The following is a 57,671-nucleotide window of genomic DNA, read 5'->3' on the forward strand; positions in this document are numbered from 1 at the left end:
AGTGATAGATGTGCCTTTACAAGCCACTGCCACACTGTCCGCGTGTAAGTGACACTGCTGTGTAAACTTATCTAGGATGGTTTCACTTGACCGTTGCGCGTTTGCAACACCACTCCAGCTTTGCAGTTGTTTAGCTTCTGTTTGTGAAAGCATGTTACATTGAGAGATGTCACTGCACGCTTCATCCATCATAGCGATAAGAATATTACGCAAATGACCAAGAACTTGAGTAATGGTTTTATGTGAATATTCGTTAGGTCGATACCCCAATTTGACAGTCAAGGTTTCTTGCAATCCTATCGACAGGGTCAACTCATAGTTTGTTTTCCCTTCGACACTCATACTTTCGACGTCAAAACCTGCCGCGTTTGCTTGCGATGAAAGAGATTTATCCATTGGATAATTTTCAAATACAATCAACGAGTTAAACAGGTTCGTACCTTCTACACCAGAGAGCTTTTGAATCTCTACTAATGGTAAGTACGCGTATTGGTTACTTTGCTGGAACCCTTGTTGCAACTGTGAAATAAGCGCATCAATGTGCTGTGTTTCCTTAAATGAAACTTTCACTGGAATCGTGTTAATAAATAATCCCAACATGGTGTCAACATCTTTGACTTCCGCAGGGCGTCCTGACACTGTAGCACCGAATACAACCTCATCTTCGCCATTGTATTGATGCAGCAAATAACTCCAGGCTAATTGCACAAGTGTGTTCACAGTCGTTTGCTTAGTTTTCGCCAGTTGCTTGAGTTTATGAGTTTCAGACTCATCAAGCATTAACGGCTGCTTGCTATAGCTTGACACATTATCTGGCTGCTCAAAGCTCTTCACAGCCAGCGTTGTTGGCGAGTCAATATGTTTGAGTAGTGAGTGCCAATATTCACGTGCCTTCTCCTTATCTTGCTGACCCAACCAAGCAATGTAATTTTCGTAAGAAGCGGGTAGCTCAACTTGATGCGCTTGTTCAGAGCATAGAGCGCGATAAGCTGTCAGTACTTCTTTGAAAATAATCGGGAAACACCAACCGTCTGTTAATACATGGTGCTGGCTCCACAGGATTTGATACCGTTTGTTACCTAGATTGAAGAACGCTAATCGAATCAATCCTCCGGCTTCAAAATCAAACCCTTTGCTTGCGTCTTGTGATAAGTAAGCACTAAATCTATCTTGCTGCTCCTCTTTAGTGAGCTGCGATAAGTCCTCTTCGTGCCACGATAACTCCGACGCTTTCAAAACAAGCTGCAATAGTTCACCATGTTCATTCACAAACGCGGTTCTAAATATATCATTGCGATCTAATAAGCTTTGCCAAGCTGCTCGGAACTTATCTTTCTCAACGTCTCCATGCAACTCAAAGTGGATCTGGTTGGTATAAGCCCCTTTCTCCATCACGCTGTGGAACCAAAGTCCCTTTTGCATAGGAGCTGCAGGGTATATGCGCTGTAGACTTGGGTAGCTATCGTACCATTTATCAACTTGCTGTTGTGATAAGTCCACTAACGGGAAGTCAGATGGAGTAAACCCACCGTGCTCCGATTTGACACAATGATCAATGACGTCTATCAGTGCTGTTTGAATACTTGCACCCAGTGTCTCTATGGTTGCTGCATTGTATTGTTCTTCACTGTAATCTAATTCAAGCAACAGCTTGCCTGAGAGGATCTTACCTGTGAGCGCCAGTTGGTGGTCTCGAGCTTTCGCTTCACTAATACTGCTGCCGATATTCTCCTGCGCTAACTGAAAAGCACTTGCACCACCAACACTTTGGTCCAATTGCCCTAAATAATTGAACAACAGTTGTGGGGCATTTTCTTCTGCTTTTGCCAATAGCTCACTATCTTGTCGATGTGAAAGCAATAGTCCATAGCCTATTCCGTTATTCTGTGTTTGACGGTTTAGCTCTTTGATTGACTTAATAACCTGACTAATATCACCGCTTGGGCTAGACAGTACCAATGGATACATGCTTGTAAACCATCCCACTGTTTCACTGAGATCCCAGTCTGTGTTGTCCATTTCACGACCATGGCTTTCCAACATGATTCTATACTTAGTATTCCCGCTCCAATTACGTAAACCAAGATACACCGCTGAGAGCAATAAATCATTGATCTTGGTATGGTAAGTACCATTACATTGATGTAAAAGTTTGTCGGTGTACTCAACATCAAGGTGTACCGGAGAAGCGTTTGAAGTCGCAAGTCTTGGTCTATCATTGCTGACAATATCAATCGGTAAAGGAGCTACATCATCTTGCAATTGAGATAGCCAATAAGGTTTTTCTCGCTCGATACCATCGCTGTGCGCAAACTCATTTAACACCATGCCCCACTGTTGCAATGACGCAGTTTTGGTGTAGCTGTTAATGCTCGTGTGGTCACGCAATTGTAAGTAGAATTGCTCAAGATCGCGCAATATCACGCGCCAAGATACTCCGTCCACAACTAAGTGATGTACCACAATAAATAAGCGCTGTTGATCCAACTGTTCAGCTTCATCTGCGTAAAAACGAACCACCTTGATAAGGTTTCCTTTCTCTAAATCAAAGCTCTCTTGCCAATACTGACAACGCTTGTTAATGAACTCAGATCTTTGCTCAGGCTGAGCAGGTAGCATTTCACTAACACAGACCGAGTCAACCTGACTTGTACTCAGCGCAAGGTGCTCTGCTTGCCATTGGCCTTGTTCGTCTTTCGCAAATGCTAGCCTCAGTGCATCATGTTTATCCAGTAACGCTTCAACCACTGAGCGCAACATACCATGGGATATCGCCTCACGAGGCTTCAACAATACCGCTTGATTGTAATGATGAAGCGCCTCACTTTCGTCACTGAGATAGTGTTTTTGAATTGGCAACATTTCCAACTTACCACTCACTACTTGTGCTGGCACATTATTTGGCTCAGATTGCTTCGGCTCAGTTGCCAGATGTGCTGTCAAACGCTCGATAGTTTGATATTCAAACATTTGCTTCACAGTTATGTTGATACCTAGCCCTTTAGCGCGGCTGACAACCTGTAGTGATAAGATCGAATCTCCACCCACCGCAAAGAAATTGTCGGTAATACCCACTCTTTTTAGTCCAAGTAAGTCTTGCCAAATCCCACATAGGCACGTTTGCATTGTTGTGATTGGGGCAACGTACTTTTGTGCTCGTTGAGTATTTACATCCACACTTGGTAAGCGCTTTTTATCAACCTTCCCGTTCAAAGTAAGTGGGATAGAATCAAGCAGCATAAATGCACTTGGGATCATATAGTCAGGCACTTGTAGCGTCAGCTCTTGCCTTACTTTCTCAATTGTCGTGTATTCATCTTCAGCAATGTCACGCGATGCCACGAGATAGGACACCAATCGCTTATTATTACCTTCACCAATAGCAACAACTATGGCCTGTTGAACATACGCACAGGCATTTAACTTGGCTTCAATCTCGCCGGGTTCTACACGGTATCCTTTGAGGTTAATTTGTTCATCGGCTCTGCCTAGATATTCAAGTTCGCCACTGGCGAGATAACGAACTAAATCTCCTGTACGATACAGAGTTTTGCAAGTTCCAATCGCTGTAGAGTTGGCAACAAATTTTTCGGCTGTTAGTTGTGTATTGTTTAAATAACCTTGAGCTAACCCATCACCGCCGATAAATAGCTCACCTATCGCACCGATAGGCTGCATGTTCATACTGTTGTTGAGTACCAATAACTGAGTGTTTTGAATTGGAGTACCAATAGGAATATTGGGTGAAGAGTCATTCAAATCAGTGGTTTTATCAATACTGTAGGTGCTACAACCTACTACCGTTTCGGTCGGGCCATATTCATTGATATACAAGCTGTTTGAGGAAATGCGCGATTTCCAAGGTGAAAGCACTTTTTGTGTCAACTGCTCACCACCAACTACAAATACATGCTCAACCTCATGGCTTGTTTGTTCAACAATCTGTGTACTCAACACATCAAGGTGTGCAGGCGTGATCTTAAATAACCAAGCATGTGCATCATTCAAAATGATGTTTTTCAATTCATCTATAACATCAACTGACTCTGGCAGTAATCTCACTCTTTTGCCGTAGAGCAATGGTGTGAACAAAGATGTAAGTGTCGCATCAAATGATAGCGACGAGCTTACAATTGAGCCTCTAAGGTGTTCAGCTAAGTAATGTTCACCAGCATAAGTCAGATAGTTTACTGCACTTTGGTGACTTATCATTACCCCTTTGGGGTTGCCTGTAGAGCCAGATGTGTAAATAACGTAAGCCAAATCCTTAGCTGGCTGAGTTAGAGGCGCTGTCGCGATATTCTCTGCGCTGTAAGTTTGTAGCTCACTTTCTGAGCCTTGATCGAAAATAAACAGCTGGCTCTGTACATCGTTCAAAGCGGACGTGTAATCCATTTTCGTCAATACCAGTGCAGCTTGCGAGTCCGCTAGAATGTGTTTCACTCTCACTGCTGGCAGTCCGGTATCTATCGGTAAGTATGCCGCGCCAGCTTTGAGTATCCCAAGTACCGACACAACCATTTCAAACGATCTGTCTAAGTAAATAGCAATCGTCGCATTACTCGGTAGTTGCTGGTCAATGATGTAAGATGCCAATCGATTACTGGCTTCATTCAGCGCTTGATAACTCCACTGTTGGTCGCCTACTTCCAGTGCAACCTCTTGAGCGTGATGGTCCGCTTGCGCTTCAAATAAGTGATGCAAATGAAACGCATCCTGATAGCCAACTTCAGTTTGATTCCAACGGGTCAATTGATCTATGTCAGCGTTAGGAACCATCGGTAATTGCTCAATACACGCATGTGGCTGCTTAACAATAGCCATTAGCAGGGTTTCAAAACTTTCACTGAGCCGTATGATTGTCTCTGGATTAAAGATATCGGTCGCAAAAATCCAGTTTATGTCTAAACCGTGCTCTGTTTCGTATATTAAAAGATCCAAGTCAAACTTCGCATAGACTTGTTCACTTTCGAGCCTTGTTACATCAATCTGATCCAGTTCAAACTCAACTTGCTCATTATTTTGCAATGTCATTGATACTTGGAATATTGGCGAGTGACTCAAGCTTCTTTGTGGCTGCAATTCATCTACCAAAGTTTCAAATGGTACTGCTTGATTATCGTAGCCGGCCAAGGTATTCACTTTGTTATTTTGCAGTAACGTCAGAAAGTCTGGATTGCCAGATAAATCCGAACGATACACTAACGTATTAACAAAAAAGCCTATTAGCCCTTCAAGATCTTTATGCGTTCTTCCCGCAATAGGACCACCTACGACAATGTCACTTTCACCACTCCAACGACCTAATAAGACAGCAAACGCGCTTTGTAACACCATAAATAAACTAGCATTTTGGCTTTTTGCTAAGTCATTTAACTGGTTTGATAGCGCCTTATTGATCTTCTGTTTGATCTGCTGCCCATCAAAGCTTTGCGATACTGGGCGAGGCTTGTCTAGCGGCAGGCTATGTACCAAAGGTAGTCCTTCAAGATACGTCAGCCAATATTGTAATTGTGATTCCGCTTGCTCACTCTGTAATTGCTCTCGTTGCCAGTTTGCGTAATCAGCGTACTGAATTGCTAGTTTGGGTAAATTAGCTTCTTTCGCGCTGTTAAAAGCAGAATATAGATGCATAAACTCTTTAATAAGCACATTCACTGACCAGCCATCAGAAGCGATATGATGCATTGTAAATAACAGTACATGCTCCTGCTCACTGATACGAATTAGGCTGATGCGTAATGGCCAATGCGCAGTTAAGTCAAAGGCCTGTTGCGCATCCTGTGCAATGACTTCATTTAACTTGAGCGTTTGGTTATCACTAGAAAGTTCGCTTAAATCAATCTTTGTAATGTTGATGCTTGCAGCAGGCTCAATAACCTGAACTGCACCGTCTGTTTGTTCAACAAATACTGTCCTCAAACTTTCATGTCGTGCAACGATTGAATCTAGCGCTTTTTGGAGAGCTAATAAGTTCAGCTCGCCCTCTAACCTTAAGGCCGAAGGCATATTATATTGCGCACTGCCTCCCTCAAGCTGGTCAATAAACCACAGTCTTTGCTGTGCAAATGAGAGCGCTAGCGGCTGCGTTCTTGACACAGGTGAAATTTGAACGGCACCTTGGGCATCCAAAGCATCAATATAATGTGCCAATGCTTTGATGCAGCCGTGTTCAAATAAGGCGCGAACACTGATGGACTTACCAAATGTCTTGTTACATTCACTCACAACTCGAGTCGCAAGCAAAGAGTGACCACCAAGCGCAAAGAAATTGTCATTCACGCCCACTTGCTCTAGTTCCAATAGGTGCTGCCATTGCTCGCAAAGCAGCTGCTCAGTGTGTGTCTGTGGTGCCACATACTCGGCTTGTTGCAGATCGTCTGCACTCAAGATTGGTAAGGCTTTTTTGTCAACTTTACCATTGCTTGTTAATGGCAGCTGCTCCAAAGCAATAAATACATCTGGCACCATATATTCTGGCAGTGAGTTGCCCAGATCTGTTTTCAGTTCTGAACTGAGCGTTTTATTCACTTCATTTAGCTGCGGGAAGTTTGCTTCATAAGACTGTCGATAAGCACTTCTTGCTTGAATTGAAGCCCCCTCTTGGCGACTAAAAATAATGTCTAAATGAGCACGTTCATCTTGTGACCAAGTTAAACCCACATGGTATCCGCACTGCTCAGCATACGCGAGCAATGCTTCGAATTCATTGACTTGATGCTGAGTTGACTCAGTCAACGCGCCTGGCTTCGAAGCAGGCTTGATAACACGCTGGCTTTGCCATTGACTCAACCCTTCAGACAAAACAACGTCGTCCTGAATACGGAAATTTTCTACGCCTGAAACACCAAAGCACGACGCGCTTTGTTCATCTAACAAGGCCTTCATTTGCGCCAACGAAGTGAATCCGTACCAAGCTTGCGGTGAAACAGGACTTTCAGCTTCACTTGCACCGATGTGTAAAATCACATCATAGCGATAACGCAACATTTCGTTGTCGCCTTGCCCGCGTTTTACCTGAATATCAACATGGGTGATTTCTGGATAACGTACCTGTAGCTGTGCAAAGTAAGACGGGCTTAGTAAAAGCTCCTGTTCCTGTAGTAAACGACGTTGTACTCGATTTGACAGTGCTCCCACAGTGGTATTAGTTTGCAAGAAACTATGCTCAACCGCGGTATGGTGAGCTAACACTAAATCTAAGTTTCGTATATCACCTAACATTACCTTACCGCCGCTACACACCTTAGGAATTAGGCTTTCAATAACTTGGTCTAAGTACTGATAGTTAGGGAAATACTGTATTACTGAGTTAATCACCACAGTGTCAAAGTATGAACTAGGCAAGTGTGTTATTGCTAACGCATCTCCGTGGGCTAATTCAACATGAGACCAACCCTTTTTCGCAACACCCGATTTAACCAGTGACAATGCTTGAGTTGATAAATCAATGGCTGTTACAGATTCACACTGCTGAGCATAACGATAAAGTAATAAACCTGTACCACACCCGATTTCAAGTAAATGTTTGGGTTTAAGTGCTTGAATACAGTCTACAGTACCATCTAACCATTCGCGCATTTGCGGGATGGGGATAGCATCCCCAGTGTAACTGTTATTCCAACCAATAAAGTTAGATTCCGTGTCAAAGTCACTTTCAGACTCTGTATATTGCTCCTCGAATACATCCTGCCATTGACTCACAATGCCTTGGTTAGAAAGCCTCGCAGCTTCATCCAGATAGCTCTGAGTAGGGCAAACGTGTGCAACAAGCTGTTTATCACCACTAGACTTTTCGTTAATCGTTACAATCGCATTGCTGAGTCGAGCATTTGCGGCCAAAGTATGCTCAATTTCACCAAGTTCAATCCTAAAACCACGCAGTTTAACCTGATCATCGCTTCTACCCACGTACTCCAAGTTGCCGTCATTACGATAGCGAACTAAATCACCGGTTTTATACAAGCGAGCATCGGTACATGTACTAAATGGATTACTAATAAAGCGATCTGAAGTTAAATCTGGTCTATTGATATAGCCGGCAGAAACTCCCTCTCCTCCAACATACAACTCACCAATGGCGCCCACATGGACCTGTTGTCTATGCTTGTCTAGTACATAAGCGCTTAGGTCTGGAAGCGGCTTGCCTATCACATTGACATCACTACTTTGAATACCATTTGCATAAACAGGATTGAATGTAACATGCACAGTGGTTTCAGTAATACCGTACATGTTAATTAATTGAGTGTTAGTGTTCGCATAGCCCTGATGCCATAAATCGATGATATCTTGACTTAGTGCCTCCCCCCCGAATATCACGTACTTTAATTCATTTATTAAACCCGTACAGTTGTCATTCGTTGTCACAGTAAGTAGGTGTTTAAACGCTGAAGGAGTCTGATTTAATACCGTAACATTGTGTTGTTCTATCAGTTTTAAGAACTGGTTTGCGTCTCTAGATACCCAGTAAGGTACAACAAGCAAGCGAGCGCCATTAAACAATGCTCCCCAGATCTCCCATACAGAGAAGTCAAAAGCATACGAATGAAATAGAGTCCAAGTATCGCTGTTATCGAAGTTGAATAACGAAGAAGTACTCGTAAACAGACGCACGACATTATGGTGTGTTACACCCACACCTTTAGGCTTGCCTGTTGAGCCTGAGGTATAAATGACATAGGCTAAACTTTGCGAGCGATTATGTGCAACAACTGGCTGTTGAGATGAGTACTTATCGAGTAACGAGCGCGTGCTTTCACTGTCAATACAAACGAATGCCACATTAAATAGTTCGGCCTTTTCTGACAACTTAGACTGAGTTAATAGCAGCTTGATCTCGCTATCCTCAACAATATATTGCGCCCTACTTTGTGGAGAATTTGGGTCAATCGGCACATAGGCTGCACCCGATTTGAGTACCGCTAAAATTGCTACCAGCATATCAATAGAGCGTTCAACAAAAATCCCGACCAGCGCTTGAGGCTCTACACCTTGCTCAATTAAATAAGTGCAAAGTTGATTAGCCCTGTCATCTAATTGTTGATAGGTAAGCTGCGTATCTTCACATAATACCGCAATAGCGTGTGGCGCTTGTTTAACTTGCGACTCAAAAACAGTATGAATACATTGTTTTTCAAGGGGCTCTACGCGGCCTTGCTTGGCCCAAGCTAGTAACTTGTTTGTATCGTGAGGAGTTAAGTAATTAAGATTCTCGACCAAGCAACTTGGATTCTCGATGATACTGGTTAGTAACACTTCAAAGCTCTGGCCTAGGCGGGTTATTGTGTCAGCATTGAAAATATCGGTTGCATATAACCAATCAACCGCTAACCCTTCATCTGTTTCTTTTAAAAACAGCGAAAGGTCAAATAGCGTAAGCGAGTCATGCGGATCAGAAACTTCAACCTCTAGGCCTGGCAGAACTAACTCAGCATCCTCGTTATTTTGCAGCGTAATAGACACCTGGAAGATAGGAGAATGACTTAGGCTTCGCTCTGGCTGCAGCTCATCAACAAGCATTTCAAAAGGTACGAGTTGATTATCATAGGCAGCTAACGTATTAACTTTATTATTTTCTAATACAGTTAAGAAATCTGGATTACCAGTTAGGTCGGTTCTATATACTAGAGTGTTAACAAAGAAGCCGATCAAATTTTCAATATCTTGGTGTGTACGCCCAGCAATGGGGCTCCCCATTACGATATCGCTTTCACCACTCCAGCGACCCAATAAAACAGCAAATGCACTTTGTAGCACCATAAACAAACTTGTATTGTGCTCATTTGCCAAACGATTCAGTTTGCTTAACAGCTTCTTGCTAAATACTTGTTGGATCTTATGACCAGCAAAGCTTTGTTTGGCTGGGCGAGGTTTATCTAAAGGCATAGCATGAACTAATGGCAAACCTTCTAAACGCGCCAGCCAATGATCTAGTTGTACGCTTGCGCCTTCACCAGCCAGATGCATTCGTTGCCACTGTGCATAGTCAGCATACTGCACCTTTAGTTCAGGCAAGACAGCTGTTTTTCCTTGGCAATGTGCTGAGTATAATTCTCTGAACTCTTTAATAAGTACACTTACCGACCAACCGTCAGACACAATGTGGTGCATCGTAAATAGCAGCACATACTCATCAGACGCCAATTGAACTAAGCTAACGCGCACAGGCCATTGTTGGTTGAGATTGAAAGCACGCTGCGACTCTTCAGTAATGAATCTATCGAGATAGGTAGAGGCATACACCCCGTCCTGCGTGCGCAGATCTACCTCAGTGATAGGTAGTTGTGAGGCAGGTTCAATAATTTGAACAGGTTGACCATCATACTCTTTGAATATAGTTCGCAGACTTTCATGTCTTGCAATAATGTCATCCAAAGATGCTTGTAGCGCTGTAAAATTCAGAGCACCTTTTAATCTCAATACCGCTGGTACGTTGTACTGGACGCTGCCGCCTTCGAGTTGGTCAATAAACCATAGTCTCTGCTGTGCAAACGAGAGTGGCAAAGGCTGAGCTCGCGATGCGCGCACAATGTGGCTCGTTTCTTCTGACGCGAGAGAGTCAATATACGATGCCAGCTCGCGAATGTGACTGTGTTCAAACAGTGCCCTAACACTGATGGTCTTACCAAATTCAGCACTGCAAGCACTAGCCACACGCGTTGCCAGTAGTGAGTGGCCGCCTAAGGCAAAGAAGTTATCGTTTACACCCACCTGCTGTAGGTCTAAGAAATGCTGCCACTGTTCGCACAAAATATGTTCAGTAGGAGTCGTTGGCGCCACATATTCTGTCTTTTGCAAATCAAACACATTTAAGTTTGGCAGTGCTTTTTTATCTACTTTACCATTTGCAGTTAATGGCAAATGCTCTAACGCAATAAATGCATCTGGGAGCATATATTCAGGTAGTGTTTTAGCAAGCTCAATTTTCAGCTCTGCATTGAGCGCCTTATTTACTTCGTTTAGTTGTGGGAAGTTTGCTTTGTATGTTTGACGATACTCCCCTCTTGCTTGAATAAGTGCCCCAGCGTCTTTGCTAAAAATAATATCCAGTTTGTTGCTCTGGTCTTGTGACCAAGTAACACCGCAGTGATAACCACATTGTTGAGCATAAGCAAGTAATGACTCTAGTGCTTCTACCTGTTGTTGTGCATGAGTCGCCAAAGAACCCGGTTGTGAGACCGGTTTTATCATTCTAGTACTTTGCCATTGGCTTAAACCTTCTGACAAAGTGACATCATCAAGAATTCGATGGTTATCTACCCCTGATACGCCAAAACACGTTGCGCTTTGTTCTGTTAGGCGCGTTCTAAGTTCAGAGAATGACGTGAAGTCATACCAAGTTTCAGCTATGACAGTGTTGCTTGCGCTATTGTCACCTTTGTGAATGACGACATCGTAGCGGTAACGTAGCATTTCGTTATCACCGATACCACGTTTTACGTGTATATCGACATGAGTTATTTCCGGATAACGCGCCTGAAGCTCGGTAAAATATGATGGACTTAAAAGTAGCTCTTGCTCTTGTAATAATCGACGTTGCACACTGCTGGAGAATGTTTTGACTGACGCACTCTTATTCAGCTGACTTTGTTCAACGGCGCTATGATGCGCGAGCATTAAATCTAAGTTACGAATATCGCCGAGCATTATCTTGCCGCCAGAATGAATAGCAGACAAGGCACCTACAATAACTTCCTCTAGGTATTGGCTATTAGGGAAATATTGCACAACAGAGTTAATTACTACGGTATCAAAATAAGACTTTGGTAGTTGCTCCAGCGCTAAAGCGTCCCCTTGTGCTAGTTTAACATGCGACCAGCCTCTCGCATCGATACCCGTTTGCACCAAAGAAAGCGCCTGTGCAGAAATATCAATGGCGGTCACAGAATCGCACTGCTTTGCGTAGCGGTACAACAATAAACCTGTACCACAACCAATCTCAAGCAGATTCTTAGGACGAAGCTTTTGAATAGTTTCTACCGTGCCATCAAGCCACTCTTGCATTTGCGGGATAGGAATAGCTTCACCCGTGTAACTATTGTTCCAGCCGACAAAGTTTGACTCAATCTCATAGTCTTGCTCAGGCTCGGTATATTGTTGTTCAAATACATCTTGCCATTGACTTACAATCTCTTTATTGGAGCGTTTAGCCGCATCATCTAAATAACGGCGAGCAGGGCAAACATGAGCAATTAGTTGCTTATCCCCATCACTTTTTTCGTTTAATGTAACGACTGCACTACGTAGTTGCTCTGTTGCTATGAGTGATTGCTCAATCTCACCGAGCTCAATCCTAAAGCCTCTCACCTTGACCTGATCATCAATTCGGCCAAGGTACTCCAGGTTGCCATCAAAACGGTACCTAGCAAGGTCACCTGTTTTGTATAGTCTTGCGGCTTTATCGTGACTAAATGGGTGTTCAATAAAGCGCTCTGCTGTCAATTCAGGTTTATTAATGTAGCCTCGCGCGAGTCCAACACCACCAATGTGGAGCTCTCCCACCACGCCCAGTGGTACTTGGCGATTTGACTTATCGAGAATATATAACTGTATGTTACTGATTGGTTTACCGATAGGCACCACTTTTAGCGCTTGGTCACGTGGCGCATGCCAGTAACTAACATCAATTGCAGCCTCAGTTGGTCCATATAGATTGTGTAATTGTGCTGGATGTGCCTCGTGAAACAGCGTGACGATTTCCGCTGGCAATGCTTCACCACTACAAAAAACTTGTTTAACCGAATGGCACTGTGACCATGCTGAATGTTGCAGCATCGCCGCTAACATCGACGGCACGAAGTGGAGTGTCGTTACACCCTGCTCATTAATTAAATCGCACAGATAATTAGGCTCTTTGTGGCCTTCAGGTCTCGCTAGCACCAGCGTAGCACCTGTGATCAGAGGCCAAGTAAATTCCCAAACGGAGACATCAAAACTAAACGGTGTTTTTTGTAATACGGTGTCTTCATTACTGAGTGAATACTCATCCTGCATCCATTGAACACGGTTCACGAGTGCCTGATGCTCTATCATAACCCCTTTTGGCTGACCTGTTGAGCCAGATGTATAAATCACATAGGCCAGACTATTTGCAGTTAACCCTAACGCTTTCGCGCTTGGGTTGTGCATCGCATAACTTGCTAACTGCGCTTTGCATTCACTGCCATCAAGCGATAAAAATCTAATGCCGCAGGATACAAATTTCTCTGCAAACGCTGCCTGACCTAAGATAATTTTAGGCTGAGCATCATCAAGAATATATGCTAGTCGCTGTGCTGGGTACGTTGGTTCAAGTGGTAAATATGCGCCACCAGCTTTTAAAATAGCGTAGATTGCCATTACCATCTCTACAGAGCGCTCAGCACAGATGCCAACTAAACTATCAGGTTTGACGCCTTGTTCAATCAAATAAGCTGCAAGCTGATTCGCTCTTTCATTGAGCTGCTGATATGTGACCCTATTATTTTCAAAGACAACCGCGACTGCATCTGGTGTTTGTTTAACTTGTGTTTCAAACAGCTCATGCATTGTTAGCGTGTCTGAAAATGCTGATGTATTTTCTGTATGCCACTGTGTCAATTGACGGGTATCAGCCTGCGTAATGTAATTTAAACTTTCAACCTCGCAGCGTGGGTTGGTAACAATACTATTCAAGAGCGCCTCAAAGCTTTCTCCTAAACGCGTAATTGTTTGTTCAGTAAAAATATCTGTTGCAAATAACCATTCAACATCAAGTCCCTGCTCTGTCTCTTTTAAGAAAAGTGACAGGTCAAATAAACTCCTTGCGCTATATTGCTCAGCCACTTCGACATCAAGCCCTGGTAGCTCTAACGCCACATCTTCATTATTTTGCAATGTAATGGAAACTTGGAAAATCGGCGAGTGGCTTAAACTACGCTCTGGTTGCAGTTCATCTACCAACATTTCAAAAGGCACAAGCTGATTTTCATACCCTGCTAAAGTATGCTCTTTGTTAGTATTTAACAAAGTAATAAAGTCAGGATTTTCAGACAGATCGGTTCTATAAACTAAGGTGTTCACAAAGAAACCCATTAGCCCTTCAAGAGCTGGGTGATTGCGACCCGCGATTGGACTACCAACAACGATGTCCTTTTGTGAGCTCCACAACCCTAATAATACAGAGAACGCACTTTGTAAGACCATAAACAAGCTTGCATCGTTGTCACGCGCAAGTTGGTTTAGCTGGTCCATTAAGTTCACATCAATTGTTTGGTAAATTTTTTGCCCTGCAAAGCTTTGTGTGGCAGGGCGTGGGTTATCTAATGGTAAATTATGCACCAACGGCAAACCCGCTAGACGTTCTTGCCAGTAGGCAAGCTGTAGCTCTGTTTGTTCACTAGCCAAGAACTCACGCTGCCACTGCGCATAGTCTGCATATTGGATAGGAAGTGCTTGTAGAGTGCTCTCTTTACCAGTTGCAAACGACTGATATAAAGCACTTAACTCTCTTATGAACAAATGGATAGACCAACCATCAAAAGCAATGTGGTGCATCGTCACTAAGATCATATGCTCTGATTGAGCTAGTTTCAGCAGAGAAACTCTAATAGGCCAGTCTGTATGAAGCATAAACGGTCTAGCTGCTTCAGTCTGGATCACATGTTTTAATTCGCTTTCTCGGACTTCACTTGGCTTTGTGCTGATATCTAATCGCGTTATTTTTAAAGTATCGTGAGGCTCAATATTTTGAATTGGTTTACCCGAAACCTCTTTGAATGTTGTCCTCAAAATTTCATGACGTTGAATGATTGCATCTATCGATTGTTGTAACGCGCTTTCATTTAAGCTGCCTGACAACCTGATCGTTGCAGGCATATTGTATTGGACACTGCCGCCTTCTAATTGATCAATAAACCACAGACGCTGTTGTGAGAAAGACAAAGGTAAAGGCTGAACTCTAGAAACAGGTTCAATCGCATGATATTGGGTAATGTTGGTTGTGTTTATCAGCGCTGCAAGCGCTTTAATTGTGTCATTTTGGAAAAATTCACGTACGGTGATCTCTTTACTGAAAGCTTCACTACATGCACTGACTACTCGCATTGCTAATAGTGAATGTCCACCGATATCAAAAAAGCTCTCATCTGTAGATATCAGCTCTTTATCAAGTACTCTCTGCCAAATCTCAAGAAGTTTAACTTCAGTGTCGTTACATGGCGGCTTAACTTCTCTTTTAGGCGCTGATAACTGTGTAATTTCAATAAGAGCTTTTCGATTCAGCTTTCCGTTACTGGTCAGTGGCAACTCATCGAGTAAAACCACCTCAGATGGGACCAAGTAATCTGGCAATAATTTAGCTAAATCAGCCTTGATCGATGCCTTGTAACTGTCTACGTCATTGACAACCGCACTAGATGAAGTGACATAACTAACCAAGCGTTTATCATGCATTTCACCGACTGCGATAACAGCTGCTTCTCTTACTTGCGGCAAATACCTTAAATGATGTTCAATTTCACCAAGTTCAACCCTAAAGCCTCGGACTTTTACCTGATCATCAGTTCGCCCAATATAGGCTAAATTACCATCTTGGCAATAGCGTACCAAGTCCCCCGTTTTGTATAAACGCGTTTGAACATTGCCATCAAACGTATGTTCTATAAATCGCTGGGCGGTCAGCTCTGGTTTATTAATGTAGCCGCGGGCCAGACCTATACCAGCAATATACAGCTCTCCCACAACTCCTAATGGAACTTGGTTTTTATCCTTATCTAGAACATATAGTTGAATGTTGTGAATCGGTTTACCAATTGGAACAAGATTTATCTGTTGATCACGCTCTGCTGACCAGTAACTTACGTCGATTGCAGCCTCAGTAGGCCCATACAAGTTGTGTAAAGCCGCTGAATGTATCGCATGAAACTCAACAACCAATTCACTCGACAAAGCTTCACCGCTACAGAACACTTGCCTAACTGACGAGCAATCTTTCCAGCTAGTATGTTGTAGCATCGCCGCCAGCATAGAAGGTACGAAGTGTAAGGTCGTTACACCCTGTTCAACAATCAGATCACACAGGTAGCTTGGATCTTTATGTCCGTGAGCTTTTGCCATAACAAGACTTGCTCCGCTGATCAACGGCCAAGTAAACTCCCAAACAGAGACATCAAAACTAAATGGTGTTTTTTGCAGTACCCTATCGCTCGCGGTCAGTTCATACTCACTTTGCATCCAATCTATGCGATTCACCAAGGCTTGATGTTCCAACATAACGCCTTTTGGCTGCCCAGTTGAGCCAGATGTATATATGACATACGCAAGATTGTGTGAACTTAGACCCAGTTTAGCTGGCGACGGATTAATCGCTGGGTAGCCAGATACAGTTTTTGCGGTCGTGTCACAATCAAGAGCTAAAAACGGCACGCTACCACCGGCAAACATATGCTCAAAGCGTTGCTGACCCAGCACCCACGCAGGTTTCGCATCCTCTAAAATATAGGCCAGTCGCTGTGCTGGGTAGTCAGGGTCTAATGGTACATATGCCCCCCCAGATTTTAAAATCGCCAGTAATGCGACCACCATCTCAATTGAGCGCTCAGCACATACCCCGACTAAGCCATCAGGTTTAACTCCCTGTTCAATTAAATAACCTGCTAATTGGTTGGCGCTATCATTAAGCTCTTTATATGTTAGCTTTCGGCCTTCGAAAATCAGCGCCGTAGCATCAGGTGTCAGTTCCACCTGTTCTTCGATTTGCGTATGAATACACATATCAGCGGGGAAGTCAGTTGCCGTTTGATTCCAATCAGTCAGACTTCTCATCTCAAAGTCTGTCAAAATATTATGTGACGACAAAGCTTGTTCAGGACATTCCATCACTTTTTCAAGCAAAAGGTTAAAATGCTGAATGATGCGCTGAGCCGTGTCGCGCTCAAATAACTCACTACAGTATTCTAGCTTCGCAATTGCACCTTCTTGTGTTTCGAAGATATCAAGCGAGAGATCATATTTTGAAACGCCTCTGTCGCAGGCCAGTTCTTCTACTTGAAGACCATTAAAATTCAACTGCTCGGCATGATTACGTTGTAATGAAAAAGCCGCTTGAAACAACGGCGAGTAACTCAAGCTACGTTCCGGCTTAACCGCTTCAACCACTGAATCAAATGGTAAGTTCTGATGGGCTATCGCTGCTAAGCAATTCCCTTTAACGGCTTGCAATAGTTCAATAAAGTTCGCTTGAGATTCACAGAGGGTGCGGATCACTAGGTTGTTAACAAAATACCCAACCAAATTAGCTACTTGATGACTTGTTCTATTCGCAACAGGTGAACCCACCGAAATATCATCGCTACCAGAGTAAATAGACAATAACGCCTTGTATGCAGATAGCATCACCATAAATGGTGTAGCGTCATGCGCTTTGGCCATCGCTTTCACATTTTTGTACACAGAAGGTTTGATAACAAACTGTTCTGTAGCACCTTTAAAAGATTGCTCAGCTGGTCTTTGATGATCATATGGCAAATGCAGTAAAGGCTGTGAATCTGCCAGCTTATTTTGCCAATATTCCCGCTCAGTAGTTAATTTCTGTGGACTTAAATGTTCTTTTTGCCAGCGAGCATAATCATTGTATGAAACGGATAATGGGGTTAGTGCTGGTTGCTCGCCATTGAGGGCTGCATTATAACTCTCACTGAGTTCTTTAAATAAAATAGATGCTGAAAGGCCATCAGAGATAATATGATGAATATTAAACATCACGCAGTACTGTGAACTGGCTTTTTTTGCAACAATGACTCTGAATAAGCTTTCCTCAGCTAAATCAAACTGATAGTTCTCTTCGTTTGCAATCAGTTGTGCCACTTTCTGCTGGCTCGACTGTGTGTCAAGTTGTTCAAGGTTATGTGTAAACAAAGGCAGTTCATTTGGCGCTTGCAGTTTGGCCAATACTGATCCTTGCGACTCCTTAAAACGCGTTCTCAGACTTACGTGACGTTCAATAAGCATCTGTAAACATTCAGAAAATACTTTTATGTCCAAATGTCCAGTGATGTTAAACACCGACAGCAAATTATAAACCGGTAACTGGTCGACAAGCTTATCCATAAACCACAAGGCTTCTTGCCCAAATGACGACGTATTACTTTCAGACTCCTCTAAGCGGGTGATTTGAAGTGTCTGGTCGAGAACGGGCTGCGTAAAATGGATAGCAAGCTTTTGTGACAGTGATTGAGCCATTTCTATAACGCTCACACCACTGAATAAATCATTCAAGCTTAACTTAACAGATAAGTCTTTTTCTATTTGGTGCGCTAACTCAATCGTACTAAGAGATTCCAACCCTAGGGCGATCACCGCCTCCTCTAGCTCAGAGTCTTTGATTAAGCGCTTCGTTAGTTGACACAGTAATACTTTTAAATACTGTGTTATCAGTGTAGTCAGATGTGAGTGATTGAACTGCGCACTGTTTACGTCATGCTTTATATAATTGAGTATCTGTTCACTGAGCAAGCCTTGCTTAGCCAGAACCTCTTCTGACACTGCCTGAACAACTTCATCTTCTGCAACAATGGCGAGAGAACCTTGTAAATAGGCTTCTTTGGTCGCTCTTCTTCTAATTTTACCACTTGATGTTTTTAAGCTCGCACCGGGTTTTAGCAAAACAACATTTTCGACACTTAATTCAAATTCGCTTGAAATTGCCTGCTTTATCGCATCAATCATAGACTGATACTGCTTATTTCGTACCGCCTTGCGACTCACCTCAGCAACCAAAGTCAACTTCTCTTGGCCATTTTCATGGGAGAAAGCAATGGCAGCACACCCGCCTTTTTGTAACTCAGGATGGCTACTTTGCGCGCACCACTCTAAATCTTGAGGATAAAAGTTTTGCCCTCTAATAATTAGTAAGTCTTTTAGGCGACCTGCAATAAATAATTCATTGTTATGCGTAAAGCCAAGGTCACCTGTGCGATAAAAACCTTTTTTATGGGTATTGGCAGTCTCTTGGTCGAACACCTGACTGTTTAGCTCGTCCATTTTCCAATAACCACGGGATAGGCTCGGTCCGCGGACCCAAATTTCACCAACGTGCCCCGCTGATAGTTCTTCATACGTGTCAGGGTTAACTATGATTAAGTCATGTTTAGATTGTATTTGGCCACACGCTACCAGCTCACTATGGCTATCTTCTTGGTCAATCGAGTCAGCAACAACCAAATTGTCTGCAAGTGCCTTGGCTGAAAATTTTTGTGTGATTGCCTGTGTATTGACGCTACCACCGGTCAGAAATACTGTCGCCTCAGCCATACCGTAACTTGGATAGGCAGCCTCTTTCCTAAAGCCATACTTAGAGAATGCTTCATAGAACTTAACTAGGGTCTGCGCCTGAATGGGTTCTGCTGCGTTGAAAGCTACGTTCCAAGTGCTTAAATCTATAGTAGACAGTTCTAAGTGTGCGAGCTTGTCCACACACAGTTCAAAAGCAAAATTTGGTGCGCCGCATATCGTACCACCAAACTCAGTAATAGCCTCAAACCAGCTCAACGGCTTCTGAATAAACTTCACTGGCGGCATAAGGACCGACTTTGCCCCCAAATAGACAGGAAGCAATATCGTGTTAACAAGTCCTAAGTCGTGGAACATAGGCAACCAGTTTACAAATACATCGTTGCGGTTACATCCCGTTGCTTCTACTAGCGTTGCCAAGTTTGCTACAATATTGTCATGGGAGATCATGACACCTTTTGGTACGCCTGTTGAGCCAGAGGTGTACTGCAAAAATGCAAGACTGTCTCCCTCAGCTTCGGAAAATGACAGTTGTGAATCTACTTCTATATTATCGGTAAATAAAACCTGCTCAAATGAGCGCTCTTCAGATGCATATTTAGTTAAGAAAGGCTCGACACTTTGATTAGATAGAATGAGCTGCGCATCACAGTTAGAAAGTACATTCGTGACGCGCTCTACGTTTTTATACGTTCTAGGTGTATACAGTGGAACCGCAACAACGCCAGCTCTTAAACAGGCATAAAATGCGAAAATAAAGTCTAGTCCAGGCGGGTAAAGTAGAATGACACGCTCACCCTTGTTTGCCTTTTTTAAGATTGTGTTAGCTAGCGCATTGGATTTTTGAAATAGTTCTAGGTAGCTGGCTTGCGTTCTTTCATTTCCGTTGTCAAAAATAAAAGCTGTTTTGTTTCCGTCTTCTTCGGCTCTGATTTTTAATAAGTCAATTAACGTCATGTTTAAAGAATTCAAATTGTTTACTGGCATCTGATTTGGATCGCTGTTTTAATTTTTATTTTACTTTGCAGCTGATAACGCAAAGTTAGCCATTATTGGCGCACTCAGAAGGTACTCTTAGTTGATTTAAATTAAGGGGAAAATCAGACTAAATAAAACCATAGTAGTTGCAACTGCTATACATGCTGCTACTGAGTTTATTATCCTGTTTTGTTTTATGGAGCGTATCAACGCATGTTTATATGGCATAGTTGTGTGCGCAATCATGGTGTACATAGGCAACCAACGCTCAGGGAATAGTTTATTCAGAACTAGATCCATCTTCTTGCGCATCAAGAACATAGGAGATTTCACTTTGTCTTTAAGTTCAGTAAAGTTATCTTTAGAGAGCTGGGCTAACACGTCCGTATGTGGACGTCTTAACGACTCATAGCGTTCAAATGCGTTAGCAAGGTCAAATTGAGTTGCTTCAAGTGAATCTAGTAACACACAGCAATCTTCAAATGCAGAGTTCATGCCTTGACCATAGAATGGATACTGAGCATGACAGGCATCACCCACTAAAACCATCCAGTCTTTGTAGTACCACTGACTCGTTTTTGTGGTGATCAATGAACCTACCGCGTTACGTTCCCATTCTTCAACTAAACTTGGCAACATACTAACAAGGTCACAGAAATGCGTATTAAAAAAGTTTTCAACCTCTTTCTTGGTTGTCACTTTTTCAAAACTAAACTCACCATTAAACGGCATAAAAACAGACAAGGTGTGCGTGCCATCAAGGTTCGGGTGAGAGACAATCAAGCCATGTTCTCTAGGCCAAACATGCAATGCATCCAGTTGGATTAGCGAAGTGCCATCTTCTTTGGCCGGAAGCGAGAGCTCTTTATATCCCCACTCTAAAAACTCTTGCTGATAATTAGCCCGCTCACCTCTTTGCATCTCTTTACGCACATTTGAAAAGGCACCGTCTGCGCCAATTACCCATTTGTGTTTAATGACTTTAGTTTGGCTATCTGATTCTATTTCAATCGTTCTTGCATCTTTATTTGCTTTTATAAATCTCTGATTAAAATGCAATGTAACCTTATCGGACTGATCTGCCTTGTCCAGTAACAATCTATTTAACTCATTACGGTCAATTGAATGTAAAACCTGATTATTGTTATTCCCATATGCCTGAAAAATAGCTTCACCATCAGGGCTATGAATTACTCGGCCTTTCATCACAACAGCACGTTCTAGCACTGTCTCAAGCATACCTACTCGTTTCAGTGCTTCCATACCACGCTTGGATAAACCAAGGTTAATCGAACGCCCTGTCTCTCCGCGGTTTATCCTTGGGTCTGTCCTTTTTTCATAGACATCGACCTCTAATCCACGCTGTGCTAGAGACAGTGCTAATAATGAACCAGATAATCCCCCACCTACAATAGCAATACGGTCACTCATTTAGTATTCCTTCTTTGAACCACACAAATGCATTGCATGTTTACATGTTTGGCCTTTAATTGTTTCTTCAAGTTTGGTTGAAATTGAAGCTCCGAGTTCTATTTCAAGATTGATTAGCATATCTAAAGATTTTGTGAACTGAACATCGTTCAATTCACCTTTGAGATTTCTGAGGTAAGAACGTAAGAACAATATACGTTCTTCAATCGAATATTTTGGAGACATCATAAACGGCAGATCCGAGTCCACCATATGTCTGATAGCTAATAAAGGCACTGGGCTTCGCAGCGGTTTGAAATTTGGATTTCTCAACCCAGAACCTTCATTTTTGGAGTGAAACTCACCCAGCATTAATCCTTGTTCAACAAAATAGGGTTTTAACGCATTTTGCACTTCATCCACTAAGTGAGTTTGGTCTCGCCCTAAAGAAGTAAACACTATAATAAAAGCATTATTCAGATTTTTATTTTGGTTACTTCCACTTTTTTGTATGAATAAATCACCAAACTCTTTGATGATTTTTGACATTTTGCATGTATCCAATGGCTCTTGCTCTATTTTAGCAAGATAGATTGAATTCGATTTAAGAGAAAAAGGTACAAATGGGCAAACAGCGCCACTTCTGCCTAAATCTTCATGGGGCTTTGCTAAATACTCATGAACCCAATCGACTACTTGAACTATTTTAGGGTCATTCAGATAGCTCTGTTCTAAATTTGAGATGGCAACGAGCTGATGTTTTTGATGTGATTTTATTATTATATTGTCGTCTAACATGATGTTTAATCTTCCTTATCAATTATACCCTCCAAATACAGTTAGAAAATACAATTGGCGTAAATGAAGAACTACAGGCAATACCCGCTTATTAAGCTAAAAAGGAGGCAACAGTAGTTTTGATTTACATAGCAACTACGCAAACGCAACGGCTATATTTCTATTACCTGATCTGGGCTCGTAATTATTCGATGAATGCGTCCATGTCATGTTGTTTTGAATCACAAAATCACCTGGTTTTAAATCAATTGTCAATTTACTTGAGAACAATTGAGAAAAATCTAAGCCAGAACGATACACCCGCTTTTCTCTTACCGGATCCATCTGTTCATCTTTCATTTCGCTCGGAGGGTAGCGGAACAGTCCCCACTGCTTAAGAAGTCTTAGGTATTCGTCAAACGCATCAAAGTCAACACCCGCCATATTTGCCCAGTAGGTGTATACATCCTTGCCTAGAATTTTGGAGTAAGACTTTCTCGCTTGAGCTAATGCGTCATAAAACTTAGCATCAGTTCCTGGAATAGAGTGCTCTTCTAAAACGATATCTGATTCTGATAACACATCTTTTTCGGGATCAATAGATAACATCGCTCGTGCTTTAGCAATCTCATTCGTCGTTAGCTTTTTATCCCCATACTTGATCCTGACACCTCGCTCTTTAAGAAATTCCCAACACGGTGAATTGGGATCAAGGTGTAGTAGAATCGTTTCTCCACCAATTACATCATTTTCATGACAGTAAAATGACGCCAGTTGCATGTCGGAAAATCGAGAACTTTCGCAGTGAGGTGGAATAACTTGGTAGTCAGTTCGGGGGTTAGAAGTCATGAAGTATTTGCCAACGTTATCTCTTATTTCTCTAAGCGTGGCAAAACCAGACTGTAATTTAAGTTGATCGCCTAGTTCGAATTTTTTAGCGATAGTAAGCATTAACTCATCAGCTTGTTCTTTATCTACATTCCTTATTATGATAACTGAATCATTTCTCAGTGAAGCACAGACGTCTTCTACTTTAAAATCATCGCTCTTAAATTCGACCAACTTACTAGTGTCTTCAGGAATATCACTTCCATTCTGACGTTTTCCATTTTCCATAATATGAAGGCTATCTTTTTGCAAACCAATACTCTCTTGTTATAAATTATTCTGGCGAGCAGCATTTTAGAATCCATTAAAAAAATCCGCGCTAGCTGTAATTATAGTAAATAATACCTTCTTCTGATTTAAGCCAGATGTGAAGTGACTACTTACTCAAGCCAGGTACTTATTATTATTCTAATTGTGCAATATTACACAATGAAGTAGGCATCATTAATAGATAATAACCACATCAGCTATATTCTGACTTTTCAACGTCAAAATATAATTTTATGCAATACTTACCTATACATAAAAGCTATCACTAATTTAATACTACACGGTAAGAAACTGTAAATAAAGCCATATTTTTATGCTTACACAGACAAAAATGAGCCTTATAACTTCTAGCCTTCTAAAAGATGCTATTTATAACTTTTAGTTTTCTGAAATAAATAATCACCCTATTTTTGCAATCAATTCTTATTAGTATTAATACGCATTCCAGCTTTGATTATTAATAAATAAAAAACAATAAGCCTCTCCCCCTACATCTTGATGCTATGAGGCGCTCTTGACACCATTTGTTGAAAACTTTCAGCTAAATATAAGCTCAACGTAAGGTAATAAACACGCTGCTCATGGGTAAATAATAGTGAGAAGAGTTAAACTGCTTGAAGTGATACTCAATGGCTTATAAGTGAAAATGTCTAGGACCAAATACTGCTTACAATCGTTCTTTGAGCTTGGAATAGCGCACAACTAGATCCCTGCACAAGTACTGTGAAGTACTTATGAACTAAGGGTTTGGTGCATTTACGGCGGCAGGCTTTATAAAAACTTGCTGCAATATCACAAATGCTGTCATCATCACGGCTTAATTTGGGATTGGACACAAGGCCTATAGAAAGTTTCTGATTTTGGCAATCTGACGCTATACTCGAGAAATTACGCAGCTCAGCCTAAATTAGCAAATGGAGCGGTGTTGTTCAGACTTAATTCCAGCCAATAATACATTTATTGACTGAGACCCTCGGTGCCATTTTCACTTAAAACACTTGACCATTTGCGCTGTATTTCTTTTAATTTGCCACTCTCCATAATTCGCTTTTTACCTAAATCAAACTGCTTTAATAATTTTCTACCCATTGGATTACCTAAAGAGGCTGCTAGATACTCTTTATTACTATCAAACATAGGCAGCTTAATAATATCGTTTTCAAGTTTATGCTGCTGAAGTACCGTATCCCAAACGCCTTCATACCCGACAAAGCCCTCTACCCGCTTGTTCATCAGCATCTCAAACCCCTGAATGATTTCACCCACATCATATTTGTCTACACTTTTAAGTAGTGCCCACCTTTCTCCATAATTAAAACCACGCATTTGCGCGATGGTCATCCCGTGCAGAGCTTCGAGTGACTGCCATTCAATTGGTTGGGACTTTAGGATGTACAAGCGGTAAAAAACACTATTAACATGCTCTTTGGAGTAGCGATAAATTTTGAGGCGCTCTGCGCTGATACTAACTGGAAAAATTAAATCAACACGGCCTGAGTCAATATAAGTGAGTGCGCGAGCCCATGGCACAACCCATAGTTCTACGGTATAACCCATTGAATGGAAGCTTTCACGCACCACATCCCATGCAAACCCTTCAAAAAGCTCACTATCTTCCCCTGGCGGTACTTTAACGACATGCGTATCACCTTGGGCCAATGAACCAAATGGTTCATAATCTGGTAAAGTAATCACTGACACAGTTTTGTTTGCACTACAGCAATAAGAGGTCACAACAAGAATTACCGCGATAATTGCTCTGCACAAAAAAGACATTGTGACCCCTATAAAAGCACCCTGATTACATGAGCATAGTTAACCATCAAAAAAATAGACAAGTTTAGAGAGTGATTTAAACATCCAATCGGCACACCAATCACCTCGTTGTATAACTGAACTATAATCAGCATAAAAAATAATGTAGATTAACAGCATAAGTAATTATAAGTAGCCTGTATGCAACCACATCGACTCTTTTGCCTATATGCAATATTTCTGCTTGTTGTCGCCACCTTTCCTAGCTTTGCTAACGATGATTTTCGATTGCCTAAACATATTCAACTCTCTAAACAAGCCGTGCACTTACATATCGACCCTAAAGAGCCGGTTTTTTCTGGTGTAACGACACTACACCTGAGCTTCACCAATCCTACTGATGTCATCTCTTATCACAGTAAAGCACTTGATATAAAAGATGTTTATCTAAAATACCAAGGTATGCGATACCCCCTAACAGTACAAGAACCTAATCTATATGAGATAGTTAGCCACCAAGTTCCTGTGAAACTGGAAGACGCGGCAACTTTGCATATACAATTCAGTGGTAAATTGTCTGTACATCATGAGGGGTTGTTTAGTGGACATAGTGGGCAAGAGCAGGCATACCTACTCACACAGTTTCAATCAATGGAAGCAAGGGGCGTTTTCCCGACACTAGATGAACCAAATCAAAAATCGACATTTAAATTCAGCGTATCAACGCCAATAGAATATGACGTACTGCATAATACCCATGTGCAATCTATAACGGAACAACACGCAACCAAATTAACTCAATTTAAAACTACGCCACGGATCAACACAGATATACTGTCTTTAGCCATAGGTCAGTTTAATACAAAGTCATTGGACACCAGCCGCTTTAAGTCGAAAGTCTACGTACCAAAGAGCATATCTATAACTCTGCCAACATATTTTAATCAAATTGTGAGCACCTCGATATCACATATTGAAGAATACTTGGACGCACCCTTTCCTTTTAAAAAGCTGGATTTCATTGTCGGTAATTATGGCAGCGTGGCCGCGATGGAGAATTTAGGTTTAGTTTCAATAAACTATAATCAGATACCCGATCCGGGCGCATCAGACATGGCCCATTGCCAATTTAAAAAACTGATAGCCCATGAAGTTGCGCATAGCTGGTTTGGTAACGACATTACGATGGCTTGGTACGATGATTATTGGCTAAATGAATCCTTCACAGAATTTATTGCAGCCAAAGTCATACAAGACCTTTATCCAAACAACGACTTATGTACTTACACACCGCAATCACGCGCATTCAAAGACGACAATAGCAAAGCAATGCCACTAGTCTTTGATATAAAATCTAGAAAAGATACGCTCGCGTATGGCCAGCTGCATTACACCAAAGGGCGCGCCCTATTAGAAATGCTTGAACAAGCAATGGGAGAAAAATCATTTCAATCGCTTTTGAGGCGCTATGTAGATTTGTACCATGGTCAAAACGTCAGTACTGAGCAGTTTATTAAACTGCTTAAAGACCCCAACCTACAAGACGTCACCTCTAGTTTTACGCGTCAAACTGGCTATCCATTAGTAACCCTTACGCACAACGACAATCATTTTTTCATTGAGCAAAAAGACATATTTAATCGCTCTGAACAGCTTTGGACAATTCCAGTGTCGCTAAAGGTCTGGGATGGCAGAGAAATATCTACACACAAACTCATACTCTCAAAGCACAAGCAAAAAGTGGCCCTCAATAAAGGCATTAAAGCTGTGTTTCTCGATGCCGGTGGGGTGGGTTATTTCCGGTTTGTAAATCAATCAACTTATGAAGACATTCCAATACATAAATTATCACGTCAAGAGAAAGCATCCTTTAACGACAATTTACAGGCGCTTGCGATTACTGGACATGTCGATTTCATGAAGTATACACAAGCGTTAGTCGCTGAGCTCAATCCATTACAACTAGGCAATCCTCGTGCGGATGAAATTGTAAGTACTTTAATCGATGCATACCTTGAACATGTGCAAATAAATAGCGTTTCCTCCTATACAGCTTATTTGCGAAAGCACATCAAGTTGAACATCCAGTGGCAACAAACTCTTGAGATGCCATATGGAAATAATTTAATGAAGCTATATGGCGTGTATATGCAAGATCCCAATGCGGTAAATGCCGCTAAACGTATCTACCAATCGGGCCAACACATTGGGCACCCTCACCTTGATGCAATTGTTATGACATTAGCAAAAAACTCAACAAATGAAGAATATAAATCACTCATTCAGGACTTTAGTGCAATACCTACAACTGAAAAAGAGGCATTTTTGTCTGGCCTTGGTTATGTAAATTCAGCATCTAAAACGGCGCTGTACTACGATTTACTATTAAGTGACGAAACACAAGGTATGGTCATAGATTACCGCTTTCAATTTCCTATTTTTAACCCGGCCCTTAGAATTTCATCTATACAGCTCATCAATGCCAGAAAATTTAAGATATTTAACCACGTTTCCAGCGAGTCTTTGCAATGGTTTCCCTATAACTTTTTGCTCGCCTGCTCAGATGAGCAAAAGGAGGCGATACACCAACTTTTCGAGAGTTGGCAATCAATTTCTGGTTTAAAAAGTAAACTGAGTATTGTGTCTGATGGTATTGAACAATGCACTCTAAACAGTGAGCGCATTGGTAACAGTATTTTGGCAGCTTCTCCCCACTAAAAACACGAGTTATACGTCGTTGGCTCAAATAACAGAAAGCAAAAAAGTCGCTATCTAATTAAACAGCGACTTTTTACAAAGACTTGCTTTCGTTGACTTAGAACGAATAAGTTACTCATGCACCTATTTGTGAATGTTTAGACCTTTGCTGACAGTTACCTATATTTTCTAACGGAGATTGCCATTTGCTTATTTTCACCCACTTTTATTCGTGAAACGGCCTCACTCCATTGAACAGTTTCCATGTCTGCACAAGGTAATTGGATGCCAAAGCAAAAAAGAGGGTCATAACGCTCTCAAAAGCTCAACAGACTCAATGCTAAAGGCCATTTACAAACGAATTAAGAGTTATCACATTCAAAGCTCTCTATGAGCTCGCCATCCAGATTAAATACACTGATTTTATAGGTTAAATCAGGTGCATCTTCTTCCATCGGGACAGTATACCGCCACGCGGTTGAGGTTTTACCACGATATAAAGCATAACTATCATCCTTTAAATTACCGTCTTGAAAGGCTTCCCAACGCATAATTGCAGCGGCTCTTCTACCTCCATCAAACCCCTCTAAATTTATAAACGTCTCTAAATAGCACTGCCTCGAATCATTCATCGTTGTTTTAGCTTCTTCCACCGGCACTAATTTATCTCGCCAACCATATCCAGCGTGACGACTCCAAACAAATGTTCCCTTTTTTCTGATGTCTAGTTTGAAGCTAGTTGCATCAAGTTTATAATTGTCGCGGATAAAACTGATAAGGCTTTCTTTTACATCTACAGCAGTCCTATCACTAACAAGCAACCTTGCTAAAGTGCTAGTTGTACCTGCCTCAAATTTCTTGATGAACTCTTTTGGGTACTCTAAACACCTTTTCTTATGTTTATCGTTCTTTGGGGCTTGGCAATACAGCATTAAACGCAACAAGCTCTCTTCTTGATGCTCACTAATCTCATTTATAGAGGCTAAAGTTTCATGTACCTTGTCTGTGTCCTTCTCTACACCGATGCCATTAAAATACATTTTTGCGAGGGACACTTTAGCTTCCCTATTCCCCCGCTCTGAACTTTGAGCATAGTACAACCTTGCCTTGCCTAAGTCTGAGCTTACGCCCTTTCCCTGTTGATGCATTATACCTAGGTTATATAAAGCCTCTGCACTGTCATGCTTTACAGCTAATTCATTAAAATATATAGCTAAATTATAATTCGGTTCCATTAGGATATTTTCATCGCTATACAGTGCTGCGGTTTCCAAGTGTTCACGCGCGAGGACTTCTTTTTGAGTTTCGGTATCAGGCACCAATTTGTCCAAGTTCAATTTTCGCTCTAAGAAATCAATAACCGCGAGTGTTTCTTGCCTTTGCCCTAGCCAAGTAGACTGTCCATGACCTGCTTTTTTAAAAAATAAAGTCTCTACATCTTTGTTATGTATGTCTAATACTTGCTTGAACCGATTACTATGCTCGAAATGCGCAATATAATCTCTACGCCCAGCTATCAGAAAAATGGGAACATTTAATTTGGAGGCCAAATAAACAGGGGAAGGCTTATTCATGGCCTCACTTTTAGCACCTACAGCCCCTTCAATCTGTGATATTACATCTTCTTTGCCATGAAAATTGGAGCTAGTAAATAGGTAGGGAATATCATAAATGCCATATGCAGCAACTACACAATCAAAGCGTTTGGGTTCGTTAATAGCTAACATAACCGAGGAATAACCACCATAACTACTACCCATAGCACAAGTATTCTCAAAGCTGTATTGCTCATTCACCTTGTTAACGACAGTCAGTATATCTGACTCAATATCACCACCAAGCGCTCCTACGCCTAAATTTTGAAATTCTTTTCCATACCCAGAGGAGCCCCGAAAATTAACTCTTAATACAGTGAACCCTCTATTCGCTAGCAACTGAATCTCAGCGCTGAATTCATTGCTATCTTGCACGCCGATGGGCCCTCCATGAGGCATCACAATCAATGTACTGCGATTGTTTACACGAGGTATAGTTAACCAGCCTTCTAATTCAATACCATCTCTAGACGTAGCCTTTATTAATTCTGTTGGAGCAAACTCTAAGTTTTCTAACTCTTCGTATGCTGATATCAATCGAGTAAATTTGTTATTTACACTATTAAAATGAAACCAAGTACCTGCATGAGTCGGCGAGCTTGCAAATAATAGGTGGTTTTTTCCACTGCGGTCGATGTCCAAGGTAGTCAATAACATCCCTTCTAACTCGTCAGAAAGGCGCCCTTTAAAAGCTTCTTTTTCCTTACTAAGGTACTCATGATAAGGCTTTCCATTTCTCTGGTAAGTAACACTCACAACCCTACCGTTTTCTATCCTTGCATCAATCACATCATATTTGTTATTCCCGTATACCAATTCACTGATTCTTTTAGTATCCAAAGAATATTTATACACTGAGATTTTATCGCTATCTTTATTACTCAGTACTACCATCGTACGTTTATTTAGAAAACCAATTGGAACAAAATAATTTCGCCTGCCAATTTGCGAAGTTAATAGTTGCGTCCATTTAGAACCATCAAGTGCTCGCGCTGACACAGTGATTGCTTTATCCTCAGCTTTAAATCCTATGAGCTGCTCTGCAATTGGCTCATAAAATAATTCTCGATGGCCATAGTTAGAAGTGAATAACACCTTTTTCTTGGGACGTTGAAAAGAGAATAAACTTTCTATTAGCACCTGAGATACCTGATATTTATTAGCTCCTTTTGATTCGGAAATAAGTATGTGCTTACCGTCACCTTTATAACCTCTAACAACCGACCAATTTGCGTCTAGAAGTACCTCCATATACCCCCCTAACTTTGTTTTTTGAGCGATAAAAGAGTGGGTAGTTTTTAACCCTTTTACTTCGAAATAAAGGACATTGTCACTAATCCAGTGCTTATCGAGTAAAGCATTAACTGCATGCAAGCTTTTTATGCGTACAGTGGTTTTGTCTTTGACGTTATAATTTACGATTAGGTAGCTCTCTTTTCCCCTTTGGATGTAGGTTATATTTTCTCCGTCAGGCGATAAGTTAAAATGCGAATACTCTGCAGCTGCAATAAGCTTTGTAGAATCTATGAGGCTGGCTTGCGCTGCACAAGACAGTATCAAAATTAGGAAAATCGTTAAAAGTGACTTCATAGGTTTTTATCACTCCATAGTTGCAAGTAATCATCGTGACCTGGCCCGCCATAAACGATTGACTTACTTGATAAAATATTTGGAAAGTTAACTTTTAAGAAATCTAAAGCCAAAGAGGAGTTATTAATCAGCTCCATATTAAACCTTAAAGATCGAGCAAACCATTGGGTCCTTAGCTCAATATCTCCCGCATAATTGATCTCGCCTTGATTAATTGTAAAGGTCCAATACTCTTGCTCTGAGATGCTCGTTTTAAAATAATTGCTGAACTCAATCCGCTTTAGCTTATATTCTCCTGCTTCCAAAGCGAGTAAAATATGATTACTACCTGCAGTTAAGTCATTATGAGTTATTCTGATATTTTTAGGTCCTTCTACAACAATTGACTTAAGACTCATATTGCTATCAATTCCCAACAAGATATAACCCGTATTTTCCCGTGTTAATACATCTCTATCGTCTTTTATAGACTCGACTTTGGTAGCACAGCTAGTCATCAATAGTACGAATATAAGTAGCATCACATGCTTCATTTACTTTATTCCTTAACTGAATTTTAAATTGCAATTTATTTTTACTTTTTAATAGTTTACGCCCAAAAACCTTCGGAGCCAACTAGGAAATAAGAACGTACTTTAAGCACTACCAGCACACTATTCAGATCGTTAAGCACATTTAGAATTACCTTGTAAGCTCCTTAGAGCTAATTTTAGCGCCCCAGCATCTCTTTTTGTTTTTCACCCCAATCACATAGCATATCTATAATTGGTCGTAACTCGTCAGACAAATAGGTACTCTGATATTCAACCCTTGGGGGTACTTCTGGGTACACTGTCCTTTTAACCAACCCATCCCTTTCCAACTCTCTTAACTGTTGGGTCAGCATCTTCTGCGTTATATTCGGTATCCGTTTCTTCAATTCTCCAAATCTTAAAATTGAGTCTCTCAAGTGATACAAAATAATTATCTTCCACTTTCCACCAATTACATTCATAACAGATGCCATAGGGCAGCCCTCAGAACTTTTTGAAATTCCTTCTTTTTCTAAACCTTTGATTTTATTCATTAGTTACCTCAACCATACTATCTTACAAAATTGTGCTTACTTGAACGCCCGTTCCACTCACCCCTATAGTATATAAAAGTAACTAACACAACAAAGTAATACTAATGGAGTTAATTAGGACTCTGTACTCACTTTGTTCAAACAAGCTAATTGTAATAGGAACCAATTTAATGATTAAAAGCACAGTAGCAACTTTGGCAGCACTAATTTTTTCATTTTCGGCTGGTGCTCATGTACCAGAATTCACCTACAAGCCAGCCTCAAAAATTGAGATTGCGAAGCTAAATCAAAAAGTTAAAGGTACTCATGTGGAAAGGTTTGGCCTGCCTTACGAAGTACAGCGACTTAGTGAACAAGTATATTGGGTTTCGGTATCTAACTATAATGTGACCGTTGTTGTCGGCGAAAAAAGCGTGTTACTGATCGATGCCCCTTATGGCACAGGAGAGCGTTTACTTAGTGCAATAAAATCAATTACTGATAAACCATTAAGTGCAATTTTATACTCACATGCCCACGCTGATCACGTTGGGGGCTCTCGAGTCATTGCGCAAAAATTAATGAACCCAAATATTAAAGTGATAGGCACACAGGAGGTTAAAAACACGCTCATTTCTCATGGTGTGACAATGCCATTACCCGTGACCGAAATCGTATCGAAGTCTTTTAATTTTGAAGGGCAAGAAATCAAGATATTCGACAACTTTAACGGTCACACACCTGACAATACGGCATTTTTAATTAGTAACAACGGCCGAAAAGTCATTCATGCAATTGATTTGGTGCACCCTGACCAGCTTGAATTTAGAAGCTTTTCGAATGTTGAAGATGCCATCGCATACAAACATGATATTGACAAGCTCATGGACCTAGATTGGGATGTCATGGTCACAGGCCATAGTAATATTGGCTACAAAGCGGATGTAGCATTTGTGCAAGAATATATCAAAGACGTCCAATTATTCATTCACCAAGGCTTAGCTAAAACAGATTTTGAAAAACATTTTAAGGGCCAATCTCCGTTTTCTTGGTATGCCGGTTATACCAATGAAATTATCGACTTCGCTCTAGATAAAATGGCTCATAAGTATCGAGCTGGAAGAGAAGAAGAGTTTGATATAGTTGCCCACTCCCATGTTAGAGTCATGTTTTGGGCAATGTTTGCCAGAGCACTCTAGACATTTGAAATACCAGTATAAGCAAGTAAAAGGCGCTAGCTCACCAATCAGCTCACAAAACCCTTATTAATCAAACACCAAAGAGCTTTAACTCTTTGGTGTTTAGTTAACTGATTTTACAGCCACTTTAGAGAAAGAGCAGCGTGTTAGCCGCAGCTTTTCAGGCGTGCATTTCTTGGATAAGAGTCTGAAGAAACGCTATTTCTGCGATTAAAGACCCATGACGCATAAGTTCCGTAGCTACTAATATAAAAGTCTGTAATGTTTTCTTTTACATTGAGATTTGAATGCGCTATCGAAGTAATCGCTTCCAAACCAGGATAACGACCATCTAGACATTGCTGATAATAAGCGACATCTGATGTACATCCGATACCACAATTTCGGCTAGCATCAACAAACTGCCAGACAGCTTTATTATTCTTCACCTGAAACGATCTAATAACATCAGCATCATTAAAGTTGCTATCTGCGGTTTGCGTAATCTGAACTCGGTTTGTACCATTGATGTTGTTACTGTGGTAGCTGGTATACGACCTTGCAGTTGTCCCGCTTGAGCCGTTATGATCGTAATATTTCCAAGTCACAAACCCTCTGTGTACTTTAAACTCAGTGATGCGGCTTCGTGGATTCATGAAGGTTTTGAAGCTTTGAGTTACCTGCTTACCACCACACTCGTAGTATGAACTACCACTAGTTACTAATTTACACACTGGGTTTACGTAGACCTTTAGAGAGCCGTTACTGCCACACCGACCACCTGCACATATCTCTATTTCAAATTTATGCTCACCTATGCTGGTTAAAGTTGGTGATCTATACGTACCGACTTGGGGAAGATTGGAAGCAACTTTACTTCTTGAGCCATTCGGTTTGACAAGGTAAATATTGGCTCGGCCGTTGAAGAACTGTGACGGTGCCCACTCGGAGTATTCAATAGATACAGATTGCCCTGTTGTAATTGCGTCTTTGTCTGCTCTAAAAATTTCTACCGCTGTTGCACTAGTAGAAAAAACGCTCGCTGCCAACAGCGATAAACACATAGTTGTTTTCATGAATTTCCTTTTGATTTACGTTTTTATTCATGCGCAACTATAAATAATATATTGTACAAATAAAAGCCTTCCATTAAATAAAAAACAACAAAATAAAACCACAAATTAACAACAAAACCTTTAAAATTAAATAAAATCAAAATAAATGAGCTTTCAAAGCTGAAATAAGCCGAGTTAAAATGAGCAAAAGCAAATCAGATACACTTAAGCTGTCGACTTAGTTAGCAAAAACGAGCCCGCTACGCTCGAATTTGAGATATCGAGTACTGAGCTCTGTAAGGCGTTGTGCACCTTGCGGTAAAAACACCAAGTATAAGTGGTGGCTGCGTTTAGTTTATACCCCGGTGAGTCCATACTTTATATACAGTATGGACTCACCATATTCTTTTAAAGAGGGGTATAGATTAAGTATGGAATAAGAAGGCGAATTCGAGCATTGTTCCCCTAGCAGCAGAGTTCGATTTAAAGTTCGTAAAGCTCTAAAGGCAACCCATCAGGGTCCTGAAAAAATGTAAATTTCTTACCTGTGTACTCATCTATACGGATCGGCTCCACGTCAATGCCTTTACCCTCTAGATATTGCACCATCTGTTTTATAGACTGAACACTGAATGCTAAATGTCTCAGTCCACAGGCCTCTGGACGACTAGGTCGCTTTGGTGGGGTTGGAAATGAAAACAACTCGACTTGCCCACCATCTGGCAGCGCTAGATCGAGTTTATAGGACGCTCGAGAAGCTCGGTAATTTTCAGCGATCACTTTTAATCCTAAAATGTCAGTATAAAACGCTTTTGACGCTTCGTAGTTTGAGCAAATTATCGCTGCATGATGCACACTTTTTAAGAACATAGGCCTTACTTTTAGTAAAGGTAAATGCGTGGTACTTATATAAACCTCGCACCCACCCAGTTAATTTATTCGTGTCTAGCTTATTTTTACCCTGTAAATATAAAGTAGACACCACTGTCATAGTCAAATTTTATCGTCTCTTTGTGGGCGCCAGGCCCTTCAAGTATAAATTCGATCTGCTCTTGAAACTTCGTGTCTAAATGAAGTATTGAGTTGGGTGGTATTGTAACCTCAGTGCCAAATTTCGAGCGTTTACAGCTTTTCGAGCTTGCTTTTGGGTAAGAAGATATACACCAATTAAAGCCGTGTCTTAAATTAAGCTTAGACGTATTCTTATCTGAGCGGTTGATAAATACAAATTCCGGGGTCTTCGGCTGTTCGTTGCTAAAAATACCAAACAAAGGAATAATAGGTACGAATGGTCCAACCAAATAGAGTGACTCCTCAGACATTGTTTTAGAGCAAACCAAAAGGTCTTGGCCATTGCTTGATACTGTCCGGCTATTTCCTTTTCCAGATAGCTGCCAAAGGCCGCCAATTCTTGGATCTTTTAGCAACAGAGCGCAATCTATGTATTCTTCACTCTTTTCAAGTGCGTAAAATTTATAACCACCAATCCCTGTACACCCAGATACAAGAAAAACAAAAAATAACAACATTAAATACCGCACGACGACTTCCTTTGCGCAAACAAAATTCAGCCCTCATTTTACTGCACGACAAATAATTCTCTACTATTTCAAAGTACTTAATTTATTTTAAATAGAATTTTGCACAGCAGATTAAATATCAATGGCACTGACTCTGAGTGCGACCTTTTAAATGGTATCAGGGGGATGCAATGAAGTTATTTCGTTAAGAAGAAGGTTTCGACTCGCTCAGCCTTTAACTACTTTTTTATATTGTAGTGCATTGTTGTTGACCCCGAAAAGCCAAGCAGAAATTTCAGGTAAGGGTAATACTCATGTTTAGTCGCAATAAACCCTTTAGCATCATAAAGTTTTCGCGCTCTCACGTTGCTATCTATCACATCTAACCTAACAGAGTCATATTTATTTTGCGCCGCATAGTCAATAATTGCGTCCAGTAATTGCGAGCCAATCCCCAAACCACGATATTTCATGTCTACAGCAATCCCGTCCATTAACAGCTCATTTTTTCTCGCTTTTCTTTCAAACAAGCTAAATAGCAACGCTGCTTTTAACCCTTTTGCAAAGCCTAAACATGCAACTAGCCCATTAAAATCCAAACCGCCTGTCAATGAGCCTTCTTTTGCCTTAAATCCTGCCACACCAACCACTTTCCCTTCAAAAAGTGCAATATACGAAAATTGAGGTAAAAAACTTTTCTCAAGCACAGTGAGCCGCCCGCTTTTCTCACTAATTGCCGAAGCAAACTTTTCACCAAAGGCCATTTCATAAAGCTCTGCAATTTTACCTGACTCACAGATATCCCATCCGAGTTTTAACGTGCACTTTACCAACCTCATCATCTCCCTTCTTTCAGTGAAAAGTAGGCTTGCTCAAATAAGTACTATTCGAGCAAGCCTTTAACATTTAGTTTATGTTAGCCAAAGTTTTAAAACACAAAATCCTATTTTTGATGTGCTATGATCATTTCTTTTGCAACAATAGCTGCCGAATCTAAAAATAGTGTAGATACAATTCGCTCGTCAATCACGACTTGTGTTTTATCATCCAGCGTCTTTTTATTTTGAGCTATCGCACCGTTTTTATTCAATTTATCTTCAACCATGATAGGTAAAAGTGTGCCCTGCTTTGCCCAAGGTTTCGTAACTTCTGTCGAATTAGGGAACCCTGCCACTTTTTTACCTTTGACCATATACTCCCCTGAAGAAAGCATAACATCTGCGAATGCCCCAGCACCGTGCCCAGCAGAGCCAACAACACCTCCAGCCTCATATATTTTCGCAATGATTGATTGAATGTTTTTGTCATTTGCCACATCAAAAAGCGGACCATAGCCACCGCCAATGTATACACCCCAATAATCATCTGCATTGATATCCATAGGCTTAAGGGTATTGTTTGTCTTATCTAAGAACCCCTCATATTTTATCGTGTATTTACTAATCCCCATCGCAAACATCTGAAACTCAACTTTACCGCCTTTTGGTGATACAAAGTCCACTTCAAAGCCATGATTCAAAAAAACGTGGTATGGCGGTGCGACTTCCCATAAGTTGTTTCTTGCATCATGTTTTTCAGGGTCGCCCATATCAACTAGGTTAGAAGTTAAAATCAGCACTTTTTTAGCCGGCTTTGCATAGGTACCGCTCGAAAATAGAACCAAAACACACAAGATTACAGACACTAGATACTTCATTTTATTCCTTTTTTTCATTGCCTTTTTCAATTTGACGATAGAAATAAAGAAAAGGTTTAAACACAAGTCATTAAATGAAATTACTCATAAAATTAGGCGCCAATTAATGCATAAAAGCGCTCCTCTTTAAAATTAAATTACCGCTTTATGTATATATCTTTTAATGGCGGTACTAAAACGGTATATGCAACACCAAGTATTAAAGTATGGTTACACGCATCACTTAACTTTTTTAATCTACAGTATGTGGACTGCATCCATGCTCACCGATGGTTTCCTATAGGCCACCTAACACATAAAAGATACTAAAGAATACGGGAGAGGCCCCACCAATTACTTGGCATTTACAGTGTAGAAACTTTGAAATTAAACACATTATCTTAAAAGGCTTTTGCCTCTAGTCGCTAAAATTGAATCTCAAAACCCCGACACAATAAACCATTGCAGCTCACCCAAACCCACCTTGGTATATTGTATACAATCAAAGGTTCGGATATAGTGAGCTTGACCCCAACATCAATAACTTTGCCTGTCTGTGACCACGTTACATCTTCAATAAAACAAGAATAACTAGGTAAGCGGCGCACTAAGAGATTGATGCAACAAGTAAGGAGTATGTTTTATGCCACATTTTAAACGTGTTGCTGTAATGGCAGCGTTAAGTCTATTGGCTGGGTGCCAAAGTAGCCTGAATTCAACCAAACCAGAATCAAGTACAAAGCCCAGTCTAGATCGTTCTGATTACCAAAGGGCGCAGCAGTTTTTACCGCAAAATTTAACACCATTGGTAAAAAATACCCGGTTGACTCCCAATTGGATTGATAAAGGAAATACCTTTTGGTTTAAACAAGAGAATCAAGCAGGTCATCAATATATTTATGTCGATCCTCTTAATAACATACAAAAGCCTTTGTTTGATCACAGTAAATTAGCAAGTGCTCTTTTGCACTCTGGTGTTGAAGATATCAATAATGGTTCACTCTCTCTAAAGTCATTAAGTGTCGAGCTGCCATTAATTAACTTTACTATCCAAAGCAAAGGGTTTCAGTGTGACGTTAACCTATATATTTGCTCACAAAACCGACAAGCCAACGTAGAGCAAGCGCCTGGAATGTCTCCCAATGGACAATGGCAATTGACTGTGGAGCAGTACAATTTAGTATTGACGCACCTAAAAAGTGGTAACAAGACACAGCTGACGACGGATGGACATAAGGGATTTCCATATGGCTTAATGCACCCTAACCCCGCGTATGACCTGCGCGATAATAAGCCCTATCAGCCTAAACAAGTCTATGCTAACTGGTCCGAAGATAGTAGATATGTCATGACTTATCAGCTTGACCGCCGTACCACTGGCAAATATGCACTCGTTCGAGCTTCTCATCAACGAGGAAAACGCCCTGAGACCACAGAGTTCTACTACCCGTCCGCAGCTGAAGATAAGCTGCCTATGGCACAATTAGTGTTAATTGACATTGAAAAAAAGTCCGCAATACACCTACAAGCTCCTCCTGTAATGCAAACCTATTATGGCGCAGCCGTTTGGGGGTGGTGGCAAGACGACGGTAAGTTTGTTTACCACAATCGTTTTAGGGGAAATCGTCAGTACTTTATGCGCGAAGTTGACCCTGAAACAGCCAGAGTACGGGTGCTTGTTGAAGAACATGATGATAAATATATCGATCCTTGGGTGCAGCAATATTGGGCACTCCCAGAGTTAAATGCATTTATTTGGAGTTCACAAAGAGATGGCTATCAGCACCTTTATCTATACAACTCATCTAACGGCAAACTCAAAAATCCGATTACTCAAGGAAACATGACCGTTCGCGTGATACGTGGCGTAGATATAAAAAATCAGCAAGTCTATTTTGAGGCATCCGGTAAAGAAGCAGGCAGAGACCCTTACTTTCGTCACCTCTATAGAGTTGACCTTGACGGCAGTAACTTAACGCTACTGACTCCTGAAGCGGCTGAACACGACACTCGAATATCTCCTGACTTTAAGTACTTCATTGATACATATTCAACTGCAACAGAAGCCCCCACATCGTTATTGCGTAGTACCCGAGATGGCAATGTCGTTCGAACATTGCAAAAAGCAGATGCCAGCGCTTTATTCGCCTTAGGTTGGCAGCCGCCTAAGCCATTTTCTGTGCTCGCAGGAGATGGAAAAACACCACTCTACGGATTGATGTATTTACCCTCACATTTTGACCCCAACAAGAAATATCCTGTTATTGATGACATTTATACTGGCCCGCATAATTTCTTTACTCCTAAGTCTTTTGTGACCTATCGCAGTCAAGCCAACGCACTTGCTGAGCTTGGGTTTGTGGTCATAAAAATGGATGGTCGCGGCACCAACAAAAGGGGCCGCAAGTTCCATGAATATTCTTTCAAAAATCTTAGTGGTGGCAGTGATGATCACGTTACTGCAATCAAACAGCTAGGTGAACGTTTTGATTATCTTGATCTCAATCGAGTCGGTATTTTTGGCTTTAGTGCCGGAGGCTACGATACGGCTCATGCTATGTTTAAGTACCCTGACTTTTTTAAAGTCGGCGTATCAGCATCTGGTAATCATGACTTTAGAGTCGACAAAGCAGGTTGGAATGAAATGTGGATGGGTTACCCTGAAACACCTGAATGGGAAGCGCAATCCAATTTAAACTGGGCTCAACATTTACAAGGGAGATTACTGCTCGCACATGGGGAGTTAGATACCAATGTACACCCTGCTGCCACCATCCAATTGGCTGATGCACTAATGAAAGCTAATAAGGACTTTGACCTTATGATTTATCCAAATATGGGGCACGTACTGGACAAAAATCCATACTTTGTAAGGCAGCGTTGGGATTATTTTGTACGTCATCTATTAGGCATGGAACCGCCCAAGTCATATTTGATAACTAAGTAGCTTTTGCAGATTTAAATTATAAAAAACGCTGTAGAGCAGATGTAAAAAAGCCCCAGTTTCACCGGGGCTTTCAATTTATTGAGTAGGTGTCAAAACCTTCCCAACACTAATTAGCATTGAGTGTAGCTTAGTTGATAGGTAAAGTGAGAGTACCTGTTTTAACTTCAGCATTACTCTTTAGCTGATAGCTGTAGTAAACCGTCACTGAGTTTGCGTTACCAGTTTTGTTATCTGACAGCGATAAGTAATCAGTGTAATAAGATCTTGTAAAACGGTAAAAACCATTCTCTACATTTGCACCAGCACTTAAGCCCCAATAATGTTCATTGTTCGCAACATTGGCCAAATATTCACCGTAAGTGTTATTGTGATAACCGTTTCGGACGACCTCAACCTCATTAGGGTTTTCATTAGTAACTGACGTATTGTTCATCACATATGAATCAATTCTAAGCGTAAGGTTTTCTACTGAATTAAGGTTTTGCGGCAGAATAAAACGTATGTCATTAGAATAATCAGTTGCCGTTGAGGGAACACCAGCGCTGTTGGCCGCAACGATTGGCGTGCCATTGGTAGTAAAGTTAAAGTTATCTGCAGTTAGGGTATTTATATCAAAATCAGTACCTTTCGAAAGGTAATCATGTGACACATAAACTCCAACATGTTCAGTTTCACCTGAAACTAGATTCTTTACAGAACTAACATTCACCCGATATTCGTAGTTAGCCTCTAACTCGCCATCTGCTGTGATAGTTAATCGCGTGTTATCCAAATCTAAAACAGCATTATGTGCTACATCTGTTGAAGTTGTTTCGGTATAACTCGTGCCACCACCAGAAACTACAACTTGGTTTGAAGCCTGAGTTGAAATACCGTCTGCCACAAGTTCAACCGGAACGTTGAAATAGATTTGGACTGCATTGTCTTTTAAGCTCTTAGCTCGTACAGTTTTTACAGCCTTCACGCTCGCTTCTGAAGGAATGTAACTTTCTAAACTGGTAACAATGTTCAGCGTATCATCAGATAACTCAGCTTGATAATGAGTATCGCCATTGTAAACGCTATATGCCGAGTTGTATTCACTGTAATTAACTCTAACGTTTCTTGATTGGTAAACAACCCCATCAACTTCAAAGCTAGGGATCATTAGCGCTAACTCACCAAAGAAGTTCGCTTCAACAGCATACTGCTTAGACTCTTCATCATACACTGCATTATCAGCACCACGCTCATTGCCTTCAACAACAACACGTCTTACTTTCATTTCATTGCCTGACTCATCTAACACGGTTAGAGCAACGGTGAATTCATGTGCGTTGATAGCGTCTAAATAAATCTGGTGAGTTGAATCTACATTTGCTGCACGCGCCAACATAGCGTGTCCATTATTGGTTGCGTGAAGCGTTTCATGTCTGTAATCAACGTTGCCGTCGTTGTCAACATCTGCCGAAAACAGTAAATCAACAGGTAAGTCTTTAGCGACTTGAATTTGGTACACGCCCTTTTCTTCATTGAATGTCGCTTTTGTTGCAAATTCCTCATTTGCAAAATTTACAAACTGAAGGTTTTTCCAAGAGTTGTGCGTTGCGATAAGGTCATCAGCCCAAATAGTCAGACCTTTTACAACCTCTTCACTCTTTGAGTCTAAGATACTAAACTCTTTTGTAACACCTTCTGAAACTTCTAGGTTTAGTAGATCAATTGTCGAGTCTACGCCTGCAGCAACATAGCCACTTGTGGTTGTCATAAAGTGTCTAGTCAAAAACGCATTGCTTTCACTTGCTACTCTAACAACAATATCTCGACTTGCTGGTAATCCATCAATACTAAATGTACCGTCTTCAGCAACTGAAACGGCAGCAGTCCATGCGTTATTCACAAATACACTTACTTTGGCATCTGCAACAGTTGCACCGTCGGTAGCTGATACGACTTTACCAACAACAACCGCAGGCGCTTCTGTGTTTGCTTGCTGTTCTTTTAGTATGTCAACTTGCTGCTGTAAAATCTGGTTTTGGCTATCAAGACGATCTGCAACTTCTTTATTACTATCGTCTTCAACTTCTAAACAACCAGTTAGTGCAAAACAAGTAGCTAGTCCTAGGGCAACTTTTGAATATTTAAACATTAATATCTTCCTGTATTAACTTTATATCATTTTGTAATCGGCGAGTATTAGAACATAACTTTTTAGGAAAATATTCATGTTGCAAAATAAAATTCATGATAGACCAACTTTTCGAACAACATTTAGGCAAGATCACATCTTAAAAATAACATCAATAAGCTTATTCGACACAATGTAATAGAATGTAAAAATTCAGAATTATTGAAATGACTTACTTGGTAAATAACCGAGAATAAAAATTAACATAACAATTACAAAAAACATAGTAACGAGCTAAGCGCTCATTACTATGTATAAAAACCTGCTAAACTAGTCGATATTAACTTTCTTTATGTTAATTGAAATGCTGCCTCTAGAATATGTAGATTCACCAATCAAAAATAAAGAAACATCACTTTGCGGTTTAATATAAACAGGGCTTGATTCGTTAATAACTTTAACTTCTTTATCGCCATCGATATTTATATAACTCATGCCTACTGAATTATACTTACCACCTAAGTTATTATAAGAAGCGTTATTCTCCATAATTTCTAAAGAGTAAGTAAAATTTGGTTCAACGCTATGTGTTAACACTTCACCTGAACCCGCACCTAACGCATTTAATTGTGCATTCAAGGTAACTAAATCACCCTTGATTTTAGACACGCCACTGACCTGAATGCGCAGATCACGAATGGTTACGCTTGAATCAGTTGTGTATGGCGTAAAAGCTATTTTGCCTTCTCGAATAAAACTTTTAGAAAAACCTTCACTTTCATTAAAACACGTTGAGAAAGTTGGCCTTGCTAAACTACTTGACCGGCCACTTTGGCGATTATCACCTCTATACGTATCACTATAAACGAAATACTTGTACAGTGTAACACCAGCCTCACCAGGTGTTGAGCCGTTACCAGAATACTCCGTATCCAATTCAAAACAAATAGACTCAATAGAGTCAAAATGTTTTGAAACATCTACATATGCTTTAGAAAACTCAGATAAATAACCTAGCTCTTTATTATTTAAATCAAGACCATTAGCATCCAGTTCATTATAGATCAATGGAAAAGGAGATTTAGCCACAGGTGTTAAATTATATGTTGAAATTGAAGCTTGAGCCGAGATAGAAAAAATAAATGCTGAAGTTAGAATTGCTTTATTAAGCATGTGTCGTCCTTTTATTAAATATAAGCATAGCCCCTCTATGCCGCTGCGAATTATATATATTAAAAAAACCAAGTCAAACAAATAACATAAGTAAATTAAATCAAGAAAATAAAAGCCATTCACCAATCTAAAACCAGCTAAAAATTAATTATATAAATAAAAAACATTATTAAAATGTTAATGCACATGGCAAAACAACTGCTATGCTTAACGACTAGTAGTTTATTCAGAGAGTCAACGATTGATGTTTGTACGTTGTGCCATTTGGCTATTATGGTTAGCTACTGCAAGTGTTTTTGCAGCCCCATTCACTGAAGCTGAGTTCGAAGATCTCAGAACAGAGATAAGAAAAGCTTCTGCGCAATCACCATTAACAGCTATTGCTACCACAGACAATATTTTAAAGAGATACGATACACAGCTTTCGGTTAGACAAAAAATCAGATTGCTGTATGGAAAGGCCTGGTTTCAAATCCAAACCGATGATGTACACAGTGCCATTTCTACCCTATCAATTTGCAAAAGAATGAGCATTCAAGTTACTGATCCGACGATTCTATATAGCTACTATAGCCTCACAGCTGGCGCGTTAACTCGAATGAGTCTGTATGAGCGTGCATTAGAGAACTACTTAGAGAGTTATAAACTAGCGGCTTTAATGGACACAGACCTATATTTGCGTCAGACCGAGAATAACATTGGAAATGTCTACCTTAAGTTAGACCGCTTTGAAGACGCAAAAACCTACTTCGAACGCTTCTACCAAGATGCTAAAAGTAGAAATTTGCCTCAACAAATGGGGGTTGGGCTAAACAATTTAGGTGAAGCATATTTAGGTTTAAAAGATTACAAAAAGGCACTCGAACTTCACAAAAATAGCCTCAGTTTAAGAGAGGAAAATAACCTTACATATCACAGCTCTTGGTCTCATCATAATTTAGGCCGCACATACTTAGCACTCAAACAATATGAACTGGCAGAAAGTCACCTGATCAAAGCGATTGAAATTAGGGAACATAGCAATGCAATCGCAGACAGTATTGGACCTAAAATTGACTTAATCAGGCTTAGGATTAGTAAAGGTGAGCAAACAGGAATTGAATCTATCCTCGAAGGAATTATCACCTTAAGCGCTCAACATGCTCGTCTACAAGAGAAGGCGCAAGCATATGAATTGTTAGTTAACTACTTTCAACAAAATCAACAATGGAAAAGTGCATTCAATACCGCCCAACAGCTCATGCAAAATAAGTTTGATTTTTTGCAACGACAAGCAGAGATTGGGGTCGCTTTTTATGCCGCTCAAATGAACCTTGCAATAAAAGAGAGAGACATAGCAACGCTTACACAAGAAAATATGCTGCACCAAATCAATACCCAAGCGGCAAGAAATCAACTGATTTTAGTTTTAGCTGGCGTACTAATAATCGCACTGTTAACACTGTATTTTGTAAGTAGAATAAACGCGAAAAACAAAGCGTTAATCGAAACACTTGAAAACCTCAAGTCAACGCAAAAGCAATTACTTGAGTCCGAAAAAATGTCGGCTATGACGACTTTGGTATCTGGCATGGCACATCAGCTTAACACCCCTTTAGGCTTGGTTGTGACATCCGCATCATGCCTAGAAGATAAGTTAAAGGAGATCCTTGCGCTTTTAGCTGGTAAAAAGCTCAGTGCCAAACAATTGCAAACCTTTCTTGAAGACGCGTCAGAAATGCTCGCAATGACGGCCAACAACTCAGCCCGTGCTGCTGATTTAATCGCACGCTTTAAAATGATTGCCGCAAATTTAGATACCAGTGAAGCGGTTAATTTTGAAGTACTTGATTATCTCACGCAAAGATGTGGGTTGATTGCCCAAAGCCTCGAAAAAGGCATTAAACTAGAGGTGATAGGTACGAGTGTACAACTCCACTCTCACCCTGAAATATTATTGAAGGTGATTTCTCAACTGGTCAACAACTCCTGTACCCATGGCTTTGCAACACAACATGCGGGCAATATTTCAATAGAAGTGAAAGAGCGAGACGAGTGGGTAGTGATAATATATGAAGACAACGGTGTGGGCATTAGTGAAGAAGATCAGCAGCATATATTTGACCCCTTTTATACAAGTCAGTTAGGTCAAGGCAACCTTGGATTAGGGTTGAACATTGCCTACAACTCAGTTGTACATGTTTTGAAAGGTGAAATCAGCTATGAACACCAACCAACCGGCGCTAAGTTTATCGTACGTATCCCCAAGAACATCGAATAGAGACAGTGTAGCAAATAGGTTGTAGCAGCCAACAAGGCCGTAATGGAAGACAAGCCTCAATCAACTAGTTGGGGTCTGAATTTTGCCATTTGATAGTAATCGTAAATATGAGTGCAATTTAAAGGCCGCGTTTTAGCATCATTCCCTCAAAATTTCTTCTAATAAGTGCACCAAAAAAACCGTATTTTTACATTACATTTCAATATTTATATCATTTTGATCAAATTTTAAACAAAAATATTATAAGTATTTGGTCTCTTACATATTGTTTTTAGACCGTTCCAAGCTTAAAGTTATTTAGAAACACACACCAAATTGCTGATAAGTTTATCGCAGTAAAGCGCCTATTCAGTCAAAGGCTCAAGTAGTTGAACCGCTTGTATGCACTGTATTACAGAGCTGATGTTCAAGTGAATAATCAGTAGGAAAAACATGTAAAACATAAGGAACAGACATGAGTATCAACAAGCGATTTAAACTTTCGACCATTTCCACAGTCATGCTATCTACTATCAGTTTGTCAGCTATGGCTGATGCCCCAGTATTTGATGGCCATTCTGACACGCAAAAGGTCGCTGTTAAATCAGTTAAAGATCAACGCTATATTGTTCGATTCAAGCAAGACCTTTCAGGTGGAAAAACAAACTTTAATGATTTCATTGCACTAAATTACTTATTTACAGCCGGTGCTGAACCATTATTTTCACTGGGTGAGCAACAAGCGATGGTTGCACATCTAGACGAATACAGCCTTAAAACACTACGCGGCTTCTCGTCCGTTGAATCCATAGAAATAGACCCTAAGCGCTATTTGTCCCCTGCTATAAAATCACAACAGACCATCACGCCTTTTGCCCAAAGCACACCTTATGGCATTAATATGGTGCAGGGTCATCTGTTATCGCAATCCAACACCTCTGCAAGGAAAGTCTGTGTTATTGATACTGGCTACAACTTGGGCCACCCCGATTTGCCATATGGTAATGTGACCGGAAATGCGAATAACAATGCCGTAGGTAGATGGAACAATGACGGCAATGGCCACGGCACCCACGTTGCGGGTACTATCGCAGCTGAAAATAATAATCAGGGCGTGGTCGGTGTGTATCCTGGTATGGATCTGCACATTGTAAAAATCTTTGATGATAATGGTCAGTGGACATACGCATCAGACCTTGTTAAAGCAATCCAACAATGTAAAGACGCGGGCTCACATGTTGTAAATATGAGTCTGGGTGGTGGCAACTACTCAAATAGCGAAAACACGGCAATGCAAAACTTCGTAGACGGCGGACTTATGCTCGTAGCCGCTGCGGGTAACGACGGAAATAGCTCAAAGTCTTACCCTGCGTCTTACAATTCTGTTATTTCTGTTGCATCTGTCACGTCAAATGAATCGCGCTCTTCATTCTCACAGTACAATGACCAAGTTGAAATGGCAGCACCGGGCTCGAGTGTCAATTCTACCTATCCTACCAATACCTATAGAAGTTTAAGTGGCACATCAATGGCAACCCCTCACGTTGCAGGTGTTGCAGCACTTGTTTGGAGCCACAACACCCAGTGTACAAACCAAGAGATCCGCGCTGCACTCAACGCCACAGCCAAAGATAAAGGCGCAGCTGGTCGGGACAACTACTATGGCCACGGTATTGTTAAAGCCAAAGATGCCTCAGACCATATTGCAGCTAATGGATGTCAAGGCGGTGGCGACCCAGGCGGCGTACAGCCAGTAAATGGCGCTTTGCCAAACCTTCAAGGGACGCAAAATGGCTGGACACATTACACATGGGATATCCCACAAGGCGTGAAAGAAATGAGTTTACAAATCACTGGCGGAACAGGCGATGCAGACCTGTATGTGAGATATAATGCACGCCCTGATGCAAATAACTATACCTGCCGTCCATGGAAAAATGGCAATGAAGAACAGTGTGTGTTTACCAACCCTAGTTCAGGAAAGTGGCACATTAGTTTATATGGTTACAATAACTACAGTGGTGTAACGTTAAACTACGCATATAAATAGCAAAATTTTCAGCGGGGGCTTCCCCCGCTATTTGATTTTATCAATATAAGCACATTCTAAAATTGACCCTATACTTTGCTTTTGTCACTTCTGCCACACCCCAGAATGAAAGCACCACCGTCTCAGCAAGGCAATCAACACCGTCAGTTTTTGACTAAACACGGGTGTGATTAATAGGTTTGTGGGCAAAGAAAAAGCCCCGAAGGGCTTTGATTATTATTTATATAAATCGCAAGCCTATGCAACTATATTTTCAATATAGCATTCCATTTGTTGCATAAATTTATTAACCAATTCAATGTAATTATCGTTACAGGTATCAGCTTGATTGTCCTCCATGTAGAACTGAATTCTTTGCATAAAAACTTTAGGTGGCCCATAATTTTATACATTTCAACGATTTCTTTTGCTGTTTTATCTTTGAAAGAAATACCTAGACCTTTACTGTTTGTAACATCTAATCTTTCCTACTTGCCTCAAACTCAATAAGGTGAATCGATGCCTTATTCAACATCTCCATTAAGTCATTCGTGCTAACAGTAAAGTTACAGTCCCACATCGTAACCGTAGTTTTTTGAGAATCGCTGCACAATACTATTTCTCCCCATTGGTTATTGTCGTACATTAATTCAGCATAAAAAATACCCCTATCATCACAATGTAACAGGCCATAGCCTAGTTTATTGTTCATTTGTTAGGCTCCCTAAAACCTGATAAGTTATTTTCACTTGGGTCAAATCAAATTATTCTACCATCAGGTGCTACTGCATCGACAACGGGAACGGTCTGCCCATTTTTCTTTGCTGTTTTATTAATTAGTTTTGTTTCAGGTGTCGTAAGAATACCGTCTACAATATCTTGAGCTTTTTTATTCTGAACTCTTGCTTTTCTGCTAGAAGATGAATAAATACTCCCTTCGCGTTGAGAGTGTTTGTCTAGACTAAAGTCAGCTCTTGTGCGCCCTCCTTTATATGGTTCAGCCGCTAGCTGACTTATCTCATCTATATTATTTGTAACCTTATTCTCAACCAGTCCCCCAACAGTATCAACTAATCTATCGGCTACCTTAACTCTATTTTCAATGACAGTTTTACCCTTATAGAATACGGCATGGGAAAACTCCGAGTCCACTATTGCTTGCAATGCCGGCTGGTAATCCATTTCAATGAACGATTTTCCTTTTTCGAATGCGCAATCGTGCAAAACCTTGCCGCGATGGTAGGTGTGTTGCAAAGCTTGGCCCAAGACGCTTTTGTCTTTTTCTTCAATAACATCAGAGATTGTGTAAGACGATCGATATTCTTGCGATAACTCCTGCATTTCCGTATCTACATCTGATAAAAGATCGCCAAATACGTTTACAGCTTCGTCAATACATTTACCTGCGGCTTGCCACCCTTCATGCTCATTAACATAACTGTACATATACCTCGTTGGGCCCATGTCAGCCAGCACGTCATTGAGTTCCTCAAGGGATGCTTACCGACAATACTCAAAGGCGGCACTCTAGGCTTACATCTACGTATCACTTCGGCGCCCTGTAGGGTTTACAGTGGGTTAATAAGGACTTATGTACAGCGATTTACTGCATACAATAGATAGAAAGCAAAAAAGGCACTTTCAAAGCACCTCTTCGATTAAAACTTAAGTAAAACGCTAGGCTGATTTTCTAAAACCATGTAGCGCAACCTGCGACAATATGAAAAGTGTCAATGTCATGACCAAACCAAACAACATCACCGGTTCATATCCTTCAATGATTGTTGAGATAGCCCTAGCAAAAAAGTTGAAAAAGAAATACATAGTTGCTGGTAATAGAAGTAGCCAATCTTTTTTGTAAGCACCAATTGCAGTGATCACTGCCAAACTCAAAGTCGGCGCGCCTAGCGTCCGTAAATTAGTGAAACCGTAATTTGTCACTGCATTAAATCCGCTTGGTTGGTTTATTAATTCGGGGAATAACATTGTCACCAGCGCAGCCGAACCAAGGATTAGTACAAATAACCCAGATAGGATTTGTGCAAATTTAATCATAATATGTAAACCTTTATCGTATTGATTTAATGATTTACATACTAGCTTTGTCACCAAATAAGCACTTGCATTATCCAGCTAAGAATTTGCACTTTTCAATCAATCGTTACATTTTCTTAATTGTGAAGGTGCCACTTGATAATGCTGTTTAAAAATACGAGAAAAGTAACTCAGCTCCTCAAAACCACACTCTAGCGCAATTTCTGTCACACTTTTATCGGTTAGCTTTAAAAGTTGCTGTGCTTTTTCCAGACGCTTTTTGATAAGGTACTTGTTAGCACTTGTACCATAAACTTGCTTAAACTTACGATTAAATGTTGAAGGACTCATGTGACATAAAAAAGCCATTTCTTCCACTTTTAAAGGCGTGTATAGGTGGGTTTTCACCACTTGCTGTAATACAGGTTGACTTGGCACAAACAGTTGGTTCAACAAAGCTAACACAGTTCCACTACTGTCACTGGCTATAATCAGCTCTATCAACTCCTGTATTTTCAGCGCTACTAACGTTTCAGTTATTAAATCAGATTGAGATATGTAGCCCTTGATTGACGCAAAATAGCTAGCAAGTAACCTTGAGTCCGACAGGACTATTGCCGAAGTACCTACAGTGTTCAGTTCAACCCGGTTACCGTCCACCCTAGACGGCAATGAATCAAGATAAAGCTGCTGTACAAACGATTGCGTCAATCGCACACCTGCAAACTCCACGCTATTTCCTTGGTTACTCTCCAACCACCTGTTGATGAAATTGTCAGATTTCATCAACAGCGTATCACCAGCCGACAATGAAAATGCCTTACCCGCACAAATAAGAGAAGATTGCCCTTTGAACACATGAACAATTCTCGCCTCGTTCACTAATCCATCTTGATATGTATAAGGTGCATTAAACCTGCGCAGGCCCATCACTGTTTGACCATGATATTGAATACCGTTAAACACCGAATTTTGCGTAGAAGGCATAATTTTAGCTATCGCTCCTTTTTAGCGGGTTTTAGCTGGATACGTTTGGGCTTAGTAAAAACATTGGCTCAATAACATATCAAAATATAAGAGCAACTTCTGCGTGTAAAAACTATATACCGCATTAACGATTTGAGGAGCGCTTAAAAAATACCAGACTCCAAAGAGGCCCAAAAATAAACCACATGAACACCGTAAAAAACGGTATCTTGAACCAAATCTCAAGTGCCTGTGTTTTCTGAGGATCATTAACAAAAGCAGTTATCAAAATAAGTAGCGTATAAATTATTGCGACAGCAAGAATGCAGCGACCCCAGAGCTTTAAATCATCTATTACGGCGGCCCACCCTATTAAAGCTGTCTCAGTATAGTCAGTACCCTTAAACTTGCTTTCACACACCTTATCGGCCCAAGTAATAAGCAATTTTCCGAAGGCAACCGTAAAGCCTATGTATGCAGCAGCTAAGCCGTGAGCAAATGTTGCACTTTGCCCTTCGTTGAGATCTAACATGACAAATATTAAAAGGAACAAATCTACTACAGGCACACTCGCGAGAATGTAAAGGCTAAACTTTTTGTTATCGAGTAGATACCGCACAGCAAACCCACAAAAAAGTAAAACCCAAAACGCCACCTCACAGGCTAAAATTAAAATATAAATAATACTAAAATCATAGAACATACTTTAATTCTCACAATCGAACTAGTCACTACTATTGCTATACTGCTAGCGAACTGTCTTCAATATAATTCAAGCAATACTTTATCACAGATGCGCATCACACAATAATGCAAATCTATCAATTCACCACCTAGCTGAAACCAGCAAAAATACGTTTAAACTGCGTACCAACATTACTTTATCAATTCATAGCATGTTACATATTTACATATATTAGATTATTGTAATTACCCAGTTATGTTATTAGCATAATGGTGTGATAGATATTGATATCTAATTAGATCATTTAATAATGGCCATCAATTTAACTATATAATTCAAGGACAACTTAATGAAAAGAATAATAACAACATTGAGCCTCTCAGCTTTACTTGTTGGCTGTACAACACAAATCAAGGAATCAGATTTCATAGCACAAGATGAGTCTACAATTGCGTACTCTAAAACATTCATCGATGAGCTTAACGACCGTACACCAAATCATGACGTTAAACCTATTACTCTATATGTAGAGGATGAGTCCATCGAACTAAATGGTTTGTATTTAGATAATAACAAAACCACTAAAACTATCTTATACATCCCAGGCAATGGCATGAGTGTAGAAGATGCCGCAAAAAGCGCGCTCATTAATCTTGCACGATACCAGTTTGATATCGTTATTTTTGATAGAAGAGGGCTTGGTGCTACCAAAGGAAAAGCAACCATTGCCAATCTAATCAAAGATGCCAATTTAAGTTATCAATTCACTAAAGATCAACTAGGTGCAAGCACGCTTATTGTACATGGCTTCTCATTGGGCAGCTTTGTTGCCGCACAAGTAGCTAAACAACAACCAATTGACGGCCTCATTATGGAAGGCTCTGCAACCAATATCACTGAATGGGTCGACGAGGCAATGCCTTGGTATACAAAAATGCTTTTTAACGTTCAAGTAGATAAAGCGTTTTATACTGTTGATAACAAAGAAGTTCTGCAAGATACCTACAAAGGCCCTTTATTGGTCATTGGTGGAGGGAAAGATGAACAAACCCCAATTGCACTTACGCATGGGTTATTTTCGGCGAGTCAGAGTCAAAATAAGCAGCTTGTGATTGCAGACGAAGCTGGCCACAATAATATGTTCGAAAATAAAGACGTTAGAACAGCTTACCAAACCTTCTTGTCACACTTATAAAAGTGTGCAGCTGTGCAAGCAACAATAGATAGGTATCAATGTTCATCACACATATGAGTATTGATACTTTTATCTCCGTCAGGTACGTGTTACAACCTAACCCCCAACGAGTTGAGACCATAAAATCATGGCCGTTTATAATAATTAAGAATTTTGAAAAAGCGGACCTAGTGAAAAATATTTTATTTCCATAATATGAATTTATTGGTCAAACTTTAAAAGCATTAACTAGACAGCCTATTTATATTAATACCAATCCAATTTTTAAATTGTTAAGAATGAAATTATACGTTTAAAAAAATAAACATTCTAACTATTGCAATGCTACTTACAGCATGCTCTAGCTCCACTAAAATCTCTCACGCTATAAAAGCAAACCACTCAAAGCCCACAACTTGCTCAAATATCGTAATTACAAATAATAATACCGAAGCACCAGAGTACTTTTCAGATGCAATTCAACCTTATTTAAAGCAAGAACTTAAAAGCAACGCTATCTATAAAAAAGCAGGCGGTAGTCATGTAACTATACGCGTCAACGGCTATCGCATGCGTTCTGATTTTAGTAGAGCAATGTTCGGAATGTTTGCTGAAAAAGGCGGGGGGGGAATCAGAAGCAGTTGTAACCGATGAACAATTTGGTGCCTTCGGAAAATCAACCTTCTCTAGTTACAATATTATGGCCATTGGCGATATGCAAAATATCGCTCGTATGCACGCAGAAGAAATCGCAAAGTGTTTGCGCAATGATAAACCAAAGAAAAGCTAGCAACTCAAACATCGTGTTAGCTCTATGCAAAATGGGGCACGCAAATTGTTAAAGCTGCGCGTGCCCTACTTTGTGCACCATATACTAATCACACTACCTGCGCCTCATATCCGCCAGCCTTTTGCCAATTTCGGACTTACTTAGCCACACTCCTCTTGTCATAACTCCAGCTATTTCACGGGTGTTAGAGATATCCTCTAAAGGATTTGCATCGAGTAATACTAAATCTGCGGACTTTCCGGTTTTGATACTGCCGAACTCACTTTCTCGCTTGAGAAACTTCGCTGGCTGTATGGTAGTTGAACGCAGAATTTCAATGGAGGACATGCCAGCATCCCGCATCCACATCATTTCCTCATGCAGTGAATCACCAGGTATATTAAATACCTGAGGAGCATCAGCACCTAACAAAACTCGTCCTCCAGCCTGAATGTACTCTTTTAAAAACTCCAAACGAATTGCCATATACTCTGCAATTAGCTCTTTAGAATAATACTCATCATTTTGGAGTCGTGATTTTGCTCTTTTCCAGTTATTAAGCTCTGAGTCTGTCACTAATTTATATCTTGGTTTCTGTGCTAATTCAGCAGGACTTTCAGGAGAAACGTATCCCCAGACCATGGTTTGTGTAGGTACTAAATACACGTTAGATTGTGCAAGCTCACTGGCTAGGTCTTTAATATGCTTTCTATTGATTGTATTAACTAGTCCAGTGCCAAAAAACCCCATACCAGAGAAATCTCGATTACCAGAACGCAGAGAAAGCTCTGCAAAAATACCGTCTAAGTGCTCAATGGTACCTTGGCCAAGTTCTATACTTTTAAGTATGCCTGTTTCAGCGGTTACGTGACCGCTAAAGTCAAATTTTAGCGCATACGCTTGTTTTGCAACGCTTTGAAATTCGGCATCGCTCATACCTGGGTGTATTTTGATGAAATCGTAACCTTTCTCAAATTGTGCTTTAGCACGCTTTGCCGCTTGCCCTTTACTAACTATGCTATTTCCATTAAAAGATGGTCCCGAAGTAATCAGCCTAGGTCCTGAGATTTCATTATCTTTAAGCTGCCGACGAACTTTAAGATGTGACGGGTGCCCCAGCATCCCTCTAATTGTCGTAATACCAAATGCATTGAAAAGAAATAGATGCTCATGCAATTTACTATCACCACCCCAGAAAGGGCGCACATGAGCATGCATCTCAGTAAACCCCGGTACTAGGTACTTTTCAGCAGACGCTATTATAATCGTTTCTGGCTGAGCTTTGAGCTTACCAATGCGTACGATTTTTCCACCCCGCACGAGCACATCTTGATTTTTGTTAAATTTTCCAGATTTAATATCTAGCACATTTGCAGATTTAAATAACACATCCTGAGCAATCAAGGGTGTGCTCACTAACAAAAATACCGAAGTAAAGACTAAACGCAACCGTGCAAACGCCATGATGTTATTCCTTTATAAGAGACTTGAATTCACTATACCTTGCTGATATTTAATTACAATTTTAAAAAATTGGTTGCAAAAAACCACGCTGACACACTAATTTAACTTGAAAGAAACATAATTAATACTTACCCTTATGTTTCTAAAATAGATAAATATAGTAGCGTTGATTAATACCCTAACTTTGTTGGTAATTAGTAACACTTTTTATCAGAGTTAGGCCTAATAAGGACACGCGCTAAAACAATTATTAAGGACAAACAATGACTTCAAAAACAGCCTTCTTTGGCATCGCATTAACCACTTTAACACTCGGCTTGAATGCTAATGCAGGACAAGATATTACGTTTAAATTAGCTGCAACTACTGACGGCTCAACACATTCCGTGCCCATGCCGATTATGGGCCAGAATGCATTCTCATTTGACATATTGCTAGACTATCAATATCAGAGTAATGGCGGCCGATGCATTATTTCGTATCATCAAGATTCGTGTACCATAGAAAACATGAGTGGCGCAGTGACCCTGTCTAATATTCACTGGGGAAGAGCTTCTATCAACGGTTCAATTCAACAGATCTCTAGCTGGATGTATGTAAACGCTCAAGAGCCAACTGCAACAGTTTTAATCCCTTCAAGTAACGTACACTTTTATTATCTGAATAAAGAGAAACCAACATCGACGTTAAATGTGTATGGTCGCTCTTCCTTACAGGTCAGTAATTACGGCCGAGCAAGTCTCCAGACAACTAAAAATGCGAATAACACAGGTTTTGAAATTGCGCGAGTTCCTGCATATACGAGCGAGTATGGTGTCAAATTTCCAATGATGGCTGGTTGTATGAATTTAGCGGTCCTAAACACTACAGCATCAAGCATTAAAAGGGTTAACTTCACTCAGGCAGACCAGTCTACGGGCCCAATTACCACTACCTTATGTGTTCCCGGTAATGATGTAACGACCTTTGTAGGTATTGATGCTAAAGCTGAACGCGTTGCCAATATCTCAACACAGGTTCCTGACGAACTAAAACACCTATACTAAAAAGAGCATTCACTCTTGATAAATTTCTAGGGCTAGAGCATATCTGGCCCTAATTGCACATCTTCTTACTTTCGAACAACACACTTGCTCGTTTACCACGGTACCTTTCGATACTAGTCGTCAATTAAAATGACAGAAGCGTCTAACTTGGAATGATAGTGTTCAAATATCAAAAGAGGGAACTTAGACCGGCGAGTAATTAAATAGGCAGTTACACTAAAATGAGTACCACACATGAACTTTCATTTTTTTCTAAATGTTCTATACGTTCTAATTATAGATTGACAAACTTATTCCAGCTGAATATATTATCGCGACGAGTGAGCGGTCTTCTATGATCTGAATCAAGCCTTAGCGTTGGAATAGAAAAATCAAAACAACTTTTTGACTTCTCCAATGCTTTAGACGACAAACATTGCAGTTTTGTAGCATCGCTCTTCATTCAAGTTTTTGATATGTAATAGCATGGAGATATGCGATGGATCATTGGTCAGATTTTTTCCCTTATATTTTTATGGCAGTTAAGGTTATCGCGTTAGGCGTTGCTGGATATTTCGCCGTAAAATGGCATTTCGATCAAGATAGAAAGTTAAAAGAAAAAGAGAGTAAAGAAAGCTAGCTCGTGCAGACAGCAGCGCTCTTAGCAATTCAAAAATATTTTAAGAAGACTAAGATTGTTAGCAGTTTGACCAAAGCAAAAAATGAAAAGGCATCCAGTATTAATGTAATGGGTGTCTAACCAAATTTTTCCTTGGTTAGTATGTAGTCCAAACTTGGCACTTTAAAAGCGTTTCACTGACTCATTGCACCCCGAAAGCAAAAAAGCTCGGTATATAAACACCCAAGCCCGCCTTCACGTTTATTTACAAACCAATTTTTCAATCCTAACCAGCAAGATCACATAATCCATTTTTTACATGAAATACAGCATCGCAAGCTTATTTTGGTAAAAGTATGTCCTGTAGGCAGCACTCTATTAGACTTCTACGCAGATAAATAAATAGCCTGTGAAGCAGGAAACTTTCTGATGCGCTTCAACGTCACCACACTCTCACGCTTACGTTTCTATAGGTTTATTTCCCTCACTATAATAATTTATTGTTATCTAATTGACTGGTATTAGTACAGATGTTTGCTAGGCTTGCTATATAAGATGACCTCATTGACATACCAACAATGTCCATGCATAGCAGGTATTTGGATGCAACTTTCTGAATTACAAATAGACTATATAAAAGAGTTATTCAATGTCGGACTGGGTGAAGCAATTGTTGAGCTTAACGATATGATTAACGAAGAAATCTTGATGTCTGTTCCGAATTTTGACCTTTTCGAAAAAAACGCCATATTCGAA

At 40.5% G+C, this 57,671-nt stretch carries 31 protein-coding genes (2 of these 31 running past the window's edge); 10 read left to right on the forward strand and 21 right to left on the reverse strand.

Features of this window, described 5'->3' with window-relative positions:
* From N480_RS19900 to N480_RS19920, 5 genes are all read right to left on the reverse strand, one after another.
* On the reverse strand, positions 1-20,208 hold the 5' portion of the coding sequence (locus tag N480_RS19900; RefSeq protein ID WP_196761521.1) for a non-ribosomal peptide synthase/polyketide synthase. Its footprint begins 2,775 nt before the window's first position; 20,208 of the gene's 22,983 nt are visible here — the first part of the coding sequence; its start codon is at positions 20,206-20,208; its stop codon lies beyond the left edge, outside the window.
* Between the two features lie 126 nt (positions 20,209-20,334).
* The gene (locus tag N480_RS19905) at positions 20,335-21,660 is read right to left on the reverse strand and encodes an FAD-dependent oxidoreductase (RefSeq protein ID WP_063374174.1); all 1,326 of its coding nucleotides are present in this window, start codon (positions 21,658-21,660) and stop codon (positions 20,335-20,337) included.
* Complete coding sequence (locus tag N480_RS19910; protein WP_063374175.1) at positions 21,661-22,437, reverse strand: DUF6875 domain-containing protein; 777 nt, start codon at positions 22,435-22,437, stop codon at positions 21,661-21,663. It abuts the gene before it with no gap.
* Positions 22,438-22,572: 135 nt separating this feature from the next.
* Positions 22,573-23,532 carry a hypothetical protein gene (locus N480_RS19915; RefSeq protein WP_063374176.1) on the reverse strand — a complete coding sequence of 320 codons (960 nt, stop codon included), beginning with the start codon at positions 23,530-23,532 and terminating at the stop codon, positions 22,573-22,575.
* A gap of 999 nt (positions 23,533-24,531) precedes the next feature.
* Positions 24,532-25,350: a substrate-binding periplasmic protein gene (locus tag N480_RS19920; protein ID WP_063374177.1), complete on the reverse strand. Its 819-nt coding sequence runs from the start codon at positions 25,348-25,350 to the stop codon at positions 24,532-24,534.
* Positions 25,351-25,530: 180 nt separating this feature from the next.
* Here N480_RS19920 and N480_RS19925 point away from each other — a divergent pair, with 180 nt between their 5' ends.
* Positions 25,531-28,047, forward strand: a complete 2,517-nt coding sequence (locus N480_RS19925) for a M1 family aminopeptidase (RefSeq protein WP_063374178.1) — start codon at positions 25,531-25,533, stop codon at positions 28,045-28,047.
* Between the two features lie 341 nt (positions 28,048-28,388).
* On the opposite strand, the gene N480_RS19930 is transcribed toward N480_RS19925, so the two are convergent.
* The 3 genes from N480_RS19930 to N480_RS19940 all read right to left on the reverse strand — a co-directional run bounded on the left by N480_RS19930 (position 28,389) and on the right by N480_RS19940 (position 32,277).
* Positions 28,389-31,211, reverse strand: a complete 2,823-nt coding sequence (locus N480_RS19930) for a prolyl oligopeptidase family serine peptidase (RefSeq protein ID WP_063374179.1) — start codon at positions 31,209-31,211, stop codon at positions 28,389-28,391.
* Positions 31,208-31,744, reverse strand: a complete 537-nt coding sequence (locus N480_RS19935) for a hypothetical protein (protein ID WP_063374180.1) — start codon at positions 31,742-31,744, stop codon at positions 31,208-31,210. The genes N480_RS19930 and N480_RS19935 overlap by 4 nt, the downstream gene beginning before the upstream one ends.
* Before the next feature lie 176 nt (positions 31,745-31,920).
* Positions 31,921-32,277 (reverse strand): winged helix-turn-helix transcriptional regulator, encoded by a 357-nt coding sequence (locus tag N480_RS19940; RefSeq protein WP_063374181.1) that lies wholly within the window; start codon positions 32,275-32,277, stop codon positions 31,921-31,923.
* Between the two features lie 170 nt (positions 32,278-32,447).
* Between N480_RS19940 and N480_RS19945 the strand changes: the two genes are divergently transcribed.
* A complete protein-coding gene (locus N480_RS19945) occupies positions 32,448-33,455 on the forward strand; it encodes an MBL fold metallo-hydrolase (protein WP_063374182.1) in 1,008 nt (335 codons plus the stop codon).
* Positions 33,456-33,601: 146 nt separating this feature from the next.
* Here the strand turns inward: N480_RS19945 and N480_RS19950 are convergent, their stop codons facing one another.
* From N480_RS19950 to N480_RS19970, 5 genes are all read right to left on the reverse strand, one after another.
* Positions 33,602-34,510, reverse strand: coding sequence for a hypothetical protein (locus N480_RS19950; protein WP_063374183.1), 909 nt, complete (start codon positions 34,508-34,510; stop codon positions 33,602-33,604).
* Between the two features lie 462 nt (positions 34,511-34,972).
* A complete protein-coding gene (locus tag N480_RS19955; RefSeq protein WP_063374184.1) occupies positions 34,973-35,359 on the reverse strand; it encodes a VOC family protein in 387 nt (128 codons plus the stop codon).
* Positions 35,360-35,445: 86 nt separating this feature from the next.
* Positions 35,446-36,030, reverse strand: coding sequence for a hypothetical protein (locus N480_RS19960; RefSeq protein WP_155732904.1), 585 nt, complete (start codon positions 36,028-36,030; stop codon positions 35,446-35,448).
* 218 nt (positions 36,031-36,248) lie between these two features.
* Complete coding sequence (locus N480_RS19965) at positions 36,249-36,851, reverse strand: GNAT family N-acetyltransferase (RefSeq protein WP_063374186.1); 603 nt, start codon at positions 36,849-36,851, stop codon at positions 36,249-36,251.
* A 101-nt stretch (positions 36,852-36,952) separates the two neighbouring features.
* A complete protein-coding gene (locus N480_RS19970; protein ID WP_063374187.1) occupies positions 36,953-37,705 on the reverse strand; it encodes a type 1 glutamine amidotransferase domain-containing protein in 753 nt (250 codons plus the stop codon).
* Between the two features lie 622 nt (positions 37,706-38,327).
* Here N480_RS19970 and N480_RS19975 point away from each other — a divergent pair.
* Positions 38,328-40,631: a DPP IV N-terminal domain-containing protein gene (locus tag N480_RS19975; RefSeq protein WP_081231936.1), complete on the forward strand. Its 2,304-nt coding sequence runs from the start codon at positions 38,328-38,330 to the stop codon at positions 40,629-40,631.
* Between the two features lie 127 nt (positions 40,632-40,758).
* Here N480_RS19975 and N480_RS19980 read toward each other — a convergent pair whose 3' ends face one another.
* Positions 40,759-42,759: a hypothetical protein gene (locus tag N480_RS19980; protein WP_063374188.1), complete on the reverse strand. Its 2,001-nt coding sequence runs from the start codon at positions 42,757-42,759 to the stop codon at positions 40,759-40,761.
* A gap of 309 nt (positions 42,760-43,068) precedes the next feature.
* Positions 43,069-43,911: a hypothetical protein gene (locus N480_RS19985; RefSeq protein WP_063374189.1), complete on the reverse strand. Its 843-nt coding sequence runs from the start codon at positions 43,909-43,911 to the stop codon at positions 43,069-43,071.
* Between the two features lie 244 nt (positions 43,912-44,155).
* Here N480_RS19985 and N480_RS19990 point away from each other — a divergent pair, with 244 nt between their 5' ends.
* Positions 44,156-46,171, forward strand: coding sequence for a tetratricopeptide repeat-containing sensor histidine kinase (locus N480_RS19990; RefSeq protein WP_063374190.1), 2,016 nt, complete (start codon positions 44,156-44,158; stop codon positions 46,169-46,171).
* Positions 46,172-46,625: 454 nt separating this feature from the next.
* Positions 46,626-48,200, forward strand: coding sequence for a S8 family serine peptidase (locus N480_RS19995; RefSeq protein ID WP_063374191.1), 1,575 nt, complete (start codon positions 46,626-46,628; stop codon positions 48,198-48,200).
* Between the two features lie 457 nt (positions 48,201-48,657).
* Here the strand turns inward: N480_RS19995 and N480_RS20000 are convergent, their stop codons facing one another.
* From N480_RS20000 to N480_RS20020, 5 genes are all read right to left on the reverse strand, one after another.
* Entirely contained in the window at positions 48,658-48,891 is a 234-nt protein-coding gene (locus tag N480_RS20000) for a hypothetical protein (protein ID WP_063374192.1), read from the reverse strand.
* 47 nt (positions 48,892-48,938) lie between these two features.
* A complete protein-coding gene (locus N480_RS20005; protein WP_155732905.1) occupies positions 48,939-49,625 on the reverse strand; it encodes a hypothetical protein in 687 nt (228 codons plus the stop codon).
* 231 nt (positions 49,626-49,856) lie between these two features.
* Positions 49,857-50,234 (reverse strand): hypothetical protein, encoded by a 378-nt coding sequence (locus tag N480_RS20010; protein ID WP_063374194.1) that lies wholly within the window; start codon positions 50,232-50,234, stop codon positions 49,857-49,859.
* 99 nt (positions 50,235-50,333) lie between these two features.
* On the reverse strand, positions 50,334-51,200 hold the full coding sequence (locus tag N480_RS20015; protein WP_063374195.1) for a helix-turn-helix transcriptional regulator: 867 nt from the start codon (positions 51,198-51,200) through the stop codon (positions 50,334-50,336).
* A 124-nt stretch (positions 51,201-51,324) separates the two neighbouring features.
* The gene (locus N480_RS20020) at positions 51,325-51,798 is read right to left on the reverse strand and encodes a hypothetical protein (protein WP_155732906.1); all 474 of its coding nucleotides are present in this window, start codon (positions 51,796-51,798) and stop codon (positions 51,325-51,327) included.
* Positions 51,799-52,213: 415 nt separating this feature from the next.
* On the opposite strand from N480_RS20020, the gene N480_RS20025 reads away from it, so the two are divergent.
* Positions 52,214-53,059, forward strand: a complete 846-nt coding sequence (locus N480_RS20025) for an alpha/beta hydrolase (protein ID WP_063374197.1) — start codon at positions 52,214-52,216, stop codon at positions 53,057-53,059.
* 586 nt (positions 53,060-53,645) lie between these two features.
* The gene (locus N480_RS25475) at positions 53,646-53,828 is read left to right on the forward strand and encodes a hypothetical protein (protein ID WP_155732907.1); all 183 of its coding nucleotides are present in this window, start codon (positions 53,646-53,648) and stop codon (positions 53,826-53,828) included.
* A gap of 93 nt (positions 53,829-53,921) precedes the next feature.
* On the opposite strand, the gene N480_RS20035 is transcribed toward N480_RS25475, so the two are convergent.
* Entirely contained in the window at positions 53,922-55,271 is a 1,350-nt protein-coding gene (locus N480_RS20035) for an amidohydrolase family protein (RefSeq protein ID WP_081231937.1), read from the reverse strand.
* Positions 55,272-55,534: 263 nt separating this feature from the next.
* On the opposite strand from N480_RS20035, the gene N480_RS20040 reads away from it, so the two are divergent.
* From N480_RS20040 to N480_RS20045, 3 genes are all read left to right on the forward strand, one after another.
* Positions 55,535-56,317 (forward strand): hypothetical protein, encoded by a 783-nt coding sequence (locus N480_RS20040; protein WP_063374199.1) that lies wholly within the window; start codon positions 55,535-55,537, stop codon positions 56,315-56,317.
* 478 nt (positions 56,318-56,795) lie between these two features.
* The gene (locus N480_RS25675; RefSeq protein WP_196761522.1) at positions 56,796-56,936 is read left to right on the forward strand and encodes a hypothetical protein; all 141 of its coding nucleotides are present in this window, start codon (positions 56,796-56,798) and stop codon (positions 56,934-56,936) included.
* Between the two features lie 582 nt (positions 56,937-57,518).
* On the forward strand, positions 57,519-57,671 hold the start of the coding sequence (locus N480_RS20045; protein WP_063374200.1) for a hypothetical protein. 453 nt of this gene lie beyond the right edge of the window; 153 of the gene's 606 nt are visible here — the first part of the coding sequence; the start codon lies at positions 57,519-57,521; its stop codon lies beyond the right edge, outside the window.

Source organism: Pseudoalteromonas luteoviolacea S2607 (genome assembly GCF_001625575.1).
Lineage (GTDB): Bacteria > Pseudomonadota > Gammaproteobacteria > Enterobacterales > Alteromonadaceae > Pseudoalteromonas > Pseudoalteromonas luteoviolacea_E.

Coding starts and splice junctions, on each gene's coding strand:
- N480_RS19905 (WP_063374174.1), bottom strand. CDS start 21,660: ATGAGTGACCGTATTGCTATTGTAGGTGGGGGATTATCTGGTTCATTA.
- N480_RS19910 (WP_063374175.1), bottom strand. CDS start 22,437: ATGTTAGACGACAATATAATAATAAAATCACATCAAAAACATCAGCTC.
- N480_RS19915 (WP_063374176.1), bottom strand. CDS start 23,532: ATGGAAAATGGAAAACGTCAGAATGGAAGTGATATTCCTGAAGACACT.
- N480_RS19920 (WP_063374177.1), bottom strand. CDS start 25,350: ATGTCTTTTTTGTGCAGAGCAATTATCGCGGTAATTCTTGTTGTGACC.
- N480_RS19925 (WP_063374178.1), top strand. CDS start 25,531: ATGCAACCACATCGACTCTTTTGCCTATATGCAATATTTCTGCTTGTT.
- N480_RS19930 (WP_063374179.1), bottom strand. CDS start 31,211: ATGAAGTCACTTTTAACGATTTTCCTAATTTTGATACTGTCTTGTGCA.
- N480_RS19935 (WP_063374180.1), bottom strand. CDS start 31,744: ATGAAGCATGTGATGCTACTTATATTCGTACTATTGATGACTAGCTGT.
- N480_RS19940 (WP_063374181.1), bottom strand. CDS start 32,277: ATGAATAAAATCAAAGGTTTAGAAAAAGAAGGAATTTCAAAAAGTTCT.
- N480_RS19945 (WP_063374182.1), top strand. CDS start 32,448: ATGATTAAAAGCACAGTAGCAACTTTGGCAGCACTAATTTTTTCATTT.
- N480_RS19950 (WP_063374183.1), bottom strand. CDS start 34,510: ATGAAAACAACTATGTGTTTATCGCTGTTGGCAGCGAGCGTTTTTTCT.
- N480_RS19955 (WP_063374184.1), bottom strand. CDS start 35,359: ATGTTCTTAAAAAGTGTGCATCATGCAGCGATAATTTGCTCAAACTAC.
- N480_RS19965 (WP_063374186.1), bottom strand. CDS start 36,851: ATGATGAGGTTGGTAAAGTGCACGTTAAAACTCGGATGGGATATCTGT.
- N480_RS19970 (WP_063374187.1), bottom strand. CDS start 37,705: ATGAAGTATCTAGTGTCTGTAATCTTGTGTGTTTTGGTTCTATTTTCG.
- N480_RS19975 (WP_081231936.1), top strand. CDS start 38,328: ATGCCACATTTTAAACGTGTTGCTGTAATGGCAGCGTTAAGTCTATTG.
- N480_RS19980 (WP_063374188.1), bottom strand. CDS start 42,759: ATGTTTAAATATTCAAAAGTTGCCCTAGGACTAGCTACTTGTTTTGCA.
- N480_RS19985 (WP_063374189.1), bottom strand. CDS start 43,911: ATGCTTAATAAAGCAATTCTAACTTCAGCATTTATTTTTTCTATCTCG.
- N480_RS19990 (WP_063374190.1), top strand. CDS start 44,156: ATGTTTGTACGTTGTGCCATTTGGCTATTATGGTTAGCTACTGCAAGT.
- N480_RS19995 (WP_063374191.1), top strand. CDS start 46,626: ATGAGTATCAACAAGCGATTTAAACTTTCGACCATTTCCACAGTCATG.
- N480_RS20000 (WP_063374192.1), bottom strand. CDS start 48,891: ATGAACAATAAACTAGGCTATGGCCTGTTACATTGTGATGATAGGGGT.
- N480_RS20005 (WP_155732905.1), bottom strand. CDS start 49,625: ATGTACAGTTATGTTAATGAGCATGAAGGGTGGCAAGCCGCAGGTAAA.
- N480_RS20010 (WP_063374194.1), bottom strand. CDS start 50,234: ATGATTAAATTTGCACAAATCCTATCTGGGTTATTTGTACTAATCCTT.
- N480_RS20015 (WP_063374195.1), bottom strand. CDS start 51,200: ATGCCTTCTACGCAAAATTCGGTGTTTAACGGTATTCAATATCATGGT.
- N480_RS20025 (WP_063374197.1), top strand. CDS start 52,214: ATGAAAAGAATAATAACAACATTGAGCCTCTCAGCTTTACTTGTTGGC.
- N480_RS20035 (WP_081231937.1), bottom strand. CDS start 55,271: ATGGCGTTTGCACGGTTGCGTTTAGTCTTTACTTCGGTATTTTTGTTA.
- N480_RS20040 (WP_063374199.1), top strand. CDS start 55,535: ATGACTTCAAAAACAGCCTTCTTTGGCATCGCATTAACCACTTTAACA.
- N480_RS25675 (WP_196761522.1), top strand. CDS start 56,796: ATGGATCATTGGTCAGATTTTTTCCCTTATATTTTTATGGCAGTTAAG.